The sequence below is a fragment of the Streptomyces sp. NPDC052101 genome (genome assembly GCF_040680235.1).
Taxonomy (GTDB): Bacteria; Actinomycetota; Actinomycetes; order Streptomycetales; family Streptomycetaceae; genus Streptomyces.
This window is the reverse complement of the sequence record NZ_JBFAWH010000011.1, coordinates 170,311-226,059: the sequence shown is the minus strand read 5'-3', so window position 1 is coordinate 226,059 and position 55,749 is coordinate 170,311. Positions and strand designations below refer to the sequence as shown.

The window sequence follows — 55,749 nt, the reverse complement described above, 5'->3', positions numbered from 1 at the left end:
GCCACGTTCTTCGGACCCTCGGCGCCGAGCAGGACGGGCAGATCGGCCCGCAGAGGGTGGGTGACCGGCTTCAGCGGCTTGCCCAGCCCCGTGCCGTCCGCACCCCGGTACGGCAGCGGATGGAACCGCCCGTCGCAGACCACGGGCGCCTCCCGGCGCAGCACCTGCCGTACGACGTCCACGTACTCCCGGGTCGCGGTCAGCGGCGACTTCGGGAACGGGCGGCCGTACCAGCCCTCCACCACCTGCGGCCCGGACAGGCCGAGCCCGAGCAGCATCCGCCCGCCGGAGAGGTGGTCCAGGGTGAGCGCGTGCATCGCGGTGGTGGTCGGCGAGCGGGCCGCCATCTGGGCAACTGCCGTGCCCAGCCTGATCGTCGACGTCCGCGCCGCGATCCAGGCGAGCGGCGTGAAGGCGTCCGAGCCCCAGGACTCCGCCGTCCACACCGAGTGATAGCCGAGCCGCTCCGCCTCCTGCGCGAGCGGCACATGGCCGGCGTCGGGACCGCGCCCCCAGTAGCCGAGTGCCAGACCGAGCCGCATACGCCTGCCTCCTGACGGACCGTCAGTTCTTAAGCCGGGAGGCGACTGTACGACAACGGCCCCCCGCCCGGAAGGGCGAGGGGCCGTGTGCGGCGCTGTGCGGGGCTCAGCCGCGCTGGATGCCCGAGGTGTCCTGCAGCACGCCCCGGCGGCCGTCCTGGGTCTGCGCGACCAGTGTGGCACCGCGCTGCTCGACGGCCAGGTACCAGGTGCCCGGCGCCAGTTCGGCGATCGGGTTCTGCGAGCCGTCCTCCGCGAACAGCGGACGGGTCACCGGCACCGCGAACCAGAACGGCGAGAAGTCCGCCGCGGCCGGCTGCGCCGCAGCGGGCTGTGCCGCCGCCGGAGCACCCTGCGCGGCCGGCGGCTGCTGCTGCCCGAACGGCTGGCCCGGCTGCGGCTGCGCACCGTAGGGCTGCTGCGGCTGGGCGCCCGGGTAGCCGTAACCACCGGGCGGCTGCGCGCCGTAGGGCTGCGGGGCGGCCGGCTTGGCGGCCGGGAGCAGCGCGGCCTGGAGGGCGGGCACGAGCGGCGTGGCGATGGCGGCTGCGGCCATGGCCAGGGTGGCCACGAGCGCGAGGATCAGGCCGCCGCCGGCGCTCCAGCCACCGCTGGAGTTGCCGATGTTGTCGAGGACGCCCGCCGGGTCGAAGATGTTCCCGAGCGCGCTCCACGCGGCGAAGACGGTGAACGCGACACCGAACTGGCCGAGGTCGAGTCCGGCGACCTTGGGCACTCGCGGCAGCCCGCGAGCGACGACTATCAGCGCGGCCCCGATGATGCCCGCCAGGATGACGCTCAGCATGATCGGCCCGCTGCTCCAGGCGTTGGGGATCTCCGAACTGCTGACTCCGTCGACAGAGTAGAGGCTGAGGAACGACGCGATCAGCAGCACCACCGCTGCCACGATCACCACGCCGTCGCCTCTGGTGAGGGAGCGGATATTCACTTCAGGTCCTTCGTAAGTCGTCTCGTCGTCGGTAGACACTACCGTCCGCAAGATCCGGCTGTCCGCCCGGTTCCGCCCGCCGGTCACGACCCGCGCAGGAAACTCACGATTCCCTCAGAGATCCCTTGCGCGGCCTTCTGCCGCCAGGCGCCGCTGGTCAGCAGTGCCGCGTCCTTGCTATCGCGCATGTTGCCGCACTCGATGAACACCTTGGGAACTGTTGACAGATTGAGACCGCCCAGGTCCGTGCGTGTGACGAAACCGGTACCTGCGCCCTGATAGTTGGACGGCGGCTCACCGGTGTCGCGGAGGAAACTGCTCGCGACGCGTACGCCCAGGTCATGGGAGGGGCCGACGATCTTCCGGGTGTCGGCGGCACCCGCGTGCACGGAGCCCGGGAGGATGACGTGGAATCCGCGGTTGCCGGCCGCGGAGCCGTCGGCGTGCAGGGAGATCGCCGCGTCGGCGTGCGCGCTGTTGCCGATCCGGGCGCGCTCGTCCACGCACGGCCCCCAGGCCGGGCTGTCGCCGTCATGGGTCAGCTGCACCGTGGCGCCCTGCTGCTGCAGCAGCGTGCGCAGCCGGTGGGCCACGTCGAGGGTGAACCGGGCCTCGGTGTAGCCGGCGTTCGTGGACGTCCCGGTGGTGTCGCACTCCTTCTTGTTCGTCCCGATGTCCACCTTGCGGTTGATCTCGGTCGCGTGCTGGAAGTTGCCCTGGTTGTGCCCCGGGTCGATGACGACGACCTTGCCCTTCAGGGGGCCGGACGAGGGCGCCCCCGAGGCCCGCTTGCCGTCGTCCGAGGGCGAGCCGGCGGGGGCCGAGGACGTGGGGGACGCGTGGGCGGTGCCGGCGGCCGGGGTACGGGCAGCCGCGCGATCCGATCCGCCCCCTCCGCCCACCGCCTCGTACACCACCCAGCCGAGCAGCGCGCCGGGCACCAGCGCTGCGAGCGCCACGGTCAGTGGGCCGCGCCGGGGTCGGCGGGGCTGCGAGGGTTCGAACTCCGGGCCTACGTACGACACGCCTGTGACTCTAACCGGGCTCTCAGATCCCCGCCCCCGTTCGCCGCAGGACACGCAGGGAGCCGGTCACCGAGACCTCCGTGAACGCACCGGACCGAAGGGCCCGCAGGTACACGCGGTACGGCGCCTGCCCGGTGAACTCGTCCTCGGGCTCCGGGAAGACATCGTGGATGACGAGGAGGCCCCCTTCGGCCACATGGGGCGCCCACCCCTCGTAGTCGGCGCTCGCATGCTCGTCGGTGTGCCCGCCGTCGATGAAGACGAGGCCGAGCGGGGTGTTCCAGACCGCCGCGACCTGCGGGGACCGCCCGACGAGCGCGACCACGTGCTCCTCCAGCCCCGCCTTGAACAGGGTCCGGCGAAAGGCCGGCAGCGTGTCCATCAGCCCGATCTCGGGGTCGACCGTCTCCGGATCGTGGTAGTCCCACCCCGGCTGCTGCTCCTCGCTGCCCCGGTGATGGTCGACGGTCAGCGCGCTGACCCCGGCGGCCCGGGCGGCATCGGCGAGCAGCACGGTGGACCGCCCGCAGTACGTCCCGACCTCCAGCAACGGCAGCCCCAGCCGCCCCGCCTCCACGGCAGCCGCATACAGCGCCAGCCCCTCGTCCAGGGGCATGAACCCCTTGGCCCCCTCGAACGCGTCCAGAATCTCGGGCTTGGGTGCGGGAGCGGGCATCGAGCGGCCTTCCAGTCGTACAGCAGTCCGACCACCCATGCTGCCGCACCCCCCGTCGCCTTTTCGACAGGGGGTGCGTCCAAAGGGGCGCGGGGCTGTATCGATATGCGGCTCCGCCGCGTGGGCGCGACCAGCCACGACGGCGAGTCAGCCGCCGGATGACCGGCACTCCCCGATCGCTAGGCGCTCACAGTCTCCCCAGGCAGCGAGAGATCCAGATCGACGGCCCGCTCCTCGCCGGAGTGGGTGGCAGAAGAGGCGAGCGGCCCATGGCCGGAGGCCTTCGCGGCGAGCACATACGCCCCCTGAGCCGGCACCGCGAGTGCGTACGCGCCGTCCTCCCCGGACACCGTGGCACCGGCCTGCCGACCCCGCCGGTCGATCAGCGTGACCTTGGCCCGGGCGACGGGGGCGCCGTCGGCGCCCAGGACCCGCCCCCGGAAGCCCCGCAGCGCTTCCTCGGCCCGCTCCAGCGCGGCGTCCTCCTCGCTGCTCGCCCTCAGCTGGGTGTGCTGGGCCTGCTGAGCCGGGCGGGCGGTCTTCGGCAGGAACAGCGCCAGCACCAGACCCACCGCCACGGCGGCCGTCGCGATGAGGAAGGACACGCGGAAGCCGTGCATGGTCGGGATCGCGATGCCGCCGCCCACGTTCTTCGCCGTGTTGGCCAGCACCATCCCGATGACGGCGCTCGACACCGACGTACCGATGGACCGCATCAGCGTGTTCAGGCCGTTGGCCGCGCCGGTCTCCGAGGCCGGGACCGCGCCGACGATCAGCGCGGGCAGCGAGGAGTAGGCGAGGCCGATGCCCGCGCCGAGGACGACGGACGTGACGACGGTCTGCCAGGCCGCGTCCATCAGGCCGAGGCCGCCGCCGTAGCCGACGGCGATGATCAGCAGGCCCATGATGAGGGTGACCTTCGGGCCGTACTTGGCGGACAGCCGGGCGTAGACCGGCGCCGTGAACATCATCGTCAGGCCCAGCGGGGCCACGCACAGACCCGCGACGACCATGGACTGGCCCAGGCCGTAGCCGGTGGCCTTCGGCAGCTGGAGCAGCTGGGGCAGGACGAGCGAGACGACGTAGAACGCCACGCCGACCATGATCGACGCGAGGTTGGTGAAGAGGACGGCCGGGCGTGCGGTGGTGCGCAGGTCGACCAGGGGCGCCGTGACGCGCAGCTCGAACAGGCCCCACAGGACGAGCACGACGGCCGACGCGGCGAACAGGCCGAGCGTCGTGGCGGAGGACCAGCCCCAGTCGCTGCCCTTGGTGATGGGCAGGAGGAGCAGCACCAGACCGCTGGACAGGCCTATCGCGCCCGGCAGGTCGAAGGAGCCCTCGGCTCGCATCGGGGACTCGGGCACGACCAGGAGGGTCAAGGCGATGGACAGCGCGCCGAGGCCGGCGGCGCCGTAGAAGAGGGCGTGCCAGTTCATGTGCTGTGCGACCAGGGCGGCGGCGGGCAGTGCGAGACCGCCGCCCACGCCGATGGAGGAACTCATCAGGGCCATGGCCGAGCCGAGCTTCTCGCGCGGCAGCATGTCGCGCATCAGGCCGATGCCGAGCGGGATCGCGCCCATGGCGAAGCCCTGCAGGGTACGGCCGACGATCATGGTGAGCAGCTGGCTGGTGAGCGCGCTGACCAGGGCGCCGACCACCATGACGGCGAGGCTGAGGATCAGCATCCGCCGCTTGCCGTAGAGGTCGCCGAGCCGGCCCATGATCGGGGTGGCCACGGCGCCGGACAGCAGGGTCGAGGTGAGCACCCAGGTGGCGTTGCTGGGGGCGGTGCTCAGCAGCTGCGGCAGGTCCTTGATGACCGGTACGAGCAGCGTCTGCATCACCGCGACCACGATGCCGGCGAAGGCGAGCACCGGGACCACGGCGCCGCTCGCCCTCCGGGCCGGCTGGTCGGTCGTCGTGTGGGTCATTGGGTCAAGGCCTCCCCGTCGTCATAAGTGCCGGGTAAACCTCGTATGCACAGGCAACTATTCCGTTGCTTCGGGCTTCTAATGAATCCTTGACCAGTCCATGGGTTTCTGATCGGCCGTCAGGGGCTGGTGAGTTGATGAAACGCGCTCTAGTCTGCGCGCCATGAAGGCCTATGTCGCCGGGGTCGGGATGACGAAGTTCGAGAAGCCCGAGACCCGTTCATGGCAGTACTGGGACATGGCGCGGGAAGCGGGCCAGGCGGCCCTGGCGGACGCCGGGATCGGCTACGCGGACGTGGAACAGGTTCCCGTCGGCTACTGCTTCCAGCCCTCTACCGCCGGCCAGCGCGCCGCCTACGAACTCGGCCTCACCGGCATCCCCGTCTACAACGTCAACAACAACTGCGCGACCGGCTCGACCGCGCTGATGCTCGCCCGGCAGCTCGTCGAAGGCGGCGCCGCCGACTGCGCGCTGGCGCTGGGCTTCGAGAAGATGAAGAAGGGGGCGCTGGGCGGGGGAGCCGACGGCGGGGACTTCTCGGTCTCTCCCGTCGCCCGGCACTACGGGATCATGGCCGCCCGGCACGGCTTCGAGATGACCCCGCCCACCGCGCAGATCTTCGGCGACGCGGCCCGCGAGCACATGGAGCGGTACGGCACGACCGAGGCGCAGCTCGCCGCCGTCGCCGCCAAGAACCACCGGCACTCCGCGCACAACCCCCACGCCCAGTTCCGCGACGTGTACGACGTCGCCGGCATCCTCGCCTCCCGTACGGTCCACCGGCCGCTGACCAAGCTCCAGTGCTCGCCGACCTCGGACGGCGCGGCGGCGGCCGTGGTGGTCTCCGAGCGCTTCGCCTCGCGGCGCGGGCTCACCGGGCTCGTCGAGATCGCCGGGCAGGCCATGACCACCGACACCGAGGAGTCCTTCGCGTCCGGCTCCTGCATCGACGTCGTCGGGCAGCCCATGTCCCGCGAGGCGGCCCGGCAGGCGTACGAACGCGCCGGGCTCGGCATCGAGGACGTGGACGTGATCGAACTGCACGACTGCTTCTCGGTCAACGAGCTGCTGACCTACGAGGCGCTCGGCATGTGCGCGGCCGGGGAGTCCGGGAAGCTGGTCGAGTCGGGCGCGACGACGTACGGCGGCCGGTGGGTGGTCAACCCGTCGGGCGGGCTGATCTCCAAGGGCCATCCGCTGGGCGCGACCGGGCTGGCCCAGACGGCCGAGCTGGTGTGGCAGCTGCGGGGCATGGCGGGGCAGCGGCAGGTGCCGGGGGCACGGGTGGGCCTCGCGCACAACATCGGGCTGGGCGGGGCGGCCGTGGTGACGGTGCTGCGCGCGGTCTAGTACCGGGGCACTAGGTCGCAGGGCCTGGTACCGGAGGGGCATGGCCTGGTACCGGGGGCGTGCCGCTCGTCCGAAATGCCGATGCAAGGACCGTAACCGGGTTGAGAGCATGACATCCATGCTCGAAGCCGCCGACACCACACCGTTCATATCCCGCCTCCTGTCCCGCCGGACGACCGGGCCCACCTGGCTGGTCGTGGCGCTCGCCTGCGCCGGGCAATTCCTGGTCGTCCTCGATGTGTCGGTGGTGAACGTCGCCCTGCCGTCCATGCGCAGCGGCCTCGGCCTGACCGGGTCCGGACTGCAGTGGGTGGTGAACGCGTACGCCATCGCCTTCGCCGGGTTCATGCTGCTCGGCGGCCGGGCCGGCGATCTGTACGGGCGCAAGCGGATGTTCCTGGTCGGCCTCGGCCTGTTCACGCTGGCCTCGCTGGGCGGCGGGCTCGCCCAGGAGGGCTGGCAGCTGCTGCTGGCGCGGGCCGCGCAGGGGCTCGGCGCTGCGGTGCTGGCCCCCTCGACGCTGACGCTGCTGACGTCCGTGGTGCCGGAGGGGGCGGCGCGGGCGCGGGCGATAGCGACCTGGACCGCGGTCGGCGCCGGTGGCGGAGCCGCGGGCGGACTGGTCGGCGGAGTCCTCGTGGACGTGCTGGACTGGCGCTGGGTGCTGCTGATCAACGTGCCGGTGGGCGCGCTGGTGCTGGCCGGCTCGGTGGTCTGGCTCGGCGAGAGCCGGGCCGGGGACGGGCGGCGCCTGGACCTGCCGGGCGCACTGCTGGTCACGGCGGGCCTCGCGACCCTGGCCTACGGCATCTCGCAGACGGAGGCGAAGGGCTGGACGGCCGCCGCCACCCTGCTCCCGCTGCTCGCCGGGCTGGCGCTCATCGCCCTATTCCTGCTGGTCGAGGCGCGTACGGCGGCCCCGCTGATGCCGCTCGGCCTGCTCCGGCTGCGCTCGGTCGCGTCGGCGAACGCCGCGATGTTCCTCTCCGGCTCGGCCATGTTCTGCATGTGGTACTTCATGACGCTCTACGCCCAGAACGTCCTTCGCTACTCGCCCCTGCAGGCCGGTCTCGCCCTGGTCCCCAGCTCGCTGTCCGTGGTCGTCGGCTCCAAGCTGGCGCCGCGTCTGATGCGGGTGGCGGGCGCGCGGACCGTGGCGACGCTGGGCACGCTGGTGGCCGCGGCGGGCTTCGGCTGGCAGTCGACGATGAGCGCGCACGAGGCGTATGTCACCGCGATCATGATCCCGGGGATCCTGATGATGCTCGGCGCGGGTCTGGCGGCCACCCCGCTCGCCTCCCTGGCCACGTCGGGGGCGGCGCCGGGCGAGGCCGGTGTGGTGTCGGGACTGGTCAACACCTCGCGCACGATGGGCGGTTCGCTCGGGCTCGCCGTGATGTCGACCGTCGCCGCGGCCGGGACGGGCAGCGGCCACGGCCCCGCGGCGCTGACGGACGGCTACGCGCTGGCCTTCCGGGCCAGTACCGCGGTGCTGCTGGGCGGCGCCGTGGTGATGGTTCTGTGGCTGCCGCGAAAAATTTCTCCGGCGTCCCGAGGATGAGGCAACGGTCCGGGCTGTCCATGGACTCCTTCTGACATCAAGGGAGGTGCCCATGGGGGACGGGAAGAATGCTCGGAGCGATGAGTTCCAGAGCTTCATGGTCGGCCGCTGGCCGCACCTGATGCGTACGGCATTTCTCCTCACGGGGGAGCAGCACGCCGCCGAGGACCTGGTCCAGTCGACGCTGGAGCGGGTCTATGTGTCCTGGCGCAAGGTCGGCGCGGCCGACGACCCGGAGGCGTATGTGCGGCGCGTGATGATCAACCTTCATGCGCGCAAGCACAGAAAGAGGCTCAAGGAGTTCCTGGCTCCGAAGGACGACTCGGGCCTGGTGCGCGAGGTGGCCGACACGGGGGACCGGATCGCGCAGGCCGACGACCGCGGCGCGCTGCTCAAGGCGCTCGCCCAACTGCCCCTGCGGCAGCGGGAGGCGGTGGTCCTGCGCTACTGGGAGGACCTCACGGAGACGCAGGCGGCGGAGGCGATGGGCTGCTCGGTCGGCACGGTGAAGAGCAACGCGGCCAAGGGGATCGCGAAACTCCGCGCCATACCGGCACTGGCCGAGACGGTGATGTACGGAGGGCGGAAGTGATGAGCGCGGACCGGGAGAACCACGACATGGCGCAGACGGACATCGCCTTCCTCCTCGCGGACGCCGCGGACGAGGTCGAGATCGGTATAGCCCCTGTCCAGGCGGTCATCCGCGGCGGTCGTCGGCGCAGAGCGCGCCGCTGGGCGGTGGCGGCGGCCACGGCCCTGGTGCTGGCGGGCTCGACGGGGGCGACGCTGGCGGTGACCGGGCTGCCCGGCGCCGCCGACCGGCCTTCGACAGTGGCGGCCCAGCCCTCCACTCCCGAGGCCCGGCATGTGTACGTGCCGCAGGTCACGGAGGTGGCGCACGGCTCGGACCACGGCACGGGCTGGCGCGTGGTCGTGTCCGTGTGGGGAGCGCCGCGGGACAAGGCGGAGGCGGCGGCACAGGTGGCCGCGATGCGGAAGTACGGCATCGAGAAGAACATCCTGCCGGGCAGCCGGGATCTGGTCGGCAAGACCTCGCACTACTCGGGCCTGTACTACGGCGACGCCCCCCTCAGATCGCTCATCTTCGGCACGGACAAGAAATGGGAGCCCCTCTCCGACGGGGAGCTGATGTCCGGAGCCGTCCCTCTGGCCAAGGGGAACAGCGACGGTCCCGAACGGCTCGTGGCGGGCGCGGTGGCCACCAGCACCCGGCATGTCATGTGCAGCTGGAAGGACGGCACCAGCACCGTGGTCGTGCCACGGCGGGTGGCGGGCTCCCCGGTGAACTGGTTCGCGTGCGCCGCCCCGCGGGGGACGAGCTATCAGAACGCGGAGGTGATCCCGTAGCCCCCGTGACTCACAGCCACCCCTGCTGCCGTGCCTCCCGCACCGCCTCCGCCCGGTTCCGGGTGCCGGTCTTGCCGATCGCCGAGGACAGGTAGTTGCGGACGGTGGACTCGGACAGATGCAGCATGCCGGCGATGTCGGCGACCGTGGCCCCGTCCACCGACGCCTTCAGCACATCGCACTCGCGGGCCGTCAGCGGACTCGGTCCGGCACTGAGCGCGGCGGCGGCCAGCGCCGGATCGACGACCGTCTCCCCGGTGAGCACGCGCCGGATCGCCGCGGCCAGTTCCTCCACGGGCCCGTCCTTGACGAGGAACCCGGCCGCCCCGGCCTCCATGGCCCGGCGCAGATAGCCGGGCCGGCCGAAGGTGGTGAGGATCAGCACCCGGCAGTCGGGCGCCTGCTCGCGCAGCTCGGCCGCCGCGTCCAGCCCGCTGGTCCCCGGCAGTTCGATGTCCAGCAGGGCCACGTCCGGCCGGTGCAGCAGTGCCGCCTCGACGATCGTGTCACCGCGGGAGAGCTGGGCGACGACCTCGATGTCGTCCTCCATGCCGAGCAGCAGTGCGAGGGCCCCGCGCATCATCCCCTGGTCCTCGGCGAGCAGAACCCGGATGCACTTGGCGGGCCTGCCGTCCCGGGGCATCTCGTTCATGCGCTCAGCCTACGGCCATCGGGCCGCTCGGCCCGGTCGTGCCGACGGTTTTGCGGACATCGTCTGACTGATGGCTGAAGAGGCGGGTTTCTTCCGGTGGTCGGGGCCGATGCACACCGGTCTCCAGCAAAGAATTCCCCTGATTCGGTGCAGCGGGGGTTGACGGCCGCGGACGGCGTGCAAACAATCGCCCCTGCATTTCCGGAATCCACCCGCAATTTGGCAGCTGAATAGGTTCGGTATTTCGATCGAACGTCGTCCGAAATCCCGAACGAGTGCTGTCACCGGCCCTGACGACGAACCGAGGTGCACCTTGCTCCCCAGAACCCCCCGCCCCCGGCGCCTGAGAAGCGCCGCCCTGTCCGTCCTCGCCGTCTGCGCGACCCTCGCCGCGCTGCTCCTCGGCGTCGGCGCTCCCCAGGCCGCCGCCGCGAGTTCGCTGCCCTGCGACGTCTACGCCGCCGCGGGCACCCCCTGTGTCGCCGCGCACAGCCTGGTCCGGGCGCTGTACACGTCGTACAACGGCTCGCTCTACCGGGTGCGGCGCGCCTCGGACGGGGCGAGTGCGGACATCGGGCTGCTGGCCGCCGGCGGATACGCCGACGCGGCCGCCCAGGACTCCTTCTGCTCCGGCACGACCTGCATCATCACCGAGATATACGACCAGTCCTCCCGCCACAACAACCTCACCGTCGAGGGGGCCGGCGGCGCCGGCGCGGCCGATGTCGGGGCGCCCGCCGACGCGCTCCCGGTGACCGTCGGCGGCCACCAGGCCTACGGCCTGGAGATCTCCGCCGGCATGGGCTACCGGAACGACTCCACCTCCGGCGTCGCCACGAACGGCGCTGCCGAGGGGATGTACATGGTGACCTCCGGCACCCACGTCAACGGCGCCTGCTGCTTCGACTACGGCAACGCAGAGACCAACAACAAGGACACCGGCAACGGCCACATGGACGCCATCAACTTCGGCACCGAGTGCTGGTTCTCGCCCTGCTACGGGCAGGGCCCCTGGGTGCAGGCCGACCTCGAGAACGGCCTGTTCCAGTCGGATGCCGGATACAGCAAGAACACCTCCAACACCGGCACCGGACCACTGCCTTTCGTGACCGCGCTGCTCAAGAACAACGGCCAGAACCATTTCGCGCTGAAATACGGAAATGCGCAATCAGGCGGGCTCACGACCACCTATTCCGGCGGTGAGCCGACCGCCGGCGGCTACTCGCCGATGCACCAGGAGGGCGCGATCGTCCTCGGCACCGGCGGCGACAACAGCAACGGCTCCATCGGCTCCTTCTTCGAGGGCGTTATGACCTCCGGCATCCCGACCGACGCCGCGGACAACGCCGTCCAGACCAATATCGTCTCCGTCGGCTACGGCGGCGCGACCGGCAGCACCGGCACGCTGAACGCGGGCTCCGAGATCTCCCTGCACGCCACCACCTCCTGCTGCACCAGCGACTACGTCCGCCACCAGAACAACGCCGGCGTCCTGTCGTCCATCACCTCCAGCAGCTCCGCCCTCGACAAGAGCGACGCCACCTGGATCGTGCGCAAGGGACTCGCCGACAGCTCCTGCGTCTCCTTCGAGTCGCGCAACTACCCCGGTGACTTCCTGCGCCACTACAACTTCAAGCTCTACCGGCAGCCCATGGACGGCAGCGCCCAGTTCCGGGCCGACGCCACCTTCTGCCCGCAGAGCGGCAAGAGCGGCACCGGCACCTCGTTCGCCTCGTACAACTACCCGACGCGATATCTGCGCCACTACAACTACAACCTGTACATAGCGAGCGACGGCGGGTCGAACGACTTCGACAGCAGCACGTCCTGGACGAACGACGTCAGCTGGGCGGTCAGCGCGCCCTGGGCGCCGTAGCCACCGCGTCCGCAAGCTCCGCCGACCCCACCGGGAGTTCGGCGGTCACCGTGAAACCGCCGCGCGGCGACGGGCCGGCCGTGAGCGAGCCGCCCGCCGCCGCGAGGCGCTCGGTCAGCCCCTTCAGGCCCGTCCCGCCGATGCCCGGCTCGGGCCGGCTCACGGGCCTGCCGCTGCCGTCGTCGGTGACGGTGAGCCGGACCTGCTCGGTGCCGCTCTCCACGGTGATCTCACAGCGGCCGGCGTCACTGTGCCGGACCACGTTGGTGACCGCCTCGCGCACCACCCAGCCGAGCAGCGCCTCGGTCTGCGGTTCGAGCGGCGTGCCCGACTGCCGTACCACCGACTGCACACTCGCCGCGGACAGCGCCGAGCGGGCCCGGGTCAGCTCGGTGGCGAGGCTGCCCTCCCGGTAGCCGGTCACCGCCTCGCGGATCTCGGTCAGCGCCTGCCGGCCCACCGACTCGATGTCCGTGATCTGGCCCAGCGCCGCGTCCATGTCGCGCGGGGCCAGCCGCCGGGCCGCCTCCGACTTCACCACGATCACCGACAGCGTGTGCCCCAGCAGGTCGTGCAGATCCCGCGAGAACCGCAGCCGCTCCTTCTCCACCGCGCGCCGGGCCAGCTCCTCGCGGGCGGCGCGCAGTTCCCGCACCGCCTCGGACAGGCCGAGGATCGCGGCGGTCACCATGCTGGACAGGAAGGTGCCGTAGGCGATGTTCACGGCGTCCGAGCCGTCGCGGACGCCGGAGATCGCGCCCGCGTACGCGGCCAGCAGCAGACCCGTGCGGCCCAGCCACGGACCGCGCAGCACCGCGCCCGTCGCGAGTCCCAGCAACGGGAAGAAGAGCAGCCAGGTGCCGCCGTAACCGAGGGCCAGGCCCGTGGTCACGAGGCCCATCAGCCCCAGCGCCACCCGGGTGGAGACCGCCTCGCGCGTCTCCCGGTGGAAGGCGCGGAACGTGACGTAGATGTACAGGGAGTTGAAGGCCAGCAGGCCCAGGCCGCCGATCAGCGGGTTCGGGGTCCTGCCCTGGAACAGGTTGGAGAAGGCTCCCATCCCCATCAGCAACCAGGGCAGCAGCGCGAAGCCGGTGGGCGGCGGCCCCGGATGGTCGACGTCCAGGACCCTGCCCTTCTTGCCGGCCGCCCGCTGCGCGGCCTTGAAGCGCTCGTGCTCCGCCTTCCAGCGCTCGTGCTCCGCCTTCCACCGCAGCCGCGCCGCCTGCCAGGCCCGCGCCTTGCTCCGTACTCTGCGCCACACCGTCATATCCGTGTTCCCCCGATCAGCTGGTCCCCGCCTCGCGGCGGTACGACGGCACAGCGTACGAACCGAACGGTTCCGGCCAAGCCGTCAACACGATGATGGCACCCGCGTCCGGAGTAGGGCAGACGCGTATGTACGGACGCGGGCAGTACAAATGTCATCGGGCGGGTTACCTGACACCTCGTCAGGAGCCTTCACAACTGCGGGGCCCTCGGCTATACAGAGGGCGCCGGAATGGAACGCGTTCTAGATCCGCCCCAAGGACGACCTCGGTGCGGCCGACGGTGCGGACGGCCGTGCCGGGGTCTTGAACCGCCACAGGAGCCGTATGCCCATCGACGCAGCCAAAGCCCTCGCGGCCGAACCCCGGACCGGAGACATCTCCTGGACCACCAAGGACGTCCAGCTCTACCACCTCGGCATCGGCGCCGGCATCCCCGCCACCGACCCGGGCGAACTGCGCTACACCCTGGAGTCCCGGCTGCACGTCCTGCCGAGCTTCGCCACCGTCGCGGGCGCCGGCGCGCCCGGCGTGATCAGCGGGCTGTCCCTGCCCGGCGTGGAGGTCGAACTCGCCAAGGTCCTGCACGGCGGGCAGACACTGGAGATCCACCGCCCCATCCCGGCCGAGGGCACCGCGACCGCGACCAACCGGCTCGCCGCCGTCTACGACAAGGGCAAGGCCGCCATCCTGGTCCTGCGCACCGAGGTCGCCGACGCCGACGGTCCGCTGTGGACCAACGACGCCCAGATCTTCGTGAAAGGGGAAGGCGGGTGGGGCGGCGATCGCGGCCCCACCACCCGGCTGGAGCCGCCTGCCGGCGAGCCCGATCTGACCGTCGAACGGGCCATCCGCGAGGACCAGGCCCTGCTCTACCGCCTCTCCGGCGACTGGAACCCGCTGCACGCCGACCCCGACTTCGCCCAGCACGCCGGATTCGACAGGCCCATCCTGCACGGGCTGTGCACCTACGGCATCACGCTCAAGGCGGTCGTGGACACGCTGCTGGGCGGAGATGTGAGCCGCGTGCGGTCGTACAGCACCCGGTTCGCCGGGGTCGTGTTCCCCGGCGAGACCCTGCGCATCCGCATGTGGCAGGGGGAGGGGAGCGTCCGGGTGGCTGTGAGCGCCGTCGAGCGCGGCGACGCGCCGGTCCTCGCCGACACCGTCGTACAGCACTCGTAGAACCCGTCCTTCCGAGGGGAGCCGCACCATGCGCGCAGCCGTACTGCACGAGATCGGCCAGGAAAAGCTGGAGGTCCTCGACGACGTCGAGGCGGTGGGCTTCGGCCCCGGCAGGGTCAGGGTCCGGGTGCGGGCCGCCGGGCTGTGCCACTCGGACCTGTCCGCGATGAGCGGCGTGCTGCCGCAGCCCGCGCCGTTCGTGCCGGGCCACGAGGGCGCCGGCGAGATCCTCGAAGTCGGGGAGGGGGTGCGGGGGCTGAAGCCCGGTGACCGGGTCGTCATCTGCTGGCTGCCCGCCTGCGGCGCCTGTCCGGCCTGCAAACGCGGCCAGACCGAGCTGTGCCTGGCCGGGTTCATGAACGCGGGCACGCCGAACTTCCGGCGGACGAGCGGCAGTTCTTCCGATGTGTTCGGCTTCGCCGGCACCGGCACCTTCGCCGAGGAGGTCGTGGTCGACGCCGGCTGCGCGGTGCCGGTCCCTAAGGACGTGCCCTTCGACATCGCAGCCCTGATCGGCTGCGGAGTCACCACCGGTCTCGGCGCCGCCCTCAACACCGCCGATGTGGAGGCCGGTTCGTCCGTCGCCGTCATCGGCTGCGGCGGCGTCGGCATCGCGGCGGTGCAGGGGGCGCGGCTGAAGGGCGCCGCGGAGATCGTCGCCGTGGACCCGGTCGCCTCCCGGCGCGAGTCCGCCCTCAAGTTCGGCGCCACGAAGGCCGTTTCGCCCGAGGAGCTGGCCGACGCCAAGCAGCAGGTCACCGGCGGCGAGGGCTTCGACTACGTCTTCGAGGTCGTCGGCAGGTCGGCCACCGCCCGCACCGCCTACGAGAACACCCGGCGCGGCGGCACCCTCGTCGTGGTCGGCGCCGGCGCCATGGACGACTTCCTCCAGCTCAACATGTTCGAGCTGTTCTTCGACGAGAAGCGCATCCTGCCGTCCATGTACGGCGGCGGCGATGTGCTGCGTTCCTACGAGCGCGCGATCGCCCTGTGGCGGGCCGGCCGGATCGACCTGGCGGGCCTGATCACCCACCGGGTCCCCCTGGCGGAGATCAACGAGGCACTCGACCAGATGCGCACCGGGACCGCCCTGCGCACCTGCATCGAGATCTGAGGACGGTGACCGGCATGGCACTGCCACTTCAGGGGCTGTCCGCCGTCGTCACCGGCGCCGGACGCGGGCTCGGCCGGGCCGAGGCCCTGGAACTCGCCCGGCTCGGCGCGGCCGTCGTAGTCAACGACTACGGGCGGCCCGGTCGGGACGGCTCCGGCGAGGCGTCGGCGGCACCCGCCGAAGAGGTCGCCTCCGAGATACGCGCCCAGGGCGGCGAAGCGGTGGCCCACACCGGGGACGTGGCCGACTTCCAGCAGGCCCGGGAACTCGTCGAGCTGGCCGTCTCGGACTTCGGCAAGCTGGACATCCTCGTCAACAACGCGGGCATCCTGCGCGACCGCATGGTCTTCTCGATGACCGAGGACGAGTGGGACTCGGTGATCCGCGTCCACCTCAAGGGCCACTTCAACACCACCCACTTCGCCGCCGCGCACTGGCGGGAGCGGTCCAAGGCGGCCGGGGGAGAGAAGGTCTACGGCCGGATCGTGAACACCTCCTCGGAGGCGTTCCTCGCCGGTTCCGCGGGCCAGCCCAACTACGCCGCCGCGAAAGGCGGCATCGTCGGCCTGACCACCTCCACCGCCCTCGCCCTCGCCAAGTACGGCGTCACGGCCAACGCGATCTGCCCGCGCGCCCGCACCCGGATGACGGAGGACGTGTTCGCCGGCTTCCGGCTGCCCGACGAGGGCCTGGACCCGCTCGCCCCCGAGCACGTCGCCCCGCTCGTCGGCTACCTGGCCGCACCGGCCGCCGCCGGCGTCAACGGCCAGCTGCTCGTCGTGCACGGCGGCATGGTCGCGATCGTCGAACGGCCACGGGTGCAGGCCAGGTTCGACAGCAAGCAGGAGACGTTCACCTACGACGAACTCGACGCGCTGCTCACCCCGCACTACGCGGACCGGCCACCGGGGGAGACCTTCGCGGCGGCGGAAGTACTGGGGCTCAAACGCGGGTGAGGAAACGCCGGTGAGGCATCGCGGGTGAGGCATCGCGGTGAGAAAAGGGGAAGAGGGGGCGCCCGGTGGACGCCCCCTCCTCGCTCGCAAACCGTCAGGCGGCCGCCTCGGCGGCCTCCTCCTCCGGCTTGCGGTGCCGGCCGTGCGCGGCCGTCTCGCTCTCCTGGGCCGCGACCGCGCCCCGGTGCCGGCCGTGACCGGCAGCCTCCAGAGAGTCGGCGGACAGCTGCTCCGTCGTACTGGTGTCGCTCATCGGACGTATTCACCCCGTCAACATGATCTTTCGTACAGCCGGGCGAGTGTAACCGGCACACCACCGGCCTAATCCAGGCGCACACGCCAACCGGCACTAGTTCGTTACAAGACGTCCCAGGGGTGCTTGCTGCAACGGCACGGGACGCGCCATCGCCGGCCCCGCGGCCTGCCGTTCGGCGGCCTCCGCCGCCTTCCCCCGCACAGGCCCCGGAGGGTCCGGTTCCGTCGGCCGCCGCGACGCCTTAGGCGCCCCGCCGGCCGTGCCGTCCCGGACCGGACCCTCCAGACCCGCCTCCCCCGGTCCCCCCGGCCCCCCGCTTCCCCCCGGAGCCGCGGCGGCTCTGTCCTCCCCGGCCGCCGCACCCCCCGTCTCCCCCCTGGGCACCGCAAGCTCCGTCACGCCGCACGGAGTCTCCCGTGTGGCGTACGGCAGCCGCAGCACCCCGTCCCGCGTCCACAGCCCGGCCCCGGCCAACCACCCCTCGGGCGCTGGGAGATGACTCACCTGCCGACCCGCCGGGCGCCAGATGGCGACCCAGCCGCCGAACGGCCCCTCGACGCGCAGCGCCACCGCGCAGTTCTCCGGCATCAGCACCTGACCGGGCTGGATCGCGAACGGCGTCACCGCGCAGTCGGGCACCCGCAGGCTCTCCGGGAAGCGCACCGGCAGGGTGCTGCCGAGCACCCCCCAGCCCAATCGTTCCTGCCCCGGCGAGGGCGCGTCGGAGGAGATGAGGAGGAGCCCGCTGTCGGGGTCGGCGAGCAGCAGCCGGTCCGCGCTCCCGGCCGCGATCTGCAGCAAGGGCGAGACCTCCGCGCGCTCCAGATCCACCACCACCGTCTTCACCGGCCCGCCGCCCGGCGCGCGGTCCAGCGCCAGCATCCGCCCGCCCCGGTCCAGCCAGACCCCGCCCGAACAGCGCCCCGGCACCTCCGCGAGCCGCTCCGGGCCGAACGCCCCGCCCGCCACCAGCCAGACCACGCTCGATCGCGGCCCGACGGCGAGGGCGTAGGCCCGCACGCCGTCCGGCGCCGGCGGCAGCAGCGTCAGCCGGGAGCCGGGCTCGGGGCAGTCCACCACGCCCAGCGGCAGCTCGCCGGTGGCGGGTCCGGTCGGGTAGAGCAGCGAGAAGGCGTGCCGGTGCTCGACCAGCCGGTGGATCAGCACCCGGCCGTCGGACAGGGGCTGCACCTCGGTGCCGGGCTCCTCCGGCTGGTTGCCGGGCAGCGGCACCGCGTAGGGCTCCGGGCCGTCCAGCGTCCAGCGCTCCGGGAACCAGCAGTCGCCGCTTCGGGCGAGCCGGGCCGCGTACGCCCCGTCCGCCGTGATGGCGCACCCCGTCCCCGGCACACCGCCGTCCTCGCCGGTGGAGGGGGGTTCGATCGCACAGGCCGTCATCGTTCGGTCACCTCCGGCGACGAAGCTAGTTTTCGTACGCACAGGCGTGGGACCGGCCGATGCCCGCTTCACACAAATGGATGGCGCAGAAGCGATTCACCTGAGGAAACCGGGACCTTTGTGCTGAGCGGAGCTGGGGGTCCCCCGCTCGAGCGCAGCCGAGAGTGGGGGAAGCAGGATGCGGTACGGCCGCGCAGGCCAGCCAGGTAGCCTTTGCTTCGTGCCCCGTCTGTCTGAAGTCATCGCCGCGCTGGAGAACCTGTGGCCCGCCGAGCGGGCCGAGTCCTGGGACGCGGTCGGCACGGTCGTGGGCGACCCCGACCAGGAGGTCACGCGGGTCCTGTTCGCCGTCGACCCCGTGCAGGAGATCGTCGACGAGGCGGTGAAGCTCGGCGCCGACCTGCTGGTCACCCACCACCCGCTCTATCTGCGGGGTACGACCACGGTCGCGGCGAGCCACTTCAAGGGCCGTGTCGTGCACACGCTGATCAAGAACGACATCGCCCTGCACGTCGCCCACACCAACGCCGACACGGCGGATCCGGGTGTCTCCGACGCCCTCGCCGGCGCGCTCGACCTCAGGGTCGTACGGCCCCTCGTACCGGACCCGACCGACCCCGAGGGCCGCCGCGGTCTCGGCCGCGTCTGCGAACTCGACCACCCGCTGACCGTCCGTGAACTGGCCGCGCGCGCCGCCGAGCGGCTGCCCGCCACCGCCCAGGGCATCCGGGTGGCCGGCGACCCCGAGGCCGTCGTCCGCACGGTCGCGGTCAGCGGCGGCTCCGGCGACAGCCTCTTCGACCAGGTCCGCACGGCCGGCGTCGACGCCTTCCTCACCGCCGACCTGCGCCACCACCCGGCTTCCGAGGCGGTCGCCCGCGGCCCCCTCGCGCTGCTCGACGCGGCGCACTGGGCCACCGAGTGGCCCTGGTGCGAGCTGGCCGCGAGCCAGCTCGACGAGATCTCCGACCGTCACGGCTGGGACCTGCGCGTCCACGTCTCCAAGACGGTCACCGACCCCTGGACCGCCCACGCGGCGTCCACCACCCTTCCAGCGGGCGCTTCGCGCGCCCCTATTGATTCCGCAGGAGCCCCCAACTGAACGCCGCGCCCGCCGACCAGATCCGACTCCTCGACGTCCAGGCCCTCGACGTCCGCCTGCAGCAGCTCGCGCACAAGCGGAAGTCGCTGCCCGAGCACGCCGAGATCGGCTCGCTGACCAAGGACCTCACGCAGCTGCGCGACCTGCTGGTGGCCGCGCAGACCGAGGAGAGCGACACCGCCCGCGAGCAGACCAAGGCCGAGCAGGACGTGGACCAGGTGCGCCAGCGCGCCGCCCGGGACCAGCAGCGCCTGGACTCCGGCGCGGTCACCTCGCCGAAGGACCTGTCCAACCTCCAGCACGAGATCGCCTCCCTCGCCAAGCGCCAGGGCGACCTGGAGGATGTGGTCCTGGAGGTCATGGAGCGCCGTGAGGCCGCACAGGAGCGGGTGAACGAGCTGACCGAGCGCGTCGCGTCCGTCCAGTCGAAGATCGACGACGCGACCGCCCGCCGGGACGCGGCCTTCGAGGAGATCGACGGCGAGGCCGCCACGGTGACCAAGGAGCGCGAGGTGGTCGCGGGCGCGGTCCCCGCCGACCTCCTCAAGCTCTACGACAAGCTGCGCGGGCAGCAGGGCGGCATCGGTGCGGCCAAGCTGTACGCCCGCACCTGCCAGGGCTGCCGTCAGGAGCTGGCGATCACCGAGCTGAACGAGATCCGCTCGGCGGCACCGGACACCGTGGTGCGCTGCGAGAACTGCGGCCGCATCCTGGTGCGCACGGCCGAGTCGGGTCTGTAGAGGGACAAGGGGCTTCACCGGTGAGGGAGTTCATCGTCGAGGCCGACGGCGGCTCGCGGGGCAACCCCGGGCCGGCCGGCTACGGCGCCGTGGTGAGCGACGCGGCGACGGGGGAGACGCTGACCGAGCTGGCCGAGTACATCGGCGTCGCCACCAACAACGTCGCCGAATACCGGGGCCTGCTGGCCGGCCTGCGCGCCGCCCACGCCCTGGACCCGGCGGCCATGGTGCATGTGCGCATGGACTCCAAGCTGGTCATCGAGCAGATGTCGGGCCGCTGGAAGATCAAACACCCCGACATGAAGCCCCTGGCGACGCAGTCGAGGTCGGTCTTTCCCCCTGACCAGGTCACCTACGAGTGGATGCCCCGGGAGCAGAACAAACACGCGGACCGCTTGGCGAACGAGGCGATGGACGCGGGCACGAGGGGGGAGCAGTGGTCCGCGGCCGCGGGCGGTGAGGCCGGCGCAGCCGCGGGCCGTGACGCGGCGGCACCTTCCGGCGAGCAGCGCCTCTCCAGTGCCCCTGGCTGGAGCAGCGCCCCCGACCTCGGCGCCCCCGCGACTTTCGTGCTGCTCCGCCACGGCGAGACCCCCCTCACCCCCCAGAAGCGCTTCTCCGGCAGCGGCGGCACCGACCCCGCCCTCTCCGCCGCCGGCCGCGAACAGGCCCACCGCGTGGCCGAGGCCCTCGCCCGGCGCGGCACCATCGAGGCCGTCCTCGCCTCCCCTCTCACCCGCACCCGCGAAACCGCCGCCGCCGTCGCCACCCGCCTGGGCCTCGACGTGACGATCGAGGACGGACTGCGCGAGACGGACTTCGGCGCCTGGGAGGGCCTCACCTTCGGCGAGGTCCGCGACCGCCACCCCGACGACCTGAACGCCTGGCTCGCCGACCCAGAGGCCCACCCCACCGGCGGCGGCGAGAGCTTCGCCGAGACGGCCACCCGGATCGCCGCCACCCGCGACAAGCTGGTCGCCGCGTACGCGGGCCGCACGGTCCTGCTGGTCTCGCACGTGACCCCGATCAAGACCTTCGTGCGCCTCGCCCTCGGCGCCCCGCCCGAGTCCCTGTTCCGCATGGAACTCTCGGCGGCCTCGCTGTCGGCGGTGGCGTACTACGCAGACGGCAACGCGAGCGTACGGCTGTTCAACGACACGGCCCATCTGCGCCCCTGAGCCCCGCGGCGACCCGCGCCAGCTCCTCGACAAGGGCCCAGTTGCCGGCGGCCACCGCGTCCGCCGGGACCATCCAACTGCCGCCCACGCAGCCGACGTTGGACAGGGCCAGATACTCCGGCGCGGTCGCCTGCCCGATCCCGCCGGTCGGGCAGAAGCGGGCCTGCGGCAACGGCCCGGCCAGCGACCTCAGATAGTCCGTACCGCCCGCCGCCCGCGCCGGGAAGAACTTCATCTCCCGCACTCCGCGCTCCAGCAGCGCCACGACCTCCGAGGCGGTCGACACCCCGGGCAGGTACGGCACCCCCGAACCGCGCATCGCCTCCAGCAGGACGTCCGTCCACCCGGGGCTGACCAGAAACCGCGCCCCGGCCGCCGTAGCCGCGCCGACCTGCTCCGGTGTGATCACCGTGCCCGCGCCGACCACGGCGTGCGGCACCTCGGCGGCGATCGCCCGGATCGCGTCCAGCGCCGCAGGAGTCCTCAGTGTCACCTCGATCGCCGGCAGCCCGCCCGCCACCAGCGCCCGCGCCAGCGGTACGGCGTCGGCGGCGTCGGCGAGGACCGCCACGGGCACGACGGGCGCGAGATCCAGTACGGAGGCAGCCGGAGAGGAGGACAGCGGTGAGGTCATGTCCTCATCGTGCCCAGCGGATGCAGCATGCGCAAAGGTCGTTGCGCATGATGCAATGATCTCAGTGGATCTCCTCCACCAGCACATCCAGCGACCACGGCTTCCCGGCCTTCGCCGGCGCCTCCGCCTCCACGACGTACCCCAGCTCCCGCAGCACCTCGACCAGTTCGGCCGGGTCCTTCGGCGCGGCGCCGGCCGTGAGCAGGCTCCGTACCATCCGGCCCTTGGTCGCCTTGTTGAAGTGGCTGACCACCTTCCGCGTCGGCGCGTGCAGCACCCGCACGGTCGCCGTACGCCCCGCGACCTCGCCCTTCGGCTTCCAGGCCGCCGCATACGCCGAGGACCGCAGATCCAGCACCAGGCCGTCCCCGGCCGCCTCGGGCAGCACCTCGGCCATCGGCGCCCGCCAGTGCCCGGCCAGCGCGCCGAGCCCCGGCAGCTTCACGCCCATCGAGCAGCGGTAGGACGGGATCCGGTCCGTCACGCGCACCGCGCCCCACAGCCCGGAGAACACCAGCAGCGAGTCCGCCGCGCGCCGCCGCGCCGCCGCGTCCAGGCCGGCCAGACCGAGGGCGTCGTAGAGGACACCGGTGTAGATCTCCCCGGCGGGGCGGGCCCCGGCCGTCGGCAGGCCGGCGTTCTTCGCGACCTCGCCGCGCAGCCTCTCGCTCAGCCCGAGCACCTCGCGCGCCTTCTCCTCGTCACCGGAGCACAGGTCGACCAGCTCGGCGAGGACGGCCTCCCGCGCGTCGGCGAGCCCCGGCAGGGACAGCGACCGCAGCGCCAGCGGGGCGCCCTCGCCCGGGTTCGCCTTGCCTTCCGAGGGCGGCAGCAGGACCAGCACACGTACTCCTCACATAGACCTCCGCGACAGGGTACGGCGTGCCGCCGCTGCGGCCGCGACCTACGCTCGCTGTATGCCCCGCCGCAAGATCCGCGTGACCGGTGCCCCCGAAGCCCCCCTCCGGGCCGCCCTCGCCGCGCTGCGCACCGAACTCGGCGTCCCGGAGGCCTTCCCGCCCCCGGTCGCGCAGGAGGCCGAGCGTGCGGCGAGACAACCGGCCCTGCCGTCGTACGACGCCACGGACATCCCCTTCTTCACCCTCGACCCTCCCGCCTCCACCGACCTCGACCAGGCCGCGCACCTGTCCCGGCGGGGCGGCGGCTACCGGGTCCGGTACGCCATCGCCGACGTCGCCGCCTTCGTCGTACCCGGCGCGGCGCTGGACGCGGAGGCGCAGCGCCGGGTGAACACCCTGTACTTCCCCGACGAGCGGATCCCGCTGCACCCCACCGTGCTCAGCGAGGGCGCGGCCAGCCTGCTGCCGGACCAGGTCCGCCCGGCCGTGCTGTGGACGATCGACCTGGACGCGGACGGCCGGACCGGCGCCGTCGACGTGCGCCGCGCCCTGGTCCGCAGCCGCGCCAAGCTCGACTACGCGGGCGTGCAGAAGCAGATCGAGGCCGGGACCGCCGAGGAGCCGGTCGCCCTGCTCAAGGAGATCGGCGAGGCCCGGGAACGGCAGGAGAGCGAGCGCGGCGGCATCTCCCTGAACGTGCCCGAGCAGGAGATCACCGAACAGGACCACACCTACGTCCTCGGCTACCGGGCCCCGCTGCCCACCGAGGGCTGGAACGCCCAGCTCTCCCTGCTCACCGGCATGGCCGCCGCCGATCTGATGCTCGCCCACGGCACCGGCGTGCTGCGCACCCTCCCGGCCGCCCCCGACGGCGCCGTCGCCCGGCTGCGCCGTACCGCGACCGCGCTGCACATCGACTGGCCGCACCATGTGTCGTACGCGGCCCTCATCCGCACCCTCGACCCGCACGACACCCGCCACGCGGCCTTCCTCCAGGAGTGCACGGCCCTGCTGCGCGGCGCCGGCTACACCGTCTTCCGGGACGGCGTCCTGCCCGCGATCACGACCCACGCCGCCGTCGCCGCGCCCTACACCCACTGCACCGCCCTGCTGCGCCGCCTCGCCGACCGCTACGCCGCCGAGATCTGCCTCGCCGCCGTCGCCGGTCAGGCCCCGCCCGACTGGGTGCTCGCCGCGCTCGACGCGCTGCCCCGGCGGATGGCCGACGGCGCCCGTATCGCCGGCACGGTCGAGCGCGAGTGCGTGGACATCGTGGAGGCGGCCCTGCTCAGGGACCGGGTCGGGGACGTCTTCGAGGGGTGCGTGGTGGACGTCGACGAACACCGGCCGACCGTCGGCACCGTGCAGCTGGTCTCCCCGGCCGTCATCGGCCGCATCGAGGGCGACCGGCTCCCGCTCGGCGAACGGCTTCGGGTCCGGCTCGCCCAGGCCGATCCCGGGACATCGAAGATCCTCTTCACGGCCGTGTGAGTGCCCGGACGAGCCCGCCGGGCCATCGGCGTACAGCCGCACCACGCTGACGTCCTTGCGCCGGTCCGGCAGCATCAAGTGGCCGATGGGCCAGGCGAGTTCGAGCGTGGCCGAGATCCGGGAGCATGGTCGTCCTGGAGATCCACGGTGCTGTCCCGACGAGCCGGCCTGGGCGCGGCATGGAAACGGGGCCTGAAAGCGTTGCACCCAGAGCCGGGACGCGGTGAGCAGGGGTGAGAAGGGGGACGCGGGATGGCGGAGCAGGCGCTGTGGACGCGCGCCCGGCTGGGCCACGGCGGACCCCCGCTGGACCTCCTGACGGCGAACTTCCGCCGGCACACCTACGCCCCGCACGCCCACGACGAGTACACGATCGGCGTCTGCGTCGGCGGCCACGAGGTCATCGACTACCGGGGCGGCCACATCCGCACCGGCCCCGGCACCATCGTCGTCCTCGACCCCGGCGAGATGCACACCGGCGGCCCCGGCAACGCCACCGACGGCTACGCCTACCGCGCCCTGTACGCCGACCCGTCGCTGCTGACCGACGGCATCCTCGGCGACCGCCCGTACTTCCACGAGCCTCTCCTAGACGACCCCGAGCTGGCCGCCGCCCTCCGCCGCGCCCACACCGAACTCAGCGCCTGCCCCGACCCCCTGGAGGCCGAATCCCGCCTCCCCTGGCTGCTCACGGCCCTGGCCCGCCGCCACTCCACGGCCCGGCCCGTGTGCGACGTGATCCCCGGCGCGGGCGCGATCGCGCTGACGGTCCGCGACCGCCTCGCCGACGAACTCATGGCACCGCCACCGCTCGCCTGCCTCGCCGCCGACCTGGGCCTGTCCCGCTACCAGCTGCTACGGGCCTTCCGTACGACCATGGGCATACCCCCGTACGCCTGGCTCGCCCAGCACCGGGTGAACAGGGCGCGGACGTTGCTGGCGGCGGGCCTGCGCCCGGCGGAGGTGGCGGGGCTGGTGGGCTTCGCCGACCAGGCGCATCTGACCCGCTGGTTCCGCCGGGTGCTCGGGGTGACGCCGGCGGCGTACCGCAACAGCGTTCAAGACTCCCGGTGAGGTGCTGGCCGAAACTCATCGCATGACTGCACGAGGCTGGTTCCTGTTCTCCCTGATGGGAGTGATCTGGGGCATCCCCTATCTGATGATCAAGGTGGCGGTGGACGAGGTCTCCCCGCCGGTGGTCGTGTTCACGCGCTGTGCGCTCGGCGCGGTCCTGCTGCTCCCCTTCGCCGCACGCCAGGGCGGCCTGCTCGGGACCGTACGCGCCCACTGGCGCCCCCTGCTGGCCTTCGCGCTGCTGGAGATCCTGATCCCCTGGATGACGCTGACCGACGCCGAACGGCACCTGTCCAGCTCGACGGCGGGCCTGCTGATCGCGGGCGTCCCGATCGTGGGCGTCGTCGTGGCCCGCCTGTCGGGCGACACCGAACACCTGGGAGCCCGCCGTCTGACCGGCCTGGCCCTGGGCCTGGGCGGCGTGACGGTGCTGACCCTGCCCCACCTCGCCGGCGGCGACGCCCGCTCCCTGGCCGAGGTGCTGGTGACGGTCGTGGGCTACGCGACGGCTCCGCTGATAGCCGCCCGCCGCCTGAAGGACGTCCCCTCGCTGCATCTGACGGCGATCTGCCTGACCCTGGCGGCGCTGGTCTACGCCCCCGCGGCGGCCCTCACCCACCCCTCCGCCGTCCCCTCTCCCTCCGCCCTGGCGGCCCTGACCGGCCTCGGCGTGCTCTGCACGGCGGTGGCCTTCGTGGCGTTCCTGGAGCTGATCAAGGAGGCGGGCCCGACCCGGGCGACGGTGATCACGTACGTCAACCCGGCGGTCGCGGTGGCGGCGGGCGCGCTCCTGCTGAACGAGCCGCTGAGTCCCACGATCCTGGCGGCCTTCGCCCTCATCCTGGCCGGCTCGGTACTGGCCACGGCCGCCGGCCCGCGCCGGTCCCGGCGCCCGGTACCATGGTCGACACGGCAGACGAGCCGGGCGGACGGCCGCGTGGAGTCCCCTTAGGGGGCTTCCCGAGGAACGTCCGGGCTCCACAGGGCAGGGTGATGGCTAACGGCCACCCGGGGTGACCCGCGGGACAGTGCCACAGAAAGCAGACCGCCCGGGGCTTCGGCCCCTGGTAAGGGTGAAACGGTGGTGTAAGAGACCACCAGTGCCCAGGGCGACCTGGGCAGCTAGGTAAACCCCACCCGGAGCAAGGTCAAAAGGGGCGCCGTGAAAAGCGCCCTGCGCGGACGTTCGAGGGCTGCCCGCCCGAGTCCGCGGGTAGACCGCACGAGGCCGGCGGCAACGCCGGCCCTAGATGGATGGCCGTCGCCGAGAGGCCCGCGAGGACCTCTCGGAACAGAACCCGGCGTACAGCCCGACTCGTCTGCCGGCTCAATCTCCGGGAGAGCGGGTCTTTGCCGGCGGCACGAGCGGACGCTCCCCGACTCCCTTCAAGTGGGCCTCGAACACCTCCCGTGCCTCCGGTGTCAGCGTTCGCAGGGCCACCAGGGCGGTGATCACCACGTCGCACAGTTCCGCCTGTACGTCCTCCCAGGTGTGGGTGATGCCCTTGCGGGGGTTCTGGCCGGTCGTGCCGATGATCGCCTCGGCGACCTCGCCGACCTCCTCCGAGAGTTTCAGGACGCGGAGGAGGAGACCCTCGGTGCCGGTGTGGGTGCGGGTGGCCTCCAGACGGGACCAGAGTTCGTCGATCCTGGGCCAGAGGGCGGAGACGGAGGTGGAGGCGGGGGTGTCCGGATCGGTCATGCCCGGCAGCCTGCCACGCCCCGCGGCACCGCCGTACCGGCTACTCCTCGAACTCCTCGAACAGCGCCTCCTGCTCCCCCTCCGTCTTCGTCCGTACCCGGCAGCTCCGCGCGCCGATCACCGCCGCCGTCGCCGCCGCCGTCACCCCCAGGGCCACCGGCACCATCCAGCCGCGGTCGAAGACATGACCGAGGGCGTGGTCGAGGGAGAGGCGGCCGGGACCGGCGACGGCGAGGCCCGTGGCCGCCAGGCCCAGGCTCGTCGCGTACTCGTAGCCGCCCCCCTGGGCGAAGAAGCCGTTGGGAAGGTGGACCGTCGCCGCCCCCGCCATCGCGCCGGCCGCCGCGGCGCCCGCCGCCGGGGTCGCCAGGCCCAGGGCGAGGAGGGTGCCGCCGCCCGCCTCCGCGAGGCCCGCCGCCGTCGCGCTCGCCTTGCCTGGCGCGTAGCCGACGGACTCCATGAACTGGCCGGTGCCCTCCAGACCGTGCCCGCCGAACCAGCCGAACAGCTTCTGCGCGCCGTGCGCGGCCAGCACCCCGCCGGTCCCCAGCCGGAGCAGCAGCAGGCCCAGATCACGTCGGTCGAGACAGCTCACGGTGACTCCCATGCAGGACAGGACAGGCGGACACACGGACACACGGACGGGTTCCTCCCGGGTTTCCACCGTCGCAGGTCCGACACCTGTCGGCCCGTCGTGGCGGGCGTTCGGGTGGCGGGCCGGGGCCGGCGGTGTGAGCCTTGCGCCATGACGATTCAGCCAGCCAAGCTCAGCGATCCGACCGTCCGGGCCTTTGTGAACGCCGTCAACTCCCATGACCGGGAGGGCTTCATGAAGCTCCTCGCGCGCGGCGCGACCATGGCCGACGACGGCTCCGACCGCGACCTCGCCGATTGGATCGACCGGGAGATCTTCTCCACCCACGGCCACATGGAGGTCGACAACGAGTCCGGCGGCGGACGAGCCCTCGTCGCCCGCTACCGCAACGACACCTGGGGCGAGATGCGCACCAGGTGGAACTTCACCGTCGACGACGACGGGCTGATCGCCCGCTTCGAGACCGGACAGGCGTAACCGGAGCGGCCCTTGTCCGCCGGCTCAACTCGGCCGCAAGCTGGGGAGGAAACTTTGAGCCACCCGGGTAAGGGATGTGCAAGGCCCGGGAATCGCGGGCAGCTCATCGTATTTTCATAACGCGGCAAATTCCGAGCCGCACCGCCCTGTGATCCGGGAATCCCCTGCTGGGCGCGGTGTACGGTCCCGGAGTGCGTGAATGTTCCCGGCTCAGCCGGCGTGCCGTCATCGGGCTGGCGGCTGCCGCCCTTCCCCTGTCCACGGCCACCGAGGCCTCCGCGACCGCGGTCATCGGCGGCGAGCGGTTGGCCCGTACCGGCGTCCAGGTGCGCGGCGCCTCCGGGCTGCCCCACAAGCTCACCGCCCGCTCCTGGCTGATCGCCGACTGCGAGAGCGGCGAGGTGCTCGCCTCGTTCAACGCGCACGGGCGGCTCGCGCCCGCGTCGACGCTGAAGATGCTGTTCGCGGACACCGTGCTGAAGAAGTTCGACCGCACCGAGCGGTACACCGTCAAGGACTCCGACGTCCTCGACGTCCCGGCCGGCTCCAGCCTGGTCGGTATCAAGCCCGGCCTCACCTACACCGTCGAGCAGTTGTGGCAGGGCGTGTTCCTGCGCTCCGGCAACGACGCCGTGCACGTGCTCTCCCATATGAACGGCGGCATCGCCGAGACCGTCGCCGAGATGCAGGCCAAGGCCAAGGACCTGCAGGCCCTGGACACCCATGTGGTCAGCCCCGACGGCTTCGACCACCCGGGCCAGATCTCCTCGGCGTACGACCTCTCGCTGTTCGGCCGCCACGGCCTGAAGGACGCCGACTTCCGTGGCTACTGCGGCACCCGGACCGCCAACTTCCCGGCGGGCGGCAAGAAGACCTTCCAGATCCAGAACACCGACCGCCTGCTGACCGGGGCGTTGGGCCTGAGGACGTACGACGGCCTGATCGGCGTCAAGAACGGCTACACCAGCAACGCCGGCAACACCTTCACCGGCGCGGCCACCCGGGGCGGGCGCACCCTGCTGGTGACGGTCATGCACCCCGCCGAGGGCGGCATCGCCGTCTACGAGCAGACCGCCGCGCTGCTCGACTGGGGCTTCGGACGCGGGCGTTCGGCGCAGGCCGTGGGCACGCTGGTCGATCCGCTCAGCGAGGGCGGCGCGAGATCCGGTGCGGCGCCCGCGCGGAACGCGGCCCAGGCGGCGGCCGCGCCCGGGGCGAACTCGGGCGGTTCGTCCACCGTGCGGGTGGCGGAAGGCGCGGGGGTCACGGCACTGCTGCTGACGGCCGGGGCGGTGATGATGGTGAAGCGCCGCCGCAGGGCCGTCGCGGCGGCCGCGATGGCCGAGGCGGCCGAGGCGGACACGGAGGTCGCGCGGGCCGCGGGCGTCGCGGGGCCGGCGGAGTCCGGCGGCCGGCACCGGCGCTGAAACGGCTCAAGCGGCTGAAACGGCTCAAGCGGCTGAAACGGCTCATGCGGCTGAAGACGGCTGAAGACGGCTGAAGACGGCTCGGACGTACGGCGAGCTGAAATGTGCGGCGGCCGTTCCACCGGCCGGTGTGTACCCCGCGTCCCGCGCGAGGTCCACCCCCAACTCCCGGCCCGGTGGAACGGCCGCCGCCTCCCCCCTCGGTGTGGCCGCGGAATCAACGTACTCCAACTGTGAAGCTCTCGTGGAGAAAGTTGAGCATATGTGCTCGACGGGCCGCAATACCGCGGATGTTCAAATTCCGCTTGTATGAATGGAGTCAGCCCCGCCCGATGTACGGCATCGCCGTCGCCAGCACCGTCGCGAACTGCACATTCGCCTCCAGCGGCAGCTCGGCCATGTGCCGTACGGTGCGCGCCACATCGGCCACGTCCATCACCGGCTCCGGAGCCACCTCCCCGTTCGCCTGCAGCGCGCCGGTCTGCATCCGGGCCGTCATGTCGGTCGCCGCGTTGCCGATGTCGATCTGCCCGACCGCGATGTTGTACGGCCGCCCGTCCAGGGACAGCGACTTGGTGAGGCCGGTCAGCGCGTGCTTGGTCGCGGTGTAGGCGACCGAGAGCGGGCGGGGCGTGTGCGCCGAGATGGAGCCGTTGTTGATGATCCGGCCGCCCTGCGGATCCTGCTCCTTCATCCGCCGGTACGCCGCCTGGGCGCACAGGAACGCCCCGTTGAGGTTGGTGTCCACCACATGCCGCCACGCGTCGTAGGGCAGCTCCTCGACCGGGACCCCGCCGGGCCCGAAGGTCCCCGCGTTGTTGAACAGCAGGTCCACCCGGCCGAACCGGTCCACCGTCGCCGCGAACAGCGCGTCCACGTCCTCGGGGCGGGAGACGTCGGTGCGCACGACCAGCGCGGCACCCTCCGGGGCCAGCGCCGCCGTCTCCTCCAGCGGCTCGGCGCGCCGGCCGGCCAGCGCCACCGACCAGCCGGCCCCGAGCAGCTCCACGGCGACGGCCCGTCCGATGCCGGAACCGGCGCCGGTCACCACCGCGATCTTCGATTGCCTGTCAGTCATGGCACCGCAGCGTAGGCGGAACGTCCGCGATGCGGAATCTGTCGTCCGCCATACGGTTACCCGGCGACGGCGGTCGTGTGCGCCCCCCGTCGTGTGCGCCCCCCAGCACACCTTCCGCTCCACCGATGCCCCGTCCTCGCTAGCGTGTGCCCCGGAAATCCGTACGAGCTGAGAGCATGGTCCCGGTCTCGAGTCCGGCAGGGGGCTTCTGAACAAGGGAGGGGCGCATGCGAGAGCGCGCGGCGGCACAGCCATCGGGAACACCGGGAACACCGGAAGCACCGGGAACACAGCCCACGTCTCCCACGTCTCCTCCGTCTCCCAGCGCCCCGGCGCAGGCCGGCGCGGCGCGCCGCACCGGTTTGCTCGTCACCCTCGTCCTCGGCGGCCTCACCGCGACACCCCCGCTCGCCATGGACATGTACCTCCCGTCCCTGCCGGAGGTCACCAGGTCCCTGCACGCGCCCGCCGCCACCGTCCAGCTCACCCTCACCGCGTGCCTGCTGGGCATGGCCCTCGGGCAGCTGGTCGTCGGCCCGATGAGCGACCGCTGGGGCCGGCGCCGGCCGCTGCTCGCCGGCCTCGGCGTCTACCTCCTCGCGACCGCCCTGTGCGCCCTCGCACCGAACGTCGAGACACTGGTCGCCTTCCGGCTGGCGCAGGGCCTCGCGGGCGCCGCCGGGATCGTCATCGCCCGGGCTGTCGTACGCGACCTGTACGACGGCATGGCCATGGCCCGCTTCTTCTCCACCCTGATGCTGATCTCCGGGGCCGCGCCCATCGTGGCGCCGCTGATCGGCGGGCAGATCCTGCGCGTGACCGACTGGCGGGGCGTGTTCGTGGTCCTGACGGTGGTCGGCGTGCTGCTCGCCGCGCTCGTCTGGCTGCGGCTGCCGGAGACACTGCCGCCCGCCGAGCGCCACGCCGGGGGAGCCGGTACGGCGCTGCGGGCGATGCGCGCCCTCCTCGCCGACCTGCCCTTCACCGGCTACATGCTGGCCGGTGGCTTCGCCTTCGCCGCGCTGTTCGCTTACATATCCGCGTCCCCGTTCGTGATCCAGGAGATCTACGGCGCCTCCCCGCAGACCTTCAGCCTGCTGTTCGGCCTCAACTCGGTCGGGCTGGTGGTCGCCGGACAGGTCAACGGGAAGCTGCTGGTCGGCCGGGTGAGCCTGGAGAAGGTGCTGGCCTCGGGCCTCGCGATGATCGTGCTCGCCGCGACCGCCCTGCTGCTGATGTCCACCGGCGCCCTCGGCGAGGTGGGCCTCGCCCCCGTCGCCGCCGCGCTGTTCGTCCTGATGTCCGCCATGGGCATCACGCTGCCCAACGCCCAGTCCCTCGCCCTGCTGCGCACCCGGCACGCCGCCGGCTCCGCCTCCGCGCTGCTCGGCACCTCCTCCTTCCTCGTCGGAGCGGTCGCCTCGCCGCTCGTCGGCGTCGCCGGAGAGCACACCGCCGTACCCATGGCGCTGGTCCAGCTGGCCGGAGCACTGGTCGCGGCGGCCTGCTTCGTGGGACTGTGCCGTCCCTGGACGACACGGGGGAACACCCGTGCGGGGTCGGAGGGAGACGAGAGCTGAGCGCACCGAGACTGCGCGTCGACACACCGCAACGGGCCGGGCTCGACCCCGTGGAACTCGGGCACCTGGTCGGTGAGGTGCACGCCCTGACCGCCGGAGAGCACCCCTGGGCGGCCGGCGCCGTCGTGCTCGCCGGCCGCGGACCCGTGATCGCCGTGGCCGAGGCCACGGGCTGGGCCGTCCGCTACGCCGGCTACGACCCCGAGACCGACACCGGCATCGAACTGGCGCCCGCCGCCCGGGTCCCGGCCACCGTCGACACGCCCTTCGACCTGGCCTCCCTCACCAAGCTGTTCACCTCCGTCGCCGCCGTGCAGCAGATCGAACGCGGCACCCTCGGCATGGACGCCCGGGTCGGCGACTACCTGCCCGACTTCCATGCCGCCGCCGCCCACGGCGTCACCGTGCGGCAGCTGCTCACCCACACCTCAGGGCTGCGCCCCGAGCTGCCGCTGTACGACTGCCGGGACGACGCCACCCGGCTGTCCCTGCTGCGCGCCGAGGCCCCGACCGCCCGGCCCGGCCGCTACCGCTACTCCGACCTGAACATGCTGCTGCTCCAGTCCCTGCTGGAGCGCATCACCGGCCGCTCGCTCGACGTCCTCGTCCAGGAGGGCATCACCCGTCCGCTCGGCATGACGGCCACCACCTTCGGCCCCTGCCGCGGCGCGGCCGCCACCGAGGACCAGCGGCGGCCGTGGGCCAAGGCGGACCGCGGGATGCTGCGGGGCGTGGTCCACGACGAGAACGCCTGGGCGCTCGGCGGGGTCGCCGGACACGCGGGCCTCTTCTCGACCGCCCCCGACCTCGCGGTCTTCTGCCGCACCCTGCTCGCCGGCGGCTCCTACGGCCCTGCCCGCATCCTCGGCCCCGACTTCGTCGAACTGCTGCTCACCCCGCCCGGCCTCGGCTTCACCGTCGACCAGCCATGGTTCATGGGCGAACTCGCGGGCAACGGGGCGGCGGGGCATACGGGCTTCACCGGCACGTCACTCGTCCTCGACCCGAGGACGGACACGTTCCTGATCCTGCTGGCCAACACGGTCCACCCGAAACGCCGCCCACCGAACAGCACACCGAGAGCAGCACTGGCGACCCACCTGGCAAGAGCAGTGATCTGACCCCCACACCCCACCCACCCGACCAGCACCCCGCAGAGTCCCCCACCACCCACCCAAGCCAGCCCCTGCACCGGCGCCGTCCCACCCGCCCGAGCCAGCCCTTGTGCCGACGCCGTCTCGGCTGCCCGAACCAGCGCTTATGCCGACGCCGTCCGGCCGCCCGAGTCTGCTCCTGCACCGGCGCCGTCCCGGCTGCCTGAGCCAGCCCCTGTGCGGACACTCCTCCCGGCCGCCCGCGCCAGCCCCTGTGTCGACGCCGTCCAACCCGCCCGAACCAGCCCTTGTGTCGACACTCCTCCCAGCCGCCCGAGGCAGCCCTTGTGCCGACATTCCTCCCACCCGCCCGAGCCAGCCCCTGCCGGCTACCCGAGCCAGCCCTTGCACCGGCGCCGTCCCACCCGCCCGAGCGAGCCCCTGTGCCGACGGTGCCCTCCCCGCCGACCGAGCCGGCCTCCGTGACGGTGCCCTTCCGGCCGACCGAGACGGGTGGGAGGGTGGGCGAGCGGGGTCTGGGGGCGTAGCCCCCAGCAGGGCCGGCACAGACACCGGGCGCCATAGAATCACCGGGTGAACGCCCCCGTACCCCCGGCCGAAGCCCTCCGCAGGAGTCTCGCCGAGCTGCTCGACGGACTCCCGCCCAGGCAGGCCGCCGCAGCCGTAGAGCGGCTCATCGCCAACTACCGGGGCGACACCCCCACCCACGCCCCGATCCTCCGCGACCGCGCCGACGTGATCGCCTACGCCGCCTACCGGATGCCGGCCACCTTCGAGGCGGTCCGCGCGGCGCTGGAGGCGTTCGCGGCGGCCGTACCCGACTGGACGCCCGCCAGCCATGTCGACGTCGGCGGCGGCACCGGCGCCGCCACCTGGGCCGTCACGGCGACCTGGCCCGGCGAGCGCAGCGTCACCGTGCTGGACTGGGCCGAGCCCGCCCTCGCCCTCGGCCGGGAGATCGCCGCCGCCAACCCGGCCCTGCGGGGCGCCCGTTGGCAGCACGCCCGGATCGGCGCGGACCTCACCCTGGGCGACGCCGACCTCGTCACGGTCTCCTACGTCCTGAACGAACTCGCCGGGCCCGACCGCGCCGCCCTCGTCGACGCCGCCGCGGCCGCCGCGCGGACCGTGGCGATCGTGGAGGCCGGCACCCCGGCCGGCTACGCCCGCGTGATCGAGGCCCGCGACCGGCTCGTCCGCGCCGGCCTGCACGTCGTCGCCCCCTGCCCGCACAGCGCCGCCTGCCCCATCGAGCCCGGCAAGGACTGGTGCCACTTCTCCGCGCGGGTCAGCCGCTCCTCCCTGCACCGCCAGGTCAAGGGCGGCACCCTGCCGTACGAGGACGAGAAGTTCTCGTACGTCGTCGCCACCCGCCTGCCCGCCGAACCGGCCCCCTCCCGCGTCGTCCGGCGCCCGCAGATCCGCAAGGGCCAGGTGCTCCTGGACCTGTGCGAGGCCGACGAGCGCCTGGCGCGTACGACGGTCACCAAACGCCACGGCGACCTGTACAAGGCGGCCCGGGACGCCGACTGGGGAGACCCATGGCCGCCCGAGGAGCCGCCCGCGTGACCGCCGTGGCTTGTTAGCGTCGCCCCATGGTCAAGAAGCCGGCCCCCGACGCCGCCCGCCGCAGCGACAGATCCCGCCGCGCGATCTACGCCGCCGCCCTCGCCCTGGTCGGCGAGGTCGGCTACCCGAGGACCACCGTCGAGGGGATCGCCGCCCGGGCCGGGGTCGGCAAGCAGACGATCTACCGCTGGTGGTCGTCGAAGGCGGACGTCCTGCTGGAGGCGTTCTTCGACCTGTCCGCGCAGGCGGCACAGGAAGCGGGGCAGGAGCCGTACGTCATCCCGGACACCGGTGACCTGGCCGCCGACCTCAAGGCGGTGCTGCGGATCACCGTGGACCAGCTCCTCGACCCGCGCTTCGAGGTGCCCTCCCGGGCGCTGGCCGCCGAGGGCGTGGTCAACGAGCCGCTCGGCCGCGAGTTCGTCGGCAAGCTCCTCGAACCCCAGCTCCAGCTGTACGTCGACCGGCTGCGCGCCGCCCAGGCCGCCGGGGCCGTACGGGCCGAGGTCGATCCCCGGATCGCCCTGGAGCTGTTCGTCTCGCCGCTCGCCCAGCGCTGGCTGCAGAGGACCGGCCCGATCACGTACGACTACACGGACACCCTGGTCGACTACGCCCTGCACGGAATCGGACCCCGGACACCCCGAAGGGCATGAAGATGGGACGATAAGGCACACTGTCCGCACACCAGCGAGGCGACCAGCGGGGCGAGGGGATAGATGAGCGCGACGTTCGGCGGCCGGTCCGGCCGGCAGGGCAAACTCTCCCAGTGGCTGCTCGGACGCCGCCCGAAGGAGGCCGCCGACGACGGCGGCCGTGAGGCCCAGCTGCTCGCGGCTGCCGCGGCGGGCCTGCCGCTCGCCCCCGCCGCGCACCCCGCCCCCGGCTACCGCTGTTCCTGCGACCGCGTCGGCTGTCCCACCCCGGCCCGGCACCCGGTGTCGTTCGCCTGGCAGACCCAGTCCACCACCGACCGCGCCCAGATCGAGCGCTGGGCCCGGCACCAGCCGCAGGCCAACTTCATCACCGCCACCGGCATGACCCACGACGTCCTCGACGTGCCCCTGGAGGCCGGGCGGGAGGCGCTCGCGCGGCTGCTCGCCGACGGTGTCGAGGTCGGTCCGGTCGCCGAGAGCGACGACGGCCGCATGCTGTTCTTCACCCTTACCCGCGGCACCCCCGAGGACGAGGACGAGTGGTGGCCGTGTGAGCTGGACTGCCATCCCGAGACCATGGACGAGCACCCCGGCCTGCGCTGGCACTGCCGGGGGTCGTACGTCCTCGTACCGCCCGCCCGGCTGCCCGGTGACGACGACCAGCGGGTGCGGTGGGTACGCGGGCCGGAGCATCCGCTGCCGGACCCGCTCAGCCTGCTGGAGGTGCTCACGGACGCGTGTGCGCGCTACGGCGACCACTCCGGCACCGCCTGGCCCCTGCGGCACTGAGCGAGCCCGCCCCTCAGGGTGTCCTACTCGCCCTGCGCCGAGGTCAGGCCCGGCACCCGCCCCAGCACCGACACCTTGCCGCTGCCCGCGGGATCGAGGGCGACCTCGGCCGACATGAACTCCAGCGTCAGGGACTGCTTGACCTCGCCCTTTGTCAGCGCCTGTACGTCCTTGCCCTGAGCGGGGACCGTGGTCCCGGCGTAGGCGGTCTGCTTCTCGTAGTGGTGCGTCGTGAAGAACACCAGCGCGCCGCCGTCCCCGGTGCGCAGCGCCAGCGGCGCGTAGCCGCCGCCGGTCAGCGGCCGGTCGATGAACTGCGTGACCAGACCCGGCTTACTGGCCCGTTTGACCCGGCCCGCACGCTCGACGCTCGTGTACGCACCGTCGGCGAAGACCTGCCCGCCCTTCTTCAGGTACGTCGCGTAGTCCGCGCTCAACTTCCCGGGCGCGGCGGCGAGTTGGGCGGAGTCGGCCGGTACCGCCTCGGCCCAGCCGTCCTGGTCCGTCTTGAACGCCGGTACGGCGCCGGGCGCCACGAGGGTCACATAGGCCACCCGCCAGCGCTCGCCGAGGTCGCCCCGGGTGAACACCATCAGCCAGCGCGCGGTGCCGGTCTTGTTGCCCTGGGCGTCGGCGACGAACCAGCGCGGCCAGCCCGCCTTCTTCGGGATCGTGATCTTCACGTCCGACAGCTTCAACGGCACGTGGTTCGGGTTGCCGGAGGGGCTGTTGGCGTGCCCGGCCTTCAGCCGCGCCGCGGTGATGTCGCCGAACGGGCCGGTGAGATAGGGCGCGTCCAGGGAGTTGTCGTAGGCCTTGTCGGCCTTGTTGTACGCGGTCGTGAACGCGGTGACCGCCTTCGCGGCCTCGGCGCGGGTGGCGGAGGGGAGCACCTCCCGCTCCCCGTGCACCACCATGCATCCGCTCGCCGTCAACGACAAAGCGATCAGCGAGGCCGCTATGAGGACGTTCCGGTCACGCCTGCGGAGCAGTGTGTTCCGGTCACCCCTGCGGAGCCTGCGCGGGCTGCGATCCCTGCTCATCGGGTCCCTTCACCTTCCCCTTCCCGGAGGCGAACCCTACCGGGGCGAGGAAGATCGCGAGTGTCGGGATCAGGTACAGCAGCCACACCGTGACCTGGAGGACGGTCGGGTCGGGCTGGAAGTTGAGCACGCCCTTCAGCAGCGTGCCGTACCAGCTGTCCGGCGGGACGGTGTCGCTGATGTCGAAGGCCAGGTGCGTCAGCCCCGGGACCCAGTCGGCCTCCTGCAGATCGTGGACGCCGTACGCCAGCACGCCCGCCGCGACCACGACCAGCATGCCGCCGGTCCAGGTGAAGAACCTGGCCAGGTTGATCTTCAGCGCGCCCCGGTAGAACAGCCAGCCGAGGAGGACGGCGGTGGCGAGGCCGAGGGCGACGCCGACCAGCGGGCGCGGAGTGCCGTCGCTCGCCGCGTGCACCGACGCCCACACGAACAGCGCGGTCTCCAGGCCCTCCCGGCCGACGGCCAGGAACGCGGTGGCGACCAGCGCGCCCGTGCCCATCGCGAGGGCCGCGTCCAGCTTGCCGTGCAGCTCCGACCTCAGATGCCGGGCGGTGCGCCGCATCCAGAACACCATCCACGTCACCAGGCCGACGGCGACGATCGACAGCGAGCCGCCGAGCGCCTCCGACGCCTTGAACGTCAGCTCCTGGGAGCCGAATTCGAGGACGCAGCCGAAGCCCATCGCGATGGCGATCGCGACACCGATACCGGTCCAGATCGGCTTCAGCGCGTCCCGGCGGCCGGTCTTGACGAGGTAGGCGATCAGGATGCAGACGACGAGCGACGCCTCCAGGCCCTCGCGCAGGCCGATCAGATAGTTGGAGAACACGGGCTACGCCTCCTTGGAGAACAGCGTGCGGCCCCACCAGTCGTCCTCGTCCCGGACGCCGGGAGGCACCGCGAAGACCGCCGAACCCACGTGCTGTATGTACTCGTTGAGTGCGTCGTGCGCCGACAGCCGTCGCTGCAGCGGGATGAACCCCTTGCGCACGTCCCGCTGGTAGGCCAGGAAGAACAGGCCGGCGTCCAGGCGGCCCAGGCCGTCGGTGCCGTCGGTGAAGGAGTAGCCCCGGCGCAGGATGGTGATCCCGTCGTTGGAGTCGGGATGGGCGAGCCGGACGTGCGCGTCGGGTTTCATCGCCTTCAGGAACGGCTCGTCGCGCTCCTTGGCCTTGCCGACCGGGGCGCCCTCGCGCTTGTCCCGCCCGAACACGTCCTCCTGCTCCCGCAGGGACGTGCGGTCCCAGGTCTCGATGTTCATCCGGATGCGCCGGGCGACCAGATACGAACCTCCGGTCATCCAGGCCGAGTTCGCGTCGCCGTCCGCGTCGCCGACCCACACGTGCTCGGTCAGCCGGCCGGTCTCGGTGCCCGCGATGTTGCGGGTGCCGTCCTTGAAGCCCATGAGGTTGCGGGGCGTCTGCGCGTCCGGCGTCGTGGACGAGGTCTTGCCGAAGCCGAGCTGCGACCAGCGTACGGCGACCTTGCCGAAGCCGATGCGGGCCAGGTTGCGGATGGCGTGCACGGCGACCTGCGGGTCGTCGGCGCAGGCCTGGACGCACAGGTCACCGCCGGTGCGGGTGTTCTCCAGGTTGTCGCCGGGGAACTTGGGCAGGTCGACCAGGGCCGCGGGCCGCTTGTCGCGCAGCCCGAACTTCTCGAAGAGTGACGGCCCGAACCCGATCGTCAGCGTCAGCCGGGACGGCTTGAGGCCGAGCGCCTCGCCGGTGTCGTCCGGCGGGGCCTCGGCGAGCCCGCCGTACGCGCCCCCGCCGACCGGCTTGCCCGCGCTCATCCGCCGGGCCGCCGCCGTCCAGTCCTTGAGCAGCCGGACGAACTCCTCGCGGTCGCCGGTCTTCACGTCGAACGCGGCGAAGTGCAGCCGGTCCTGCACGGGGGTGGCTATGCCCGCCTGGTGGGCGCCGTGGAACTCGACGGCGCCGCCCGCGTCGGCGGCCGCCGGGTCGACGTCGCCTCCCGCGTCGGCCATCGCCACCGCGCCGCCGGCCGCGGCGGCACCGAGCGCGAGCCCGGCACCGCCCCAGCCGATCAGCGCCCGGCGCGACGGATTGCCGCTGCTGTTGTCGGCCATGCTCACTTCACCACCGCGGCGGCGAGCTTGGACAGCGGCTCGGCGAGCGCGTTCACCGCGTCCGACAGCTCCTTGCGCTGGTCCCCGGTGACCTTGTCGTAGGAGACGAAGTCGTAGGAGTTCTTGTCCGAGCGGTATGTGTCGAGCACGCCGTTCAAGGCGGTGAACTGCTTGTCCAGTTCCCTGGTCAGCGCCGGGTCGTTCTTCGCGGCGACCGGCTTCAGCAGCTCGTACGCCTTCTGGGCGCCCTCGACGTTGCCCTTGAAGTCGATCAGGTCGGTGTGGGCGTAGCGGTCCTCCTCGCCGGTGACCTTGCCGGTGGCGACCTCGTCCAGCAGCTCCTTGGCGCCGTTGGCCATGGAGGTCGGGGTGATCTCGGCCTTGCCGACCCGCTTCTGCCAGTCCAGCAGGTCGGTCACCAGCCGATCGGCGAGTGCCTTCTCCTCGGCGCCGATCTTCTTGTCCTGCCAGAGGGCCTTCTCCAGCCGGTGCCAGCCGGTCCACTTCTGGCCGTCCTCCAGGCCGTCGGCACGGGTGTCGACCTTCGGGTCGATGTCACCGAAGGACTCCGCGACCGGCTCGGTGCGCTCCCAGCCGAGGCGGGAGAGGCCGTAGGCCTTCTTCGCGGCGCCCAGGTCGCCGGCCTTGACCGCCTTCACGAAGGCCTCGGCCTTCGGCAGCGTCTCGTCGGCCTGGTCCTGGGCGTACCGGCGGTACTCGGCGACGGCCCGGTCGAGCCGGGGATCCCGCTCGGCGGTGCTGCCGCCGCCGGTCACGGTCAGCTTCTGCCGGACGCCGTGGCCCTTCATGCCCGGCCGGCAGGCGATCTCGTACGACCCGGCCTTCACCTCGGCGGTCAGCGTGTACTTGGTGCCCGGTCCGATGTTCTCCTTCTCGGAGACGATCCGGTCGTCCGGGAACAGGATCTCGACCTCGGTGGCCTTCGAGCCCTTGTTCTCTATCCGCAGCGTGACCTGGCCGGCCGGGACCGAGGTGGCGGAGGTGCCGCACGTGGAGTCGGCCGCGGTGACCCGGATGGCGTCGCCGTCCTCGGCGTCGCTCTTCGCGGTGCAGGCCGTGAGGGCGGTCAGAGCGGCCACGGTCGTGGCGGCGGTGACGGTCAGTCGGACGGCTCGCATGCAGGCTCCTGGCGGATCTGGTGTGGTGAGGCTGGCCTAACTTACCTGAGCCTTACCTCGCTCATACCCTCCGGGGTCGTGATTCAGGTCTCACACCGTTGCGCGGGGGAGGAGCCGGCAGTGGGAGAGTGACGGGCATGGGGAACGCGCGCAGGGAACTGCTGGGGGCCGACCGGCTGGTGCTGGACATCGAGGACCGCCCGGGTCCGCCGCCGCTCCGTTTCGAGACGGCCGACGGCGGCAGGCTGCTGCTGCGGCAGTCCGGACGTCCCCTGCTGCTCGGCCGGTCGGTGGGCTCCTGCTGCCCCGACCTGCATCTGCACCGCCTCGCCGGCTACCGCCCGCCGCTGCCGCCCCTGCGCGCGGACCGGCAGCGATCGTCCGTCAACTGGCCGCACGAGTACGCGCGCCGGCTGGAGGCGGCGACCGGCACCCCCCTGAGCGACGGCCGCTGGGAACTGGCCCTGCGCACCGGATTCCCGCCCGGCATCTGGGACGAGGACTTCGTACGGGAGTGGCCGGGCGGCAGGCTCGGGCTGTACTGCGGCGGCGGCTGGCACGGGGTCCTGCCGCTGCGCCCGCTCTCGCCACCGGACTCCGGCAGGGTCAAGGCGCAGCGCAAACACGTCCGCGAGGGCACGGCCGCGCCGGTCCTGCTGTGGTGGGTGACCTTCCTCGACGGCTGGCTCCTCCTCGACGGCCACGACCGGGCGGTGGCGGCGCTGGCGGAAGGGCGGACGCCGGAGTGCGTGCAGCTGACCCGGCTGCCCGACGGCGACAAGTGGCAGTACGGCGCCGAACAGATCACCAAGGCCCACGAGTACCACCTCAAGAACATCGCCGCACGCCCGCCCGGACCGGGCACCGAACGCGGGCGGGCCGCTCTGGAACGGTCCTACGGCACCGCACTCGCCGAGCTGCCCTACGCCGTGATACCCACTGCCACCTCCCCCCTCCCTGGCGGCCCCCCGGCCTGGGACGCGCTCGCGGCCGCCGCGATGTTTCAATTCCCAAGTGACTGACTACGACGTACTCCGCGTCTTCTGCGGACCGAACGGCGGCTACGGCAACGAACTCGGTGTCGTCCGTGACGGCTCGGTGCTGCCCGAGCGGAGCGACCGGCAGGCGCTGGCGGCCAAACTCGGCTTCAGCGAGACCGTGTTCGTGGACGACCCCGAGCGCGGCGTGATCGACATCTACACGCCCACCCTGCGCCTGCCCTTCGCCGGACATCCGTGCGTCGGCACGGCCTGGCTGCTCGACGTGCCCGAACTGGTCACGCCCGCCGGAGTGGTGGGCGCCCGGCTGGACGGCGAGTTCAGCTGGATCGAGGCCCGCGCGGAGTGGGCCCCGCCGCGCACCCTGCGCCGGTACGGCACGGCGGCAGAGGTCGACGCCCTCGACGTGCCCCCGCCCGGTGAGTGGATCTACGCCTGGGCCTGGGAGGACGAGGCGGCCGGACGGATCCGCGCCCGCGCCTTCCCCGGCCGGAACGACGGCATCGACGAGGACGAGGCCACCGGCGCGGCGGCCATCCTCCTCACCGACCTGCTGGGCCGCGCCCTGAACATCACCCAGGGCAAGGGCTCCCAGATATTGACCGCACCGCAGCCGCACGGGTGGGTGGAGGTCGGCGGGCGGGTGTTCCTGGAGCGCTAGCCGCCCCGGACGCTACGCGCTCAGCGGGAACTCCTCGCCCAGAGCCCTGAACACGGCCGTGTTCAGGCTGAAGGCCCGCTTGCACTCGGCGACCACGCGCTGCTTCTCCAGGTCGTCCACGTCGGCTGCGTCCAGCAGCTCGCGGTAACTCCGCTTGAACGCGGCCGGGTTGGGGACGCCCTCGAAGACGTAGAAGCGGACCCCGTCGCCCTTCTTCGCGAAGCCCCAGGTCTTCTCCGCCCGGTCGCGGATGATCTGGCCGCCGGACAGGTCGCCCAGGTAGCGGGTGTAGTGGTGGGCGACGTAACCGCCGGGCCAGTGCTCGGCGCAGCCGCGGACCCGGTCGGCGTACGCCCTGGTGGCGGGGAGTGCGCTCAGCCCGGCCCGCCACCGCGGCCCCCGCAGATGCGCCAGGTCCCGCTCCAGCGCGGTCAGCCGGAACAGCTCGGGCCGGATGAACGGCCCGGCCACCGGGTCCGCCGCCAGCCGCCCGGCACCGCTCTCCAGGGCCTCGTACACGAACCACAGCTGCTCGGTGTAGCGCGCGTAGGCGGCCACGCCCAGCCGGCCGCCGAGCAGGTCACTCATGAACGTCGACGTCTCCGCCTCCGTGTGCTGCTCATGGGACGCGGTGCGGATGAGGGTCGAGAACGGCTCCATGGGCACTCCTCGGTTTGCCGACCTGCTGTCGGTAAGTTTACCGACGGTCTGTCGGAAAAACACCAGGAGCAGCTCAGGGCATGAGACAGGGGCAGCTCAGGGCAGGAAAAAGGCCCGCTCTCCGAAGAGAACGGGCCTGAGCGGAGCGCGGCGTCACGGCAGGGTCAGGATGTCCGCGCCGGTCTCCGTCACCACCAGCGTGTGCTCGAACTGGGCCGTCCGCCTGCGGTCCTTCGTCACGACCGTCCAGCCGTCGTCCCACATGTCGTACTCGTGGGTGCCCAGCGTCAGCATCGGCTCGATCGTGAACGTCATGCCGGGCTGCATGACCGTCGTCGCGTGCGGGCTGTCGTAGTGCGGGATGATCAGGCCGGAGTGGAAGGAGGAGTTGATCCCGTGACCGGTGAAGTCACGGACGACTCCGTAGCCGAAGCGCTTGGCGTAGGACTCGATCACCCGGCCGATGACGTTGATCTGCCGGCCCGGCTTGACCGCCTTGATCGCGCGGCTCAGGGATTCGCGGGTGCGCTCCACCAGCAGCCGCGACTCCTCGTCCACGTCTCCGACCAGGTAGGTGGCGTTGTTGTCGCCGTGCACCCCGCCGATGTACGCGGTCACGTCCAGGTTGACGATGTCGCCGTCCCTGAGGACCGTCGAGTCCGGGATGCCGTGGCAGATGACCTCGTTGACCGAGGTGCACAGCGACTTCGGGAAGCCGCGGTAGCCGAGCGTGGACGGGTAGGAGCCGTGGTCGCACATGTAGTCGTGGGCGACCTTGTCCAGCTGGTCCGTGGTGACCCCGGGCGCGATGATCTTCGCGGCCTCCGCCATCGCCTGCGCGGCGATACGGCCGGCGATCCGCATCGCCTCGATGGTCTCCGGGTTCTGCACCTCCGGTCCGGTGTACGGCGTCGGCGCGGGCTTGCCGACGTACTCGGGACGGCGGATGTTGCCGGGGACCGAACGGGTGGGAGACAGCTCCCCTGGTACGAGTAGCGACTGGCCAGACATGCCAGCGAGTCTATCCAGCCGGCATGGGGGAACATGTCGATGGCGAGAGGAGCTGTTCATGGCCCTGTTCAAGAAGCGCACCGTCGGCAAGCCGGGCGAGTGGTACTACTGCCTGGAACACAAGAAGGTCGAGGAGGGCCCGGAGTGCCCGGGCAAGGACCGCTTCGGGCCGTACACCTCCCCCGAGGAGGCCCGGCGCGCGATGGAGACCGCCGCAGAACGCAACCTGCAGTGGGAGAACGACCCCCGCTGGCACGACGCGTCCGCGCGCGGCAACACCGACGACGAGTGATCAGCCCACGGCCTGTGGGGCAGTGGCGCGGCGCTCGCGCATCCGCACCGCGTGCTCGTTGGTCCGGGCGTCGTACGTCATGAGGCGCGGCAGGCACAGCGCGAGCAGCCCGAGGGCGCCCGCGCAGGCCAGCCCGCCGGAGACGACCGAGGTCCGTACGCCCGCCCAGGCGGCCAGGCCGCCCGCCCGGACCTGGCCGAGCTGGGGGCCGACCGAGTACGACAGCAGCTCGATCCCGGCGAGCCGGCCGCGCAGCTCGTCCGGGATCGTCTGGTTCCACATGGCCGCCCGGAAGATCCCGCTCACCATGTCGAAGCCGCCGCCGACGGTCAGGAAGAGCAGGACCAGCCACACGTTGCCGCAGACTCCGGCCGCCGCGACCGCGAGGCCCCAGCCCGTGGCCGCCAGCACCACCATCAGCCCGTGCCGGTGGATCCGCGACGCCCAGCCGCTGGTCAGGCTCACCAGCATGGCTCCGGCCGGGAGGGCGGCGTACATCAGCCCGAGCGCCCAGTCGGCGTGCAGCTCGTCGGCGAGGAACGGCAGGACAGCGAGCGGCATGGCCAGGGACATCGCCGCGAGGTCGACGGCATAGGTGCCGAGGAGTTCCTTGCGGCGCAAGGCGTACCGGGCGCCTTCCACGATGGCGTTCAGCGAGGGCTTCGACGCCTCGTGGGAGGCGGGGGAGGGGGCGATCCGCACGAGGTACGCCAGCGAGACGGCGAAGGTCAGCAGGTCGGCGGCGTACGCCCAGCCGAGGCCCGCGTAGGCGACGACCACGCCCGCGAGCGCCGGGCCGGCGACTCCGCCGACGGTCCAGCGCAGGGAGTTCAGGGAGGCCGCGGCGGGCATGTCGTCGTGGGCGACGAGCCGGGGCCACAGGGAGTCGAGCGCCGGGCGCTGCAGGGAGCCCAGGGCGGAGGAGAGGGCGGCGACGGCGTACAGCGGCCATACCGCCGGGTGCGGGAGCAGCGCGTCGACCAGCAGGACGGCACTCAGCAGACCCTGCCCGGCCTCCGTCCACGCGATGAGCTTCCGCTTGTCGAGCGCGTCGGCGAGGGCGCCGCCGTACAGACCGCAGACGATGAGCGGCAGCAGCTCCACGGCCCCGATCGCGCCGACCGCCGCCGCGGAACCGGTGAGGTCCTTGAGCTGGACGGGGAGCGCGACGAAGGTGAGGAAGCTGCCGAAGTTGCTGATCAGGCCGGACTTCCACAGGCGCCGGAAGTCCACGGAGGCCTTCCAGGGGGAGAGGTCGGGGAGAAGCGAGGCTCGGGTCACTCCACGCATGCTCGGCCGGGCGGGGATCACCGGGCAACCGCTTTTCCACCCGCTCACCGGGACACAGCCCCGGAGGGCACATGTCACCAGGGGACAGGCGGCGGTGCCGTCAGGATCTCGGCCAGCCTCGACAGCCGGTCGCGGAAGCTCCGCCGCACCCTCGGGGAGCTGCCGTTCTCGCCCGCCGCCGCGCTGACCAGGTGCTGGACGGTGTCCAGGTCCAGCTCCGCTTCGTCAGGCACGGCCAGCATGTCGTGCGCCATGGCCGCAAGCTCGCCGCCGCACGGTCCCAGGGCCAGCACCGTGACCCCGGCCCGCCGAGCCGAGTGCACACGCTCCAGCAGCGGCGCGGGCTCCTCCGGCGCCACGACCAGCAGGGTCTCACCGCGCCGCGCCGCCTCGATCCGCCCCGGTCCGACGGCCAGGTGGGGCGGGCCGGACGGGCGCGCGTGATGCCGTACGAGCGTCGGGGCCAGCTCGGGCGTCCCCGACCACGCGGCCTCGTCCACCAGGTGCGCGGCCAGATGCCACGGCTCGTACCCGGGCGTGCCCACCAGCAGCAGCCCGCCCCCGTGGGCCACCACCGACCCGCGCAGCACCCCCGCGAACCTGCGGGTGGCCCCCAGCCACTCGGTCCCGGCGAGCACTTCCCGAAGCAGCGCGACCCGTACGGCGTCCATGTGGCCGAATCCTGCCGTAACCGGCCACTCGTGACACGGAGTTCACCCGGAATTCGCCCGCCCCGGGGACATGCACCTGTCCCCGTGCGATCACCGGCCCTGACGATCCCGAGGAGTCGCCCGATGACAGACGTCACCGTTCCCTTTCGCGCCGGACACGACGGCTACGCCGTCTTCCGGATCCCGGCGGTCGTGGTCACCGGTACCGGGACGCTGCTCGCCTTCTGCGAGGGGCGGGTCGACTCCGCCGCCGATCACGGGCACATCGACATCGTGCTCAAGCGGTCCGTGGACGGCGGCCGTACCTGGGGGCCGCTCCAGGTCGCCGCGAGCAACGGCGAGGACCTCGCCGGCAACCCCGCCCCGGTCGTCCTCGACACCGGCCGGATCCTGCTCGTGCACATCCGGGCCGCCGCCCGCGCCACCGAGGACGCCGTCCTGCGCGGGCTGGTCGAGGACGCCGACGGGCGGCGGGTGTGGGTGCGGCACAGCGATGACGACGGGGTGTCGTGGTCCGCGCCCAGGGAGGTCACCTCGCAGGTGAAGCGGCCCGGCTGGCGGTGGTACGCCACCACCCCGGGCCACGCCCTCCAGCTCGGCGGTGGACGCGTCCTCGTCCCCGCCAACCACACCCTGCCGCCCACCGGCACCGACACCGGCGCCGAGCCGCAGTACAACAGCGGCCACTGCCTGCTCAGCGACGACCGGGGCGAGAACTGGTACCTCGGGTACGTCGACGAGAGCACCGACGGGTACGTCAACGTCAACGAGACCAGCGCCGCCGAACTCCCCGACGGACGCGTCTACTTCAACACCCGCAACGACTCCCGCGCGCCCGGCACCCGCGCCGACGCGCACTCGAACGACGGCGGGAAGAGCCTGACCGAGCCCTTCCGGCCACAGGCCGGGCTCACCGCGCCCGTCTGCGAGGCCGCCGTCCTCCAACTCCGAGACCCCGACCTGCTCCTCTGCTCCGGCCCGGCCGACCCCGCCCGCCGCGCCCTGATGACGATCCGCGCCTCCGCCGACGACGGCACCACCTGGCGCACCGCGTTCACCGTCGACGCACTGCCCGCCGCCTACTCCGACCTGGTCCGCGTCGACCCGGACACGGTCGGACTCCTCTACGAGACCGGCGACTTCAGCGCCTACGAGACCATCACCTTCCGCCGGGTCCCGGTGCACCGGCTCACCTGACCCGGTGCCGCGCCCCGCACGGACGTAGAGTCGCCCCATGACCTCTACGACCTCTTCCGACAGCGCACAGACCCCCGGCAAGGCCCCCGCCAAGGACCCCTGGGACCTGCCCGACGTGTCCGGGTACGTCGTCGGCGTGCTCGGCGGCACCGGACCGCAGGGCAAAGGCCTCGCCTACCGGCTCGCCCGGGCCGGCCAGAAGGTGATCATCGGCTCCCGCGCCGCCGAGCGCGCCCGGGCCGCCGCCGATGAACTCGGCCACGGCATCGAGGGCGCCGACAACGCCGAGACCGCGCGCCGCAGCGACATCGTGATCGTCGCCGTACCGTGGGACGGCCACGGCGACACCCTGAAGTCGCTGCGCGACGAACTGGCCGGCAAGCTCGTCGTGGACTGCGTCAACCCGCTCGGCTTCGACAAGAAGGGCGCCTACGCCCTCAAGCCCGAGGAGGGCAGCGCCGCCGAGCAGGCCGCCGCCCTGCTGCCGGACTCCCGGGTCGCCGCCGCCTTCCACCACCTGTCCGCCATCCTGCTGCAGGACCCGGAGATCGAGCAGATCGACACCGATGTGATGGTGCTCGGCGAGGAGCGGGGGGATGTCGAGATCGTGCAGGCCCTCGCCGGGCGCATCCCCGGCATGCGTGGCGTCTTCGCGGGCCGGCTACGCAACGCCCACCAGGTCGAGTCGCTGGTCGCGAACCTGATCTCCGTCAACCGCCGCTACAAGGCACACGCCGGGCTCCGCGTCACGGACGTATGACCCCATGGGGGACACTGGTCGGCGAAGCAGTTCCGAGCAGTGTCCCCGACTGGATCCGTCAGGATCCGACAGGAGCCCCCCGTCATGCCCCGCATCGCCCTCTACACCCTCGCCGTCTGCGTCCTCTCCGTGGCCGCCGCCGTCGTCTCCTTCGCCCAGGGCAGCTGGCTGGGGATCGTCTGGGTGCTGCTGGCGGGCCTGACGTCCAACATGACCTGGTACTACGTCAAGCGCGGCCGGGCCGCCGCGGCGCAGGGCAAGTCCGTCACGGGGTGACCTGGCAGATGTCGGGGGTGCCCCGCCAGAAGCGGTACAGCTCCTGGCCGCAGTAGCGCGGGTAGTCGCCCACACCCAGGTGGCGCAGGATGGTGTCGACCAGGTCGAAGAACACGTGGTTGATCGACGGCACCCACAGCAGCGCGAACGCGAACAGCAGACCGTACTGCGCGAACGGCTCCACCTGGCGCTTCACCTTGTACGACAGCCAGGGCTCGATGACGCCGTAGCCGTCCAGGCCTGGCACCGGCAGGAAGTTCAGGATCGCCGCCGTCACCTGGAGCAGGGCCAGGAACGCCAGCGCGTACTGGAAGTCGGCGGGCACGCCGTCCAGCGCGTGCAGCCAGAACGGGGCGGTGCACACCATCGCGAACAGCGCGTTCGTCAGCGGGCCCGCCGCCGAGATCAGGCTGTGCTTCCACCGGCCCCGGATGCGGCCGCGCTCGATGAAGACCGCGCCACCGGGCAGACCGATCCCGCCCATGATCACGAACAGCACCGGCAGCACGATGCTCAGCACCGCGTGCGTGTACTTCAGCGGGTTCAGCGTGAGATAGCCCTTCGCGCCGACCGTGATGTCCCCGCCGTGCAGGGCGGTGCGCGCGTGCGCGTACTCGTGCAGGCACAGGGAGACGATCCAGGCCGCCGTCACGAACAGGAACACGGCGACGCCCGGCTGCGCGGCGTACCCGGTCCAGGTGGCCCAGCCCGTGACGGCCGTCACGGCCACGATCCCGAGGAACACAGGACTGACCCGGCGGTCGCCGCGGCGGGTGGTGGCGGTCGTCATCGGCGGGCTCCTGTGCGGGGCGGGGACGGTCGGGAGTGCGACCGTACCGGCCGCGGACGCATGGGGGAAACGTCTCGCGCCCGCCCTCCGGTTCCTGGAACCTGGCGGGATGGCACGGATCAGGGTGTTCTATGAGGACTGGCAGATGGAGAACCACGGCGTCCCGGACCGCCCGACCACCGGCCGGGTCGCGGGACGGCGGCGGCCCGGGGCGGGTTCGCCGCACCCGCGGTGTCCTCGTCACCCTGGAGGTTCCGGACGGCACGCCGCCGAAACCCGGTGACCGCCGCCGACCGCTCCGGCGACAATGGTCCCCGTGCGATATCGGCTGCTCGGCACCACCCAGGTATTCCGCCCCGACGGTACGGCCGTCCCGGTCGGCGGGGCGCGGCTGCGTGCCCTGCTGGGCGTGCTCGCGCTGCGCGCCGGGCGGACCGTGCCCGCGGCCGTGCTGGTCGACGAGGTGTGGGGCGCCGATCCGCCCGCCGACGCCGCCGGGGCGTTGCAGGCGCTGGTCGGCCGGCTGCGCCGTGCCCTCGGCGCCGACGCCGTCGCCTCCGCCGAGGGCGGCTACCGGCTCACCGCCGCCCCCGACGACATCGACCTCACCCGCTTCGAGCGGCTGACCGGCGACGCGCTGCGGGTCCTCGCCGACGGCGACCCGGCCAAGGCCGCCGCCGTCCTGGACGACGCGCTCGCCCTGTGGCGCGGCCCCGCCCTCGCCGACCTGCCCGACCACACCGCGGAGGCGGCCCGCTGGGAGACCCGCCGGCTCGACGCCCTGCGCGCCCGGCACACCGCCGCCCTCGCCCTCGGCCACGCCGAGCAGTCCCTGCCCGCGCTGACCGCCCTGTGCGAGGACCACCCGCTGGACGAGCCGCTGCAGGCGCTGCGGCTGCGCGCCCTGCGCGACACCGGCCGCCCGGCCCGCGCCCTCGCCGCCTACGACGACGTACGACGGCTGCTCGCGGACCGGCTCGGCTCCGACCCCGGCCCCGAACTGCGCTCCCTGCACGCCGAGTTGCTGACCCAGGGTCCCGTGGAGCCGGCGGGCCGGGCCCTCGGCAACCTGCCCGCCCGGCTCACCTCCTTCGTCGGCCGGGAGGCCGACATCGAGGCCATCGGCGCCGATCTCACCACCCACCGCCTGGTCACCCTGCTCGGGCCCGGTGGCGCCGGCAAGACCCGGCTCTCCCAGGAGGCCGCCGAGTCGGTACGGCACACCGTCCGCGACGGGGTGTGGCTGGCCGAACTCGCGCCCGTGGACGACCCCGAGGCCGTACCGCAGGCCGTGCTCACCGCGATCGGCGCCCGCGAGACCGTGCTGCACGGCGCCGGCGCCGAGAGCATACGCGCGGTCACCGACCGGTACGACGACCCGCTCGAACGGCTTCTGGAGCACTGCGCCCGACGCCGGATGCTGATCATCCTCGACAACTGCGAGCATGTCGTCGAGGCCGCGGCCGCGCTGGTGGCCCGGCTGCTGTCCCGCTGCCCCGGCCTGGTCGTCCTCGCCACCAGCCGCGAACCCCTCGGCGTGCCGGGGGAGTTGCTGCGTCCGGTGGAGCCGCTGCCGGAGCCGGTCGCGCTGCGGCTGCTCGCCGAGCGGGGCGCGGCGGCCCGGCCCGGATTCCGCACCGGGGACGACCCCGGTGCCTGCGCCGAGATCTGCCGGCGGCTCGACGGACTGCCCCTCGCCATCGAGCTGGCGGCGGCGCGCCTGCGGATGCTGACCCCGCGCCAGATAGCGGACCGGCTCGACGACCGCTTCCGGCTGCTCACCTCCGGCAGCCGCACCGTGCTGCCCCGCCAGCAGACCCTGCGGGCCGTCGTGGACTGGTCCTGGGACCTGCTGGACGCGGACGAACGGGACGTCCTCGCCCGGCTGTCCGTCTTCGCCGGCGGCTGCGACCTCGCCGCCGCCGAGGCCGTCTGCGGCCCCGTCGCCCTGGAGGCGCTCGGCTCCCTGGTGGACAAGTCCCTGGTGGTCGCCGCCCCTTCGGATGCGGGCGGGATGCGCTACCGGCTGCTGGAGACGGTCGCCGAGTACGCCGCCGAACGGCTCGCCGAGACCGGGCGCCGCGGCGAGGCCGAGCGCGCCCATCTGACGTACTACCGCGAACTCGCCCGCGCCACCGACCCGTTGCTGCGCGGCGCCGAACAGCGCACCGCCATCGACCGGTTCCAGCTGGAGTACGAGAACCTGCGCACCGCCCTGCGCCACGCCGTCGCCCTCGGCGACGAACAGGAGGCACTGTGCCTGGTGCTGTCCCTGCTGTGGTTCTGGCAGATGCGTGACCAGCGCATCGAGACCCGCGTCTGGTGCCGGGAGGTCATGGCGCTCGGCCCCGACCCGTTCGCCGCACCCGTCCGCCCCGCCCGTCCGGTCTGGCGGCGCTGCACCGACACCCCGCCCCCGTACACCGGCGAGGTGCTCGCCGAGGCCCGGCGCGGTGTCCATCTGGCCCATCTCGCCTGCATGGAGACCGAGCTGGAGGCCTGGCAGACACCCGAGGCGCGGGCCAAGCTGGAGGCCATCACCGAGGCGTACGAGCCCGGTCTGCCGCAGACCTGCCGGGCCCCGGGGGCGCTGTGGTTCTACGCCGTGATGATGACCGGCGGCATGGAGCGGCTGCGCACGATCATCGACGCCACCGTACGGACCTGCCGGGACGCCCCCGGCTTCGAGTGGGAGCTGGCCTGGGTCCTCGGCATGCGCGCCAACCTGCTCGCCAACCGCGCCACCTGGGCGGGCGACGCCGCCCGCGACGCCGAGGAGGCCCTGGAGATCTACCGCCGCCTCGGCGACGCGTACGGCACCGCCGAGGCGCTGTCCGCGCGCGGCGAGGCCCATGAACGCAAGGGCGCCTACCGGGCCGCGGCCGCCGACTACGAGACGGCCGTCGAGCACGCCGAGCGCCTCGGCGCCCGCGCCCAGATGGCCATCCTGAACGCCCGGCTCGGCAACGTCCTCATGGAGGAGGGCGAGCTGGAGCGTGGCGAGCGGATGCTCCGCGACGTGATCGCCGACGGGGACGGCGCCTTAAACGAGGCGATGCCCGCCGCCCGGATCTTCCTCGCCGCCTGGCTCGCCATGACCGGCCGCACGGGCGAGGCGCGCGAGCAACTCGTGCTGCTGCGCGAGGAGTTCAAGATCGCGCACTTCGTCGTCTTCGACGCCATGATCCTCACCCAGGAGGCCTTTGTGGACGCCCTCGAACGGCGGCCCGAGAAGTCCCTGGACCGCGTCCGCGACGCCCTGGGCCTCGCCCGGGATCCGCTGTCCGAGGCCGTCACCCCGCAGCTGTCCTCGACCTGTCTCGGCGTCGCCGCGATGGCCCTGGCCGGCCTCGACGGCGGCGGCCGCGCCGCGGACGGCGCCCGCTGCCTGGGTGCCGCCGATGCCCTGCTGCCGGCGGGCCACGTCGTCTCCGGCATGGAGCGCCGGTTCCACGCCCTCACCGAGGCCCGTATCCGGGAGGTGCTCGACGCGGACGCATACGCGGCCGCGTACGCCGAGGGCGGTGGCCTCTCCCTCGCGGAGGCCACCGCCCTGCTGTGACGTTCATGCCGGGGCGTGAACGTCAGGTCTTGGTACGGAACTTGTGGATCGCGATCGGCGCCATGACCACCGTGATCCCCACCGACCAGGCCACCGTGACCCAGATCGGGTGCGCGACCGGGCCGCCCACCATCAGTCCGCGGGCCGCGTCCGCCAGCGCGGACAGCGGGTTGTAGTCGGTGAAGTGCCGCAGCCAGTCCGGCATCGACGTGGGCGGCGCGAAGATCGAGGAGCCGAACTGCAGCGGGAACAGCACCAGGAAGCCCACGCCCTGCACCGACTGCGCGTTCTTCAGCATCACGCCGAGGGTGAGGAACACCCACATGATCGAGGAGGCGAACAGCGCGGACAGGCCCACGGCCGCGAACAGGCCCGCCCAGTGGTGGATGTGGAACCCGACCAGAGCGCCGACGACCATCAGGATGACCGTCGCGAACAGCATCCGCGCCAGCTCCACGGCGATCTTCGCGAACAGCACGGTACCGCGGCCGATCGGCAGCGACCGGAACCGGTCCATCACACCGCTGTTGAAGTCCTGGCTGAAACCGGTGCCGACACCCTGCGACAGGGTCATGCTCGTCATCGCCAGCATGCCGGGGATGACGTACTGGATGTACCGGTCCTGACCGCCGCCCAGCGCCTGCCCGATCGAGCCGCCGAAGACGTACACGAACAGCAGCGTGAACACGATCGGCATGAACACGGCGTCGAACATCGACTCCGGGTCCTGGCGGATCCAGAGCAGATTGCGGCGGATGAGCGCGCCGGTGTGCCGCAGATGCCCGCGCAGCGGAATCCGGACGTCGACGTCGGTCGTGGTTACGGTGGTTGCGCTCATACGGCGACCTCCTCGCGGGGTTCGGCGGGCGCGGCGTTCTGCGGGGTACCGGCACGGTGGCCGGTGAGCGAGAGGAACACCTCGTCCAGGCTGGGCAGTTCGGTGGTGATGGAGGAGATCGTGATGCCGCGCGCGGTGACCGCGCCGACCACGGCGGTCAGCTGCTCGTCGCTGAGGATCGGCACCAGCAGCGTCCCGGACTCGGGGTCCACGGTGGTGCTCGCGAGCCCGGTGATGCCCAGCTCGTCCAGGGTCGCGGCGAGCGGGCGCAGCTGCAGCGGATCGACGGGCCGCACGCGCAGCGTACGACCGCCGACGCGGGCCTTCAGCTCCTCGATCCCGCCGGTCGCGATGACCTTGCCGCGGTCCACCACGGTCAGCTCGGAGGCGAGTTGCTCGGCCTCCTCCATGTACTGGGTGGTCAGCAGCACGGTGACGCCGTCGCCGACCATCGCCTGCACCTCGTCCCACACCTCGTTGCGGGTACGGGGGTCCAGGCCGGTCGTCGGCTCGTCCAGGTACAGCACGGCGGGCCGCCCGATCATGGACGCGGCGAGGTCCAGGCGTCGCCGCATGCCGCCGGAGTACGTGCTCGCGGGGCGCCTGGCCGCCTCCGTCAGGGAGAACCGCTCCAGCAGGGCGTCGGCGCGGGCGCGGGCGTCCTTGCGGGACAGGTCCAGCAGCCGGCCGATCATGTACAGGTTCTCCCAGCCGGGCAGCTTCTCGTCCACCGAGGCGTACTGCCCGGTCAGCCCGATCACCCGGCGCAGCTGCCGCGGCTGCCGTACGACGTCATAGCCGGCGACGGTGGCCGCTCCGGCGTCCGGGGTGATCAGGGTGGACAGGATCCGTACGAGGGTGGTCTTGCCGGCGCCGTTCGGCCCGAGCACGCCCATCACGGTGCCCTCGCGCACGTCCAGGTCGACACCGTCCAGTGCCTTGGTCTCGCCGTAGTGCTTGACCAGTCCCCGCACCGTCACTGCGTGGCTCGCGCCGACGGGGTTCTTGTCGATTCGTGTCATGGCAGAGACGGTTCCAGAGCCCACCGACAGACCACCGACAGCCCACCGACAAAGGCGCCGACAGCTTGCCGACGAGCACCGCAACCATCAATTGAGCAACCACGACGGCGAGCAACCACTTCCGCGAGAGCGGCGCCGGTTTAGGCGCAAGAACGGGGGCAGCCCCGCTGACGGGGGAAGATCAGCGGGGCTGCCGGGATGGTGCCGCAGTGGCTCAGTGGCGACGCCTAGTGGACGGAGTGCTCCTCCAGCGGGAACGTTCCGCCGACGACGTCCTGTGCGAACGACCTCGCCGCGTCGCCCATGACCTCACGCAGATTCGCGTACTTCTTGACGAACTTCGGAACCCGGCCGGAGGTCAGCCCCAGCATGTCCGTCCAGACCAGGACCTGCGCGTCGGTCTCCGGCCCCGCGCCGATACCGACCGTGGGGATGTGCAGCACCCGCGTCACCTCGGCCGCCAGCTCGGCCGGGACCAGTTCGAGGACGACCGCGAACGCACCCGCGTCCTGCACGGCCTTCGCGTCGCGCAGCAGCTGCTGCGCCGCCTCCTCGCCGCGGCCCTGCACGCGGTAGCCCATCGCGTTGACGGACTGCGGGGTCAGCCCGATGTGGGCCATCACCGGGATGCCGGACTCCACCAGCAGCCGGATCTGCTCGTGCGACCGCTCGCCGCCCTCCAGCTTGACCGCGCCGACCCCGGCCTCCTTCACCAGCCGGGTCGCCGAGCGCAGCGCCTGCACCGGGCCCTCCTGGTAGGAGCCGAAGGGCAGGTCGCCGACGACGAGGGCGCGGTTCGTCCCCCGTACGACGGCCGCCGAGAGCATCGTCATCTCGTCGAGGGTGACGGGCACGGTCGTCTCGTACCCGAGGTGGCAGTTGCCCGCCGAGTCGCCGACGAGGATCACCGGGATCCCGGACTCGTCGAAGACGGACGCGGTCATCGCGTCGTAGGCGGTGAGCATGGGCCACTTCTCGCCGCGTTCCTTGGCGAGGGTGATGTCGCGAACGGTGATGCGCCGGGTGCTCTTCCCCCCGTACAGCGCCTTGCTGCCGTCGGAGGATGCGGAGTGCGCGCTCTGCGCGTTCTGGGCAGCCGAAAGCTGCGTCATGGCAACGGCTCCTTCAGTCATCTCGAGGCGCCCTGACGGCGTCCCCGGATCGACTCCATGGTGGCACCTCGTGCCAGTCAGGGCCAGGGGGACCCCCTGTGATCCCCGTCGGTGGCCGGAAGCGATCCGTGTAAGGCCTTGGTAAAGAAGTAAG

The 55,749-nt window shown here is 72.4% G+C and carries 53 protein-coding genes, 1 other RNA gene and 1 pseudogene (1 of these 55 only partly in view); 29 read left to right on the top strand and 26 right to left on the bottom strand.

Annotated features, from left to right (window positions below):
* From AB0L75_RS21330 to AB0L75_RS21310, 5 genes are all read right to left on the bottom strand, one after another.
* On the bottom strand, positions 1-542 hold the 5' portion of the coding sequence (locus tag AB0L75_RS21330; protein WP_365182976.1) for an LLM class F420-dependent oxidoreductase. 469 nt of this gene lie to the left of the window's left edge; the window shows 542 of its 1,011 coding nt (coding positions 1-542); its start codon is at positions 540-542; its stop codon lies off the left edge, out of view.
* 106 nt (positions 543-648) lie between these two features.
* Positions 649-1,491, bottom strand: a complete 843-nt coding sequence (locus AB0L75_RS21325; protein ID WP_365182974.1) for a hypothetical protein — start codon at positions 1,489-1,491, stop codon at positions 649-651.
* Between the two features lie 83 nt (positions 1,492-1,574).
* A complete protein-coding gene (locus AB0L75_RS21320) occupies positions 1,575-2,516 on the bottom strand; it encodes an N-acetylmuramoyl-L-alanine amidase (protein ID WP_365182972.1) in 942 nt (313 codons plus the stop codon).
* Positions 2,517-2,538: 22 nt separating this feature from the next.
* Entirely contained in the window at positions 2,539-3,192 is a 654-nt protein-coding gene (locus tag AB0L75_RS21315; RefSeq protein WP_365182969.1) for a class I SAM-dependent methyltransferase, read from the bottom strand.
* Positions 3,193-3,371: 179 nt separating this feature from the next.
* Positions 3,372-5,126, bottom strand: a complete 1,755-nt coding sequence (locus AB0L75_RS21310; protein WP_365182966.1) for an MFS transporter — start codon at positions 5,124-5,126, stop codon at positions 3,372-3,374.
* 163 nt (positions 5,127-5,289) lie between these two features.
* Here AB0L75_RS21310 and AB0L75_RS21305 point away from each other — a divergent pair, with 163 nt between their 5' ends.
* From AB0L75_RS21305 to AB0L75_RS21290, 4 genes are all read left to right on the top strand, one after another.
* On the top strand, positions 5,290-6,477 hold the full coding sequence (locus tag AB0L75_RS21305; RefSeq protein ID WP_365182964.1) for a lipid-transfer protein: 1,188 nt from the start codon (positions 5,290-5,292) through the stop codon (positions 6,475-6,477).
* A 118-nt stretch (positions 6,478-6,595) separates the two neighbouring features.
* Positions 6,596-8,038 (top strand): MFS transporter, encoded by a 1,443-nt coding sequence (locus AB0L75_RS21300; RefSeq protein WP_365182962.1) that lies wholly within the window; start codon positions 6,596-6,598, stop codon positions 8,036-8,038.
* A gap of 52 nt (positions 8,039-8,090) precedes the next feature.
* Positions 8,091-8,630, top strand: coding sequence for a SigE family RNA polymerase sigma factor (locus AB0L75_RS21295; RefSeq protein WP_365182959.1), 540 nt, complete (start codon positions 8,091-8,093; stop codon positions 8,628-8,630).
* Positions 8,630-9,406 (top strand): hypothetical protein, encoded by a 777-nt coding sequence (locus AB0L75_RS21290; protein WP_365182957.1) that lies wholly within the window; start codon positions 8,630-8,632, stop codon positions 9,404-9,406. Before AB0L75_RS21295 ends, AB0L75_RS21290 begins: the two co-directional genes overlap by 1 nt.
* A gap of 10 nt (positions 9,407-9,416) precedes the next feature.
* On the opposite strand, the gene AB0L75_RS21285 is transcribed toward AB0L75_RS21290, so the two are convergent.
* A complete protein-coding gene (locus tag AB0L75_RS21285) occupies positions 9,417-10,058 on the bottom strand; it encodes a response regulator transcription factor (RefSeq protein WP_365182955.1) in 642 nt (213 codons plus the stop codon).
* A gap of 313 nt (positions 10,059-10,371) precedes the next feature.
* Between AB0L75_RS21285 and AB0L75_RS21280 the strand changes: the two genes are divergently transcribed.
* Complete coding sequence (locus AB0L75_RS21280) at positions 10,372-11,934, top strand: alpha-L-arabinofuranosidase B (protein WP_365182952.1); 1,563 nt, start codon at positions 10,372-10,374, stop codon at positions 11,932-11,934.
* On the opposite strand, the gene AB0L75_RS21275 is transcribed toward AB0L75_RS21280, so the two are convergent.
* Positions 11,912-13,204, bottom strand: coding sequence for a sensor histidine kinase (locus tag AB0L75_RS21275; protein ID WP_365182950.1), 1,293 nt, complete (start codon positions 13,202-13,204; stop codon positions 11,912-11,914). The genes AB0L75_RS21280 and AB0L75_RS21275 overlap by 23 nt on opposite strands.
* Positions 13,205-13,529: 325 nt before the next feature.
* On the opposite strand from AB0L75_RS21275, the gene AB0L75_RS21270 reads away from it, so the two are divergent.
* The 3 genes from AB0L75_RS21270 to AB0L75_RS21260 are packed head-to-tail and all read left to right on the top strand — an operon-like array spanning position 13,530 to position 16,457.
* The gene (locus tag AB0L75_RS21270; RefSeq protein WP_365182948.1) at positions 13,530-14,387 is read left to right on the top strand and encodes a MaoC/PaaZ C-terminal domain-containing protein; all 858 of its coding nucleotides are present in this window, start codon (positions 13,530-13,532) and stop codon (positions 14,385-14,387) included.
* A gap of 28 nt (positions 14,388-14,415) precedes the next feature.
* Complete coding sequence (locus AB0L75_RS21265; protein WP_365182945.1) at positions 14,416-15,501, top strand: Zn-dependent alcohol dehydrogenase; 1,086 nt, start codon at positions 14,416-14,418, stop codon at positions 15,499-15,501.
* Positions 15,502-15,515: 14 nt separating this feature from the next.
* Positions 15,516-16,457, top strand: coding sequence for a 3-oxoacyl-ACP reductase (locus tag AB0L75_RS21260; RefSeq protein ID WP_365182942.1), 942 nt, complete (start codon positions 15,516-15,518; stop codon positions 16,455-16,457).
* A 94-nt stretch (positions 16,458-16,551) separates the two neighbouring features.
* Here AB0L75_RS21260 and AB0L75_RS21255 read toward each other — a convergent pair whose 3' ends face one another.
* Both AB0L75_RS21255 and AB0L75_RS21250 read right to left on the bottom strand, forming a co-directional pair.
* Positions 16,552-16,710, bottom strand: a complete 159-nt coding sequence (locus AB0L75_RS21255; RefSeq protein WP_365182935.1) for a hypothetical protein — start codon at positions 16,708-16,710, stop codon at positions 16,552-16,554.
* Positions 16,711-16,806: 96 nt separating this feature from the next.
* The gene (locus AB0L75_RS21250) at positions 16,807-18,111 is read right to left on the bottom strand and encodes a hypothetical protein (RefSeq protein WP_365182933.1); all 1,305 of its coding nucleotides are present in this window, start codon (positions 18,109-18,111) and stop codon (positions 16,807-16,809) included.
* 220 nt (positions 18,112-18,331) lie between these two features.
* Between AB0L75_RS21250 and AB0L75_RS21245 the strand changes: the two genes are divergently transcribed.
* The 3 genes from AB0L75_RS21245 to AB0L75_RS21235 are packed head-to-tail and all read left to right on the top strand — an operon-like array spanning position 18,332 to position 21,131.
* Positions 18,332-19,213 carry a Nif3-like dinuclear metal center hexameric protein gene (locus tag AB0L75_RS21245; RefSeq protein ID WP_365182931.1) on the top strand — a complete coding sequence of 294 codons (882 nt, stop codon included), beginning with the start codon at positions 18,332-18,334 and terminating at the stop codon, positions 19,211-19,213.
* Positions 19,210-19,953: a C4-type zinc ribbon domain-containing protein gene (locus AB0L75_RS21240; protein ID WP_365183122.1), complete on the top strand. Its 744-nt coding sequence runs from the start codon at positions 19,210-19,212 to the stop codon at positions 19,951-19,953. Before AB0L75_RS21245 ends, AB0L75_RS21240 begins: the two co-directional genes overlap by 4 nt.
* Positions 19,954-19,973: 20 nt before the next feature.
* Positions 19,974-21,131 carry a bifunctional RNase H/acid phosphatase gene (locus tag AB0L75_RS21235; protein ID WP_365182928.1) on the top strand — a complete coding sequence of 386 codons (1,158 nt, stop codon included), beginning with the start codon at positions 19,974-19,976 and terminating at the stop codon, positions 21,129-21,131.
* On the opposite strand, the gene eda is transcribed toward AB0L75_RS21235, so the two are convergent.
* Both eda and yaaA read right to left on the bottom strand, forming a co-directional pair.
* Entirely contained in the window at positions 21,103-21,765 is a 663-nt protein-coding gene (gene eda / locus AB0L75_RS21230) for a bifunctional 4-hydroxy-2-oxoglutarate aldolase/2-dehydro-3-deoxy-phosphogluconate aldolase (protein ID WP_365182926.1), read from the bottom strand. The genes AB0L75_RS21235 and eda overlap by 29 nt on opposite strands.
* A gap of 61 nt (positions 21,766-21,826) precedes the next feature.
* On the bottom strand, positions 21,827-22,609 hold the full coding sequence (gene yaaA / locus AB0L75_RS21225; protein WP_365182923.1) for a peroxide stress protein YaaA: 783 nt from the start codon (positions 22,607-22,609) through the stop codon (positions 21,827-21,829).
* 73 nt (positions 22,610-22,682) lie between these two features.
* On the opposite strand from yaaA, the gene AB0L75_RS21220 reads away from it, so the two are divergent.
* From AB0L75_RS21220 to rnpB, 4 genes and pseudogenes are all read left to right on the top strand, one after another.
* Entirely contained in the window at positions 22,683-24,116 is a 1,434-nt protein-coding gene (locus AB0L75_RS21220; RefSeq protein WP_365182921.1) for an RNB domain-containing ribonuclease, read from the top strand.
* Positions 24,117-24,368: 252 nt separating this feature from the next.
* Positions 24,369-25,190 carry an AraC family transcriptional regulator gene (locus AB0L75_RS21215; protein WP_365182918.1) on the top strand — a complete coding sequence of 274 codons (822 nt, stop codon included), beginning with the start codon at positions 24,369-24,371 and terminating at the stop codon, positions 25,188-25,190.
* Positions 25,191-25,212: 22 nt separating this feature from the next.
* Positions 25,213-25,992: pseudogene (locus AB0L75_RS21210) on the top strand (DMT family transporter); the annotation flags it as partial.
* A 115-nt stretch (positions 25,993-26,107) separates the two neighbouring features.
* An RNA gene (gene rnpB, locus AB0L75_RS21205) (RNase P RNA component class A) lies at positions 26,108-26,512 on the top strand.
* A gap of 5 nt (positions 26,513-26,517) precedes the next feature.
* Here rnpB and AB0L75_RS21200 read toward each other — a convergent pair.
* Together AB0L75_RS21200 and AB0L75_RS21195 are read right to left on the bottom strand one after the other, a co-directional pair.
* Entirely contained in the window at positions 26,518-26,892 is a 375-nt protein-coding gene (locus AB0L75_RS21200) for a MazG-like family protein (protein ID WP_365182915.1), read from the bottom strand.
* A 40-nt stretch (positions 26,893-26,932) separates the two neighbouring features.
* Positions 26,933-27,487 (bottom strand): DoxX family membrane protein, encoded by a 555-nt coding sequence (locus tag AB0L75_RS21195; RefSeq protein WP_365183120.1) that lies wholly within the window; start codon positions 27,485-27,487, stop codon positions 26,933-26,935.
* Between the two features lie 150 nt (positions 27,488-27,637).
* Here AB0L75_RS21195 and AB0L75_RS21190 point away from each other — a divergent pair, with 150 nt between their 5' ends.
* Entirely contained in the window at positions 27,638-27,964 is a 327-nt protein-coding gene (locus AB0L75_RS21190; RefSeq protein WP_365182912.1) for a nuclear transport factor 2 family protein, read from the top strand.
* Between the two features lie 191 nt (positions 27,965-28,155).
* Complete coding sequence (locus AB0L75_RS21185; protein WP_365182910.1) at positions 28,156-29,391, top strand: D-alanyl-D-alanine carboxypeptidase; 1,236 nt, start codon at positions 28,156-28,158, stop codon at positions 29,389-29,391.
* A 319-nt stretch (positions 29,392-29,710) separates the two neighbouring features.
* On the opposite strand, the gene AB0L75_RS21180 is transcribed toward AB0L75_RS21185, so the two are convergent.
* Positions 29,711-30,469, bottom strand: coding sequence for an SDR family oxidoreductase (locus AB0L75_RS21180; RefSeq protein WP_365182907.1), 759 nt, complete (start codon positions 30,467-30,469; stop codon positions 29,711-29,713).
* Positions 30,470-30,696: 227 nt separating this feature from the next.
* Between AB0L75_RS21180 and AB0L75_RS21175 the strand changes: the two genes are divergently transcribed.
* From AB0L75_RS21175 to AB0L75_RS21155, 5 genes are all read left to right on the top strand, one after another.
* A complete protein-coding gene (locus tag AB0L75_RS21175; RefSeq protein ID WP_365182905.1) occupies positions 30,697-32,049 on the top strand; it encodes a multidrug effflux MFS transporter in 1,353 nt (450 codons plus the stop codon).
* Positions 31,989-33,170: a serine hydrolase domain-containing protein gene (locus AB0L75_RS21170; protein ID WP_365182902.1), complete on the top strand. Its 1,182-nt coding sequence runs from the start codon at positions 31,989-31,991 to the stop codon at positions 33,168-33,170. Before AB0L75_RS21175 ends, AB0L75_RS21170 begins: the two co-directional genes overlap by 61 nt.
* A gap of 567 nt (positions 33,171-33,737) precedes the next feature.
* Complete coding sequence (locus AB0L75_RS21165) at positions 33,738-34,733, top strand: small ribosomal subunit Rsm22 family protein (protein ID WP_365182899.1); 996 nt, start codon at positions 33,738-33,740, stop codon at positions 34,731-34,733.
* Between the two features lie 26 nt (positions 34,734-34,759).
* The gene (locus tag AB0L75_RS21160) at positions 34,760-35,389 is read left to right on the top strand and encodes a TetR/AcrR family transcriptional regulator (protein ID WP_365182896.1); all 630 of its coding nucleotides are present in this window, start codon (positions 34,760-34,762) and stop codon (positions 35,387-35,389) included.
* A 63-nt stretch (positions 35,390-35,452) separates the two neighbouring features.
* The gene (locus AB0L75_RS21155) at positions 35,453-36,178 is read left to right on the top strand and encodes a bifunctional DNA primase/polymerase (protein WP_365182893.1); all 726 of its coding nucleotides are present in this window, start codon (positions 35,453-35,455) and stop codon (positions 36,176-36,178) included.
* Positions 36,179-36,201: 23 nt separating this feature from the next.
* On the opposite strand, the gene AB0L75_RS21150 is transcribed toward AB0L75_RS21155, so the two are convergent.
* Genes AB0L75_RS21150 through efeO form a run of 4 tightly spaced genes read right to left on the bottom strand, consistent with a single transcriptional unit; the run spans position 36,202 to position 40,455 of the window.
* Positions 36,202-37,221 (bottom strand): hypothetical protein, encoded by a 1,020-nt coding sequence (locus AB0L75_RS21150; protein ID WP_365182891.1) that lies wholly within the window; start codon positions 37,219-37,221, stop codon positions 36,202-36,204.
* A complete protein-coding gene (gene efeU / locus AB0L75_RS21145) occupies positions 37,181-38,053 on the bottom strand; it encodes an iron uptake transporter permease EfeU (RefSeq protein WP_365182889.1) in 873 nt (290 codons plus the stop codon). The genes AB0L75_RS21150 and efeU overlap by 41 nt, the downstream gene beginning before the upstream one ends.
* Positions 38,054-38,056: 3 nt before the next feature.
* Positions 38,057-39,316: an iron uptake transporter deferrochelatase/peroxidase subunit gene (efeB, locus tag AB0L75_RS21140; protein ID WP_365182888.1), complete on the bottom strand. Its 1,260-nt coding sequence runs from the start codon at positions 39,314-39,316 to the stop codon at positions 38,057-38,059.
* Positions 39,317-39,318: 2 nt separating this feature from the next.
* Positions 39,319-40,455, bottom strand: a complete 1,137-nt coding sequence (efeO, locus tag AB0L75_RS21135) for an iron uptake system protein EfeO (protein ID WP_365182885.1) — start codon at positions 40,453-40,455, stop codon at positions 39,319-39,321.
* 137 nt (positions 40,456-40,592) lie between these two features.
* Between efeO and AB0L75_RS21130 the strand changes: the two genes are divergently transcribed.
* Positions 40,593-41,477, top strand: coding sequence for a hypothetical protein (locus AB0L75_RS21130; protein ID WP_365182883.1), 885 nt, complete (start codon positions 40,593-40,595; stop codon positions 41,475-41,477).
* Positions 41,470-42,114: a PhzF family phenazine biosynthesis protein gene (locus AB0L75_RS21125; RefSeq protein ID WP_365182880.1), complete on the top strand. Its 645-nt coding sequence runs from the start codon at positions 41,470-41,472 to the stop codon at positions 42,112-42,114. The genes AB0L75_RS21130 and AB0L75_RS21125 overlap by 8 nt, the downstream gene beginning before the upstream one ends.
* Positions 42,115-42,126: 12 nt before the next feature.
* Here the strand turns inward: AB0L75_RS21125 and AB0L75_RS21120 are convergent, their stop codons facing one another.
* The gene (locus AB0L75_RS21120; protein WP_365182878.1) at positions 42,127-42,774 is read right to left on the bottom strand and encodes a biliverdin-producing heme oxygenase; all 648 of its coding nucleotides are present in this window, start codon (positions 42,772-42,774) and stop codon (positions 42,127-42,129) included.
* Positions 42,775-42,927: 153 nt separating this feature from the next.
* Positions 42,928-43,785, bottom strand: coding sequence for a type I methionyl aminopeptidase (map, locus tag AB0L75_RS21115; protein WP_365182875.1), 858 nt, complete (start codon positions 43,783-43,785; stop codon positions 42,928-42,930).
* Between the two features lie 58 nt (positions 43,786-43,843).
* Between map and AB0L75_RS21110 the strand changes: the two genes are divergently transcribed.
* Complete coding sequence (locus AB0L75_RS21110; RefSeq protein ID WP_365182873.1) at positions 43,844-44,077, top strand: hypothetical protein; 234 nt, start codon at positions 43,844-43,846, stop codon at positions 44,075-44,077.
* Here AB0L75_RS21110 and AB0L75_RS21105 read toward each other — a convergent pair whose 3' ends face one another.
* Together AB0L75_RS21105 and AB0L75_RS21100 are read right to left on the bottom strand one after the other, a co-directional pair.
* On the bottom strand, positions 44,078-45,367 hold the full coding sequence (locus AB0L75_RS21105) for an MFS transporter (protein ID WP_365182871.1): 1,290 nt from the start codon (positions 45,365-45,367) through the stop codon (positions 44,078-44,080).
* A 74-nt stretch (positions 45,368-45,441) separates the two neighbouring features.
* Positions 45,442-46,038 carry a hypothetical protein gene (locus tag AB0L75_RS21100; RefSeq protein ID WP_365182869.1) on the bottom strand — a complete coding sequence of 199 codons (597 nt, stop codon included), beginning with the start codon at positions 46,036-46,038 and terminating at the stop codon, positions 45,442-45,444.
* Between the two features lie 123 nt (positions 46,039-46,161).
* On the opposite strand from AB0L75_RS21100, the gene AB0L75_RS21095 reads away from it, so the two are divergent.
* The 3 genes from AB0L75_RS21095 (at position 46,162) to AB0L75_RS21085 (ending at position 48,271) form a co-directional block, all read left to right on the top strand.
* Entirely contained in the window at positions 46,162-47,235 is a 1,074-nt protein-coding gene (locus tag AB0L75_RS21095) for a sialidase family protein (RefSeq protein WP_365182868.1), read from the top strand.
* 37 nt (positions 47,236-47,272) lie between these two features.
* Positions 47,273-47,995, top strand: a complete 723-nt coding sequence (gene npdG, locus AB0L75_RS21090; protein WP_365182866.1) for an NADPH-dependent F420 reductase — start codon at positions 47,273-47,275, stop codon at positions 47,993-47,995.
* Positions 47,996-48,079: 84 nt separating this feature from the next.
* The gene (locus AB0L75_RS21085; protein ID WP_365182864.1) at positions 48,080-48,271 is read left to right on the top strand and encodes a hypothetical protein; all 192 of its coding nucleotides are present in this window, start codon (positions 48,080-48,082) and stop codon (positions 48,269-48,271) included.
* Here AB0L75_RS21085 and AB0L75_RS21080 read toward each other — a convergent pair.
* Positions 48,261-49,061, bottom strand: coding sequence for a site-2 protease family protein (locus AB0L75_RS21080; protein WP_365182862.1), 801 nt, complete (start codon positions 49,059-49,061; stop codon positions 48,261-48,263). The two genes, AB0L75_RS21085 and AB0L75_RS21080, sit on opposite strands and share 11 nt — an antisense overlap.
* A gap of 307 nt (positions 49,062-49,368) precedes the next feature.
* Here AB0L75_RS21080 and AB0L75_RS21075 point away from each other — a divergent pair, with 307 nt between their 5' ends.
* Positions 49,369-52,623, top strand: coding sequence for a BTAD domain-containing putative transcriptional regulator (locus AB0L75_RS21075; RefSeq protein WP_365182860.1), 3,255 nt, complete (start codon positions 49,369-49,371; stop codon positions 52,621-52,623).
* A gap of 22 nt (positions 52,624-52,645) precedes the next feature.
* Here the strand turns inward: AB0L75_RS21075 and AB0L75_RS21070 are convergent, their stop codons facing one another.
* The 3 genes from AB0L75_RS21070 to panB all read right to left on the bottom strand — a co-directional run bounded on the left by AB0L75_RS21070 (position 52,646) and on the right by panB (position 55,595).
* The gene (locus AB0L75_RS21070) at positions 52,646-53,461 is read right to left on the bottom strand and encodes an ABC transporter permease (protein ID WP_365182858.1); all 816 of its coding nucleotides are present in this window, start codon (positions 53,459-53,461) and stop codon (positions 52,646-52,648) included.
* Positions 53,458-54,483, bottom strand: a complete 1,026-nt coding sequence (locus AB0L75_RS21065) for an ATP-binding cassette domain-containing protein (RefSeq protein WP_365182857.1) — start codon at positions 54,481-54,483, stop codon at positions 53,458-53,460. The genes AB0L75_RS21070 and AB0L75_RS21065 overlap by 4 nt, the downstream gene beginning before the upstream one ends.
* A 227-nt stretch (positions 54,484-54,710) precedes the next feature.
* Positions 54,711-55,595: a 3-methyl-2-oxobutanoate hydroxymethyltransferase gene (gene panB, locus AB0L75_RS21060; RefSeq protein ID WP_365182855.1), complete on the bottom strand. Its 885-nt coding sequence runs from the start codon at positions 55,593-55,595 to the stop codon at positions 54,711-54,713.
* Positions 55,596-55,749: the final 154 nt, after the last annotated feature.

Excerpts from the sequence above, each read along its gene's own strand:
- AB0L75_RS21215 (WP_365182918.1), top strand. The coding sequence starts at position 24,369 with ATGGCGGAGCAGGCGCTGTGGACGCGCGCCCGGCTGGGCCACGGCGGA.
- AB0L75_RS21265 (WP_365182945.1), top strand. The coding sequence starts at position 14,416 with ATGCGCGCAGCCGTACTGCACGAGATCGGCCAGGAAAAGCTGGAGGTC.
- AB0L75_RS21065 (WP_365182857.1), bottom strand. The coding sequence starts at position 54,483 with ATGACACGAATCGACAAGAACCCCGTCGGCGCGAGCCACGCAGTGACG.
- AB0L75_RS21300 (WP_365182962.1), top strand. The coding sequence starts at position 6,596 with ATGCTCGAAGCCGCCGACACCACACCGTTCATATCCCGCCTCCTGTCC.
- AB0L75_RS21275 (WP_365182950.1), bottom strand. The coding sequence starts at position 13,204 with ATGACGGTGTGGCGCAGAGTACGGAGCAAGGCGCGGGCCTGGCAGGCG.
- AB0L75_RS21180 (WP_365182907.1), bottom strand. The coding sequence starts at position 30,469 with ATGACTGACAGGCAATCGAAGATCGCGGTGGTGACCGGCGCCGGTTCC.
- eda (WP_365182926.1), bottom strand. The coding sequence starts at position 21,765 with ATGACCTCACCGCTGTCCTCCTCTCCGGCTGCCTCCGTACTGGATCTC.
- AB0L75_RS21295 (WP_365182959.1), top strand. The coding sequence starts at position 8,091 with ATGGGGGACGGGAAGAATGCTCGGAGCGATGAGTTCCAGAGCTTCATG.
- AB0L75_RS21150 (WP_365182891.1), bottom strand. The coding sequence starts at position 37,221 with ATGAGCAGGGATCGCAGCCCGCGCAGGCTCCGCAGGGGTGACCGGAAC.
- panB (WP_365182855.1), bottom strand. The coding sequence starts at position 55,595 with ATGACGCAGCTTTCGGCTGCCCAGAACGCGCAGAGCGCGCACTCCGCA.
- AB0L75_RS21290 (WP_365182957.1), top strand. The coding sequence starts at position 8,630 with ATGAGCGCGGACCGGGAGAACCACGACATGGCGCAGACGGACATCGCC.
- AB0L75_RS21105 (WP_365182871.1), bottom strand. The coding sequence starts at position 45,367 with ATGCGTGGAGTGACCCGAGCCTCGCTTCTCCCCGACCTCTCCCCCTGG.
- efeO (WP_365182885.1), bottom strand. The coding sequence starts at position 40,455 with ATGCGAGCCGTCCGACTGACCGTCACCGCCGCCACGACCGTGGCCGCT.
- efeB (WP_365182888.1), bottom strand. The coding sequence starts at position 39,316 with ATGGCCGACAACAGCAGCGGCAATCCGTCGCGCCGGGCGCTGATCGGC.
- AB0L75_RS21255 (WP_365182935.1), bottom strand. The coding sequence starts at position 16,710 with ATGAGCGACACCAGTACGACGGAGCAGCTGTCCGCCGACTCTCTGGAG.
- AB0L75_RS21120 (WP_365182878.1), bottom strand. The coding sequence starts at position 42,774 with ATGGAGCCGTTCTCGACCCTCATCCGCACCGCGTCCCATGAGCAGCAC.
- AB0L75_RS21220 (WP_365182921.1), top strand. The coding sequence starts at position 22,683 with ATGCCCCGCCGCAAGATCCGCGTGACCGGTGCCCCCGAAGCCCCCCTC.
- npdG (WP_365182866.1), top strand. The coding sequence starts at position 47,273 with ATGACCTCTACGACCTCTTCCGACAGCGCACAGACCCCCGGCAAGGCC.
- AB0L75_RS21100 (WP_365182869.1), bottom strand. The coding sequence starts at position 46,038 with ATGGACGCCGTACGGGTCGCGCTGCTTCGGGAAGTGCTCGCCGGGACC.
- AB0L75_RS21070 (WP_365182858.1), bottom strand. The coding sequence starts at position 53,461 with ATGAGCGCAACCACCGTAACCACGACCGACGTCGACGTCCGGATTCCG.
- AB0L75_RS21075 (WP_365182860.1), top strand. The coding sequence starts at position 49,369 with ATGGTCCCCGTGCGATATCGGCTGCTCGGCACCACCCAGGTATTCCGC.
- AB0L75_RS21160 (WP_365182896.1), top strand. The coding sequence starts at position 34,760 with ATGGTCAAGAAGCCGGCCCCCGACGCCGCCCGCCGCAGCGACAGATCC.
- AB0L75_RS21095 (WP_365182868.1), top strand. The coding sequence starts at position 46,162 with ATGACAGACGTCACCGTTCCCTTTCGCGCCGGACACGACGGCTACGCC.
- AB0L75_RS21175 (WP_365182905.1), top strand. The coding sequence starts at position 30,697 with ATGCGAGAGCGCGCGGCGGCACAGCCATCGGGAACACCGGGAACACCG.
- AB0L75_RS21190 (WP_365182912.1), top strand. The coding sequence starts at position 27,638 with ATGACGATTCAGCCAGCCAAGCTCAGCGATCCGACCGTCCGGGCCTTT.
- map (WP_365182875.1), bottom strand. The coding sequence starts at position 43,785 with ATGTCTGGCCAGTCGCTACTCGTACCAGGGGAGCTGTCTCCCACCCGT.
- AB0L75_RS21305 (WP_365182964.1), top strand. The coding sequence starts at position 5,290 with ATGAAGGCCTATGTCGCCGGGGTCGGGATGACGAAGTTCGAGAAGCCC.
- AB0L75_RS21270 (WP_365182948.1), top strand. The coding sequence starts at position 13,530 with ATGCCCATCGACGCAGCCAAAGCCCTCGCGGCCGAACCCCGGACCGGA.
- AB0L75_RS21130 (WP_365182883.1), top strand. The coding sequence starts at position 40,593 with ATGGGGAACGCGCGCAGGGAACTGCTGGGGGCCGACCGGCTGGTGCTG.
- AB0L75_RS21155 (WP_365182893.1), top strand. The coding sequence starts at position 35,453 with ATGAGCGCGACGTTCGGCGGCCGGTCCGGCCGGCAGGGCAAACTCTCC.
- AB0L75_RS21085 (WP_365182864.1), top strand. The coding sequence starts at position 48,080 with ATGCCCCGCATCGCCCTCTACACCCTCGCCGTCTGCGTCCTCTCCGTG.
- AB0L75_RS21200 (WP_365182915.1), bottom strand. The coding sequence starts at position 26,892 with ATGACCGATCCGGACACCCCCGCCTCCACCTCCGTCTCCGCCCTCTGG.
- AB0L75_RS21310 (WP_365182966.1), bottom strand. The coding sequence starts at position 5,126 with ATGACCCACACGACGACCGACCAGCCGGCCCGGAGGGCGAGCGGCGCC.
- AB0L75_RS21110 (WP_365182873.1), top strand. The coding sequence starts at position 43,844 with ATGGCCCTGTTCAAGAAGCGCACCGTCGGCAAGCCGGGCGAGTGGTAC.
- AB0L75_RS21260 (WP_365182942.1), top strand. The coding sequence starts at position 15,516 with ATGGCACTGCCACTTCAGGGGCTGTCCGCCGTCGTCACCGGCGCCGGA.
- AB0L75_RS21285 (WP_365182955.1), bottom strand. The coding sequence starts at position 10,058 with ATGAACGAGATGCCCCGGGACGGCAGGCCCGCCAAGTGCATCCGGGTT.
- AB0L75_RS21250 (WP_365182933.1), bottom strand. The coding sequence starts at position 18,111 with ATGACGGCCTGTGCGATCGAACCCCCCTCCACCGGCGAGGACGGCGGT.
- AB0L75_RS21080 (WP_365182862.1), bottom strand. The coding sequence starts at position 49,061 with ATGACGACCGCCACCACCCGCCGCGGCGACCGCCGGGTCAGTCCTGTG.
- AB0L75_RS21315 (WP_365182969.1), bottom strand. The coding sequence starts at position 3,192 with ATGCCCGCTCCCGCACCCAAGCCCGAGATTCTGGACGCGTTCGAGGGG.